53 protein-coding genes, 1 tRNA gene and 1 pseudogene (2 of these 55 running past the window's edge) are annotated in these 57,147 nt (G+C 68.8%); 27 read left to right on the top strand and 28 right to left on the bottom strand.

Annotated elements, in window-relative coordinates:
- Both JKJ07_RS23505 and JKJ07_RS23500 read right to left on the bottom strand, forming a co-directional pair.
- Window positions 1-214 carry the 5' end (the start) of a LamG domain-containing protein gene (locus JKJ07_RS23505; RefSeq protein WP_307834367.1) on the bottom strand. The gene continues 488 nt to the left of window position 1, outside the view, so only the first 214 of its 702 coding nucleotides appear in the window; it begins with the start codon at window positions 212-214; its stop codon lies beyond the left edge, outside the window.
- Between the two features lie 4 nt (window positions 215-218).
- Window positions 219-1,364 carry a hypothetical protein gene (locus JKJ07_RS23500; RefSeq protein ID WP_202993844.1) on the bottom strand — a complete coding sequence of 382 codons (1,146 nt, stop codon included), beginning with the start codon at window positions 1,362-1,364 and terminating at the stop codon, window positions 219-221.
- A 114-nt stretch (window positions 1,365-1,478) separates the two neighbouring features.
- Here JKJ07_RS23500 and nhaA point away from each other — a divergent pair, with 114 nt between their 5' ends.
- From nhaA to JKJ07_RS23480, 4 genes are read left to right on the top strand one after another with little or no spacing between them, the layout of a single operon-like run.
- Window positions 1,479-2,624: a Na+/H+ antiporter NhaA gene (gene nhaA / locus JKJ07_RS23495; protein ID WP_202994036.1), complete on the top strand. Its 1,146-nt coding sequence runs from the start codon at window positions 1,479-1,481 to the stop codon at window positions 2,622-2,624.
- A gap of 36 nt (window positions 2,625-2,660) precedes the next feature.
- Window positions 2,661-4,583: a putative bifunctional diguanylate cyclase/phosphodiesterase gene (locus JKJ07_RS23490; RefSeq protein WP_307834366.1), complete on the top strand. Its 1,923-nt coding sequence runs from the start codon at window positions 2,661-2,663 to the stop codon at window positions 4,581-4,583.
- Window positions 4,580-5,458, top strand: coding sequence for an ABC transporter substrate-binding protein (locus JKJ07_RS23485; RefSeq protein WP_202993843.1), 879 nt, complete (start codon window positions 4,580-4,582; stop codon window positions 5,456-5,458). Before JKJ07_RS23490 ends, JKJ07_RS23485 begins: the two co-directional genes overlap by 4 nt.
- Before the next feature lie 46 nt (window positions 5,459-5,504).
- Window positions 5,505-8,558, top strand: coding sequence for a M4 family metallopeptidase (locus JKJ07_RS23480; RefSeq protein WP_202993842.1), 3,054 nt, complete (start codon window positions 5,505-5,507; stop codon window positions 8,556-8,558).
- Window positions 8,559-8,726: 168 nt separating this feature from the next.
- On the opposite strand, the pseudogene JKJ07_RS50040 reads toward JKJ07_RS23480, so the two are convergent.
- The 7 genes and pseudogenes from JKJ07_RS50040 to ahcY all read right to left on the bottom strand — a co-directional run.
- Window positions 8,727-8,891 (bottom strand): annotated as a pseudogene (locus JKJ07_RS50040) (NUDIX hydrolase); the annotation flags it as partial.
- Window positions 8,892-8,919: 28 nt separating this feature from the next.
- Entirely contained in the window at window positions 8,920-10,497 is a 1,578-nt protein-coding gene (locus tag JKJ07_RS23470; RefSeq protein WP_202993841.1) for an ABC transporter permease, read from the bottom strand.
- Window positions 10,494-11,390 (bottom strand): ABC transporter ATP-binding protein, encoded by an 897-nt coding sequence (locus JKJ07_RS23465; RefSeq protein ID WP_202993840.1) that lies wholly within the window; start codon window positions 11,388-11,390, stop codon window positions 10,494-10,496. Before JKJ07_RS23465 ends, JKJ07_RS23470 begins: the two co-directional genes overlap by 4 nt.
- Window positions 11,387-11,992 carry a TetR/AcrR family transcriptional regulator gene (locus JKJ07_RS51810; RefSeq protein WP_202993839.1) on the bottom strand — a complete coding sequence of 202 codons (606 nt, stop codon included), beginning with the start codon at window positions 11,990-11,992 and terminating at the stop codon, window positions 11,387-11,389. Before JKJ07_RS51810 ends, JKJ07_RS23465 begins: the two co-directional genes overlap by 4 nt.
- 189 nt (window positions 11,993-12,181) lie before the next feature.
- Window positions 12,182-12,784 carry a hypothetical protein gene (locus tag JKJ07_RS23455; protein WP_202993838.1) on the bottom strand — a complete coding sequence of 201 codons (603 nt, stop codon included), beginning with the start codon at window positions 12,782-12,784 and terminating at the stop codon, window positions 12,182-12,184.
- Window positions 12,785-12,841: 57 nt separating this feature from the next.
- The gene (locus JKJ07_RS23450) at window positions 12,842-14,509 is read right to left on the bottom strand and encodes a Na+/H+ antiporter (RefSeq protein WP_202993837.1); all 1,668 of its coding nucleotides are present in this window, start codon (window positions 14,507-14,509) and stop codon (window positions 12,842-12,844) included.
- A 48-nt stretch (window positions 14,510-14,557) separates the two neighbouring features.
- Window positions 14,558-16,033: an adenosylhomocysteinase gene (gene ahcY / locus JKJ07_RS23445; RefSeq protein ID WP_202993836.1), complete on the bottom strand. Its 1,476-nt coding sequence runs from the start codon at window positions 16,031-16,033 to the stop codon at window positions 14,558-14,560.
- Window positions 16,034-16,274: 241 nt separating this feature from the next.
- Here ahcY and JKJ07_RS23440 point away from each other — a divergent pair, with 241 nt between their 5' ends.
- The 5 genes from JKJ07_RS23440 to JKJ07_RS23425 all read left to right on the top strand — a co-directional run bounded on the left by JKJ07_RS23440 (window position 16,275) and on the right by JKJ07_RS23425 (window position 20,534).
- Window positions 16,275-17,633: a HAMP domain-containing protein gene (locus JKJ07_RS23440; protein ID WP_202993835.1), complete on the top strand. Its 1,359-nt coding sequence runs from the start codon at window positions 16,275-16,277 to the stop codon at window positions 17,631-17,633.
- 280 nt (window positions 17,634-17,913) lie between these two features.
- Window positions 17,914-18,876, top strand: a complete 963-nt coding sequence (locus JKJ07_RS23435) for a LacI family DNA-binding transcriptional regulator (RefSeq protein ID WP_307834365.1) — start codon at window positions 17,914-17,916, stop codon at window positions 18,874-18,876.
- Window positions 18,846-18,986: a hypothetical protein gene (locus tag JKJ07_RS50030; protein WP_236029687.1), complete on the top strand. Its 141-nt coding sequence runs from the start codon at window positions 18,846-18,848 to the stop codon at window positions 18,984-18,986. The genes JKJ07_RS23435 and JKJ07_RS50030 overlap by 31 nt, the downstream gene beginning before the upstream one ends.
- An 84-nt stretch (window positions 18,987-19,070) precedes the next feature.
- A complete protein-coding gene (locus JKJ07_RS23430) occupies window positions 19,071-19,400 on the top strand; it encodes a YciI family protein (RefSeq protein ID WP_202993834.1) in 330 nt (109 codons plus the stop codon).
- Between the two features lie 3 nt (window positions 19,401-19,403).
- Window positions 19,404-20,534, top strand: a complete 1,131-nt coding sequence (locus JKJ07_RS23425; protein WP_202993833.1) for an RNA polymerase sigma factor — start codon at window positions 19,404-19,406, stop codon at window positions 20,532-20,534.
- Here JKJ07_RS23425 and JKJ07_RS23420 read toward each other — a convergent pair.
- From JKJ07_RS23420 to JKJ07_RS23400, 5 genes are all read right to left on the bottom strand, one after another.
- On the bottom strand, window positions 20,514-21,206 hold the full coding sequence (locus JKJ07_RS23420; RefSeq protein WP_202993832.1) for an SDR family NAD(P)-dependent oxidoreductase: 693 nt from the start codon (window positions 21,204-21,206) through the stop codon (window positions 20,514-20,516). The genes JKJ07_RS23425 and JKJ07_RS23420 overlap by 21 nt on opposite strands.
- A 9-nt stretch (window positions 21,207-21,215) precedes the next feature.
- Window positions 21,216-22,436, bottom strand: coding sequence for an EAL and HDOD domain-containing protein (locus tag JKJ07_RS23415; RefSeq protein WP_307834364.1), 1,221 nt, complete (start codon window positions 22,434-22,436; stop codon window positions 21,216-21,218).
- Window positions 22,437-22,443: 7 nt separating this feature from the next.
- Window positions 22,444-23,661: a CehA/McbA family metallohydrolase gene (locus JKJ07_RS23410; RefSeq protein WP_307834363.1), complete on the bottom strand. Its 1,218-nt coding sequence runs from the start codon at window positions 23,659-23,661 to the stop codon at window positions 22,444-22,446.
- 84 nt (window positions 23,662-23,745) lie between these two features.
- Entirely contained in the window at window positions 23,746-24,951 is a 1,206-nt protein-coding gene (locus JKJ07_RS23405; RefSeq protein ID WP_202993831.1) for a CehA/McbA family metallohydrolase, read from the bottom strand.
- Between the two features lie 39 nt (window positions 24,952-24,990).
- Window positions 24,991-25,884: a hypothetical protein gene (locus tag JKJ07_RS23400; RefSeq protein ID WP_202993830.1), complete on the bottom strand. Its 894-nt coding sequence runs from the start codon at window positions 25,882-25,884 to the stop codon at window positions 24,991-24,993.
- 136 nt (window positions 25,885-26,020) lie between these two features.
- On the opposite strand from JKJ07_RS23400, the gene JKJ07_RS23395 reads away from it, so the two are divergent.
- The 6 genes from JKJ07_RS23395 (at window position 26,021) to JKJ07_RS23370 (ending at window position 31,000) form a co-directional block, all read left to right on the top strand.
- Window positions 26,021-28,003 (top strand): glycosyl hydrolase family 28-related protein, encoded by a 1,983-nt coding sequence (locus tag JKJ07_RS23395; RefSeq protein ID WP_202993829.1) that lies wholly within the window; start codon window positions 26,021-26,023, stop codon window positions 28,001-28,003.
- Between the two features lie 88 nt (window positions 28,004-28,091).
- Window positions 28,092-28,979 (top strand): NAD-dependent epimerase/dehydratase family protein, encoded by an 888-nt coding sequence (locus JKJ07_RS23390; RefSeq protein ID WP_307834362.1) that lies wholly within the window; start codon window positions 28,092-28,094, stop codon window positions 28,977-28,979.
- A gap of 31 nt (window positions 28,980-29,010) precedes the next feature.
- Window positions 29,011-29,241: a hypothetical protein gene (locus JKJ07_RS23385; RefSeq protein ID WP_202993828.1), complete on the top strand. Its 231-nt coding sequence runs from the start codon at window positions 29,011-29,013 to the stop codon at window positions 29,239-29,241.
- A 266-nt stretch (window positions 29,242-29,507) separates the two neighbouring features.
- Window positions 29,508-29,978 (top strand): hypothetical protein, encoded by a 471-nt coding sequence (locus tag JKJ07_RS23380; protein ID WP_202993827.1) that lies wholly within the window; start codon window positions 29,508-29,510, stop codon window positions 29,976-29,978.
- A complete protein-coding gene (locus tag JKJ07_RS23375; protein ID WP_202993826.1) occupies window positions 29,968-30,672 on the top strand; it encodes a beta/alpha barrel domain-containing protein in 705 nt (234 codons plus the stop codon). The genes JKJ07_RS23380 and JKJ07_RS23375 overlap by 11 nt, the downstream gene beginning before the upstream one ends.
- 7 nt (window positions 30,673-30,679) lie before the next feature.
- Entirely contained in the window at window positions 30,680-31,000 is a 321-nt protein-coding gene (locus JKJ07_RS23370; protein ID WP_202993825.1) for a type VII secretion target, read from the top strand.
- Here JKJ07_RS23370 and JKJ07_RS23365 read toward each other — a convergent pair.
- From JKJ07_RS23365 to JKJ07_RS23350, 4 genes are read right to left on the bottom strand one after another with little or no spacing between them, the layout of a single operon-like run.
- Window positions 30,978-31,334: a DUF6933 domain-containing protein gene (locus JKJ07_RS23365; protein ID WP_202993824.1), complete on the bottom strand. Its 357-nt coding sequence runs from the start codon at window positions 31,332-31,334 to the stop codon at window positions 30,978-30,980. The genes JKJ07_RS23370 and JKJ07_RS23365 overlap by 23 nt on opposite strands.
- Window positions 31,335-31,354: 20 nt before the next feature.
- The gene (locus tag JKJ07_RS23360; protein ID WP_202993823.1) at window positions 31,355-31,705 is read right to left on the bottom strand and encodes a hypothetical protein; all 351 of its coding nucleotides are present in this window, start codon (window positions 31,703-31,705) and stop codon (window positions 31,355-31,357) included.
- Entirely contained in the window at window positions 31,702-32,025 is a 324-nt protein-coding gene (locus JKJ07_RS23355) for a hypothetical protein (protein ID WP_202993822.1), read from the bottom strand. Before JKJ07_RS23355 ends, JKJ07_RS23360 begins: the two co-directional genes overlap by 4 nt.
- Window positions 32,026-32,040: 15 nt before the next feature.
- Complete coding sequence (locus tag JKJ07_RS23350; protein ID WP_236029686.1) at window positions 32,041-32,691, bottom strand: Panacea domain-containing protein; 651 nt, start codon at window positions 32,689-32,691, stop codon at window positions 32,041-32,043.
- 1,368 nt (window positions 32,692-34,059) lie between these two features.
- Between JKJ07_RS23350 and JKJ07_RS23345 the strand changes: the two genes are divergently transcribed.
- Entirely contained in the window at window positions 34,060-35,226 is a 1,167-nt protein-coding gene (locus JKJ07_RS23345) for a DUF262 domain-containing protein (protein ID WP_202993821.1), read from the top strand.
- Window positions 35,223-36,542 (top strand): ATP-dependent nuclease, encoded by a 1,320-nt coding sequence (locus tag JKJ07_RS23340; RefSeq protein WP_202993820.1) that lies wholly within the window; start codon window positions 35,223-35,225, stop codon window positions 36,540-36,542. The genes JKJ07_RS23345 and JKJ07_RS23340 overlap by 4 nt, the downstream gene beginning before the upstream one ends.
- Window positions 36,543-37,358: 816 nt before the next feature.
- Here JKJ07_RS23340 and JKJ07_RS23335 read toward each other — a convergent pair.
- Both JKJ07_RS23335 and JKJ07_RS23330 read right to left on the bottom strand, forming a co-directional pair.
- A complete protein-coding gene (locus JKJ07_RS23335) occupies window positions 37,359-38,282 on the bottom strand; it encodes a hypothetical protein (RefSeq protein ID WP_202993819.1) in 924 nt (307 codons plus the stop codon).
- Between the two features lie 1,200 nt (window positions 38,283-39,482).
- Window positions 39,483-41,168, bottom strand: a complete 1,686-nt coding sequence (locus tag JKJ07_RS23330) for an N-6 DNA methylase (protein ID WP_202993818.1) — start codon at window positions 41,166-41,168, stop codon at window positions 39,483-39,485.
- A gap of 293 nt (window positions 41,169-41,461) precedes the next feature.
- Here JKJ07_RS23330 and JKJ07_RS51200 point away from each other — a divergent pair, with 293 nt between their 5' ends.
- Window positions 41,462-41,590, top strand: a complete 129-nt coding sequence (locus JKJ07_RS51200; protein ID WP_268919223.1) for a hypothetical protein — start codon at window positions 41,462-41,464, stop codon at window positions 41,588-41,590.
- A 300-nt stretch (window positions 41,591-41,890) separates the two neighbouring features.
- Here the strand turns inward: JKJ07_RS51200 and JKJ07_RS23325 are convergent, their stop codons facing one another.
- Complete coding sequence (locus JKJ07_RS23325; protein WP_202993817.1) at window positions 41,891-42,253, bottom strand: helix-turn-helix domain-containing protein; 363 nt, start codon at window positions 42,251-42,253, stop codon at window positions 41,891-41,893.
- On the opposite strand from JKJ07_RS23325, the gene JKJ07_RS23320 reads away from it, so the two are divergent.
- Window positions 42,252-42,695: a hypothetical protein gene (locus JKJ07_RS23320; protein ID WP_202993816.1), complete on the top strand. Its 444-nt coding sequence runs from the start codon at window positions 42,252-42,254 to the stop codon at window positions 42,693-42,695. The two genes, JKJ07_RS23325 and JKJ07_RS23320, sit on opposite strands and share 2 nt — an antisense overlap.
- Entirely contained in the window at window positions 42,688-42,975 is a 288-nt protein-coding gene (locus tag JKJ07_RS23315; RefSeq protein WP_202993815.1) for a BTAD domain-containing putative transcriptional regulator, read from the top strand. Before JKJ07_RS23320 ends, JKJ07_RS23315 begins: the two co-directional genes overlap by 8 nt.
- 90 nt (window positions 42,976-43,065) lie before the next feature.
- Here the strand turns inward: JKJ07_RS23315 and JKJ07_RS23310 are convergent, their stop codons facing one another.
- On the bottom strand, window positions 43,066-43,851 hold the full coding sequence (locus JKJ07_RS23310; RefSeq protein WP_268919238.1) for a DUF2637 domain-containing protein: 786 nt from the start codon (window positions 43,849-43,851) through the stop codon (window positions 43,066-43,068).
- Window positions 43,852-44,234: 383 nt separating this feature from the next.
- Window positions 44,235-45,119: a replication-relaxation family protein gene (locus JKJ07_RS23305; protein ID WP_202993813.1), complete on the bottom strand. Its 885-nt coding sequence runs from the start codon at window positions 45,117-45,119 to the stop codon at window positions 44,235-44,237.
- A gap of 843 nt (window positions 45,120-45,962) precedes the next feature.
- Here JKJ07_RS23305 and JKJ07_RS23300 point away from each other — a divergent pair.
- The 6 genes from JKJ07_RS23300 to JKJ07_RS23275 all read left to right on the top strand — a co-directional run bounded on the left by JKJ07_RS23300 (window position 45,963) and on the right by JKJ07_RS23275 (window position 49,632).
- A complete protein-coding gene (locus JKJ07_RS23300; RefSeq protein ID WP_202993812.1) occupies window positions 45,963-46,316 on the top strand; it encodes a hypothetical protein in 354 nt (117 codons plus the stop codon).
- A gap of 2 nt (window positions 46,317-46,318) precedes the next feature.
- Window positions 46,319-46,972 (top strand): nucleotidyl transferase AbiEii/AbiGii toxin family protein, encoded by a 654-nt coding sequence (locus JKJ07_RS23295; RefSeq protein ID WP_202993811.1) that lies wholly within the window; start codon window positions 46,319-46,321, stop codon window positions 46,970-46,972.
- Between the two features lie 380 nt (window positions 46,973-47,352).
- Window positions 47,353-47,428, top strand: a tRNA-Arg gene (locus tag JKJ07_RS23290).
- 74 nt (window positions 47,429-47,502) lie between these two features.
- Window positions 47,503-48,051: a SigE family RNA polymerase sigma factor gene (locus JKJ07_RS23285; RefSeq protein ID WP_202993810.1), complete on the top strand. Its 549-nt coding sequence runs from the start codon at window positions 47,503-47,505 to the stop codon at window positions 48,049-48,051.
- Complete coding sequence (locus JKJ07_RS23280) at window positions 48,048-48,743, top strand: hypothetical protein (RefSeq protein WP_202993809.1); 696 nt, start codon at window positions 48,048-48,050, stop codon at window positions 48,741-48,743. The genes JKJ07_RS23285 and JKJ07_RS23280 overlap by 4 nt, the downstream gene beginning before the upstream one ends.
- Window positions 48,744-48,810: 67 nt before the next feature.
- On the top strand, window positions 48,811-49,632 hold the full coding sequence (locus JKJ07_RS23275) for a hypothetical protein (protein WP_202993808.1): 822 nt from the start codon (window positions 48,811-48,813) through the stop codon (window positions 49,630-49,632).
- On the opposite strand, the gene JKJ07_RS23270 is transcribed toward JKJ07_RS23275, so the two are convergent.
- Window positions 49,627-50,340 carry a hypothetical protein gene (locus JKJ07_RS23270; protein WP_202993807.1) on the bottom strand — a complete coding sequence of 238 codons (714 nt, stop codon included), beginning with the start codon at window positions 50,338-50,340 and terminating at the stop codon, window positions 49,627-49,629. The genes JKJ07_RS23275 and JKJ07_RS23270 overlap by 6 nt on opposite strands.
- A 159-nt stretch (window positions 50,341-50,499) precedes the next feature.
- On the opposite strand from JKJ07_RS23270, the gene JKJ07_RS23265 reads away from it, so the two are divergent.
- Window positions 50,500-51,060 (top strand): response regulator transcription factor, encoded by a 561-nt coding sequence (locus JKJ07_RS23265; RefSeq protein ID WP_202993806.1) that lies wholly within the window; start codon window positions 50,500-50,502, stop codon window positions 51,058-51,060.
- On the opposite strand, the gene JKJ07_RS23260 is transcribed toward JKJ07_RS23265, so the two are convergent.
- The 4 genes in view from JKJ07_RS23260 to JKJ07_RS23245 are tightly spaced (at most 33 nt apart) and all read right to left on the bottom strand, a layout consistent with a single transcriptional unit that may run on beyond the window.
- Window positions 51,020-52,357, bottom strand: a complete 1,338-nt coding sequence (locus JKJ07_RS23260) for a helix-turn-helix domain-containing protein (RefSeq protein ID WP_202993805.1) — start codon at window positions 52,355-52,357, stop codon at window positions 51,020-51,022. The genes JKJ07_RS23265 and JKJ07_RS23260 overlap by 41 nt on opposite strands.
- Before the next feature lie 4 nt (window positions 52,358-52,361).
- The gene (locus tag JKJ07_RS23255; protein ID WP_202993804.1) at window positions 52,362-54,005 is read right to left on the bottom strand and encodes an ABC-F family ATP-binding cassette domain-containing protein; all 1,644 of its coding nucleotides are present in this window, start codon (window positions 54,003-54,005) and stop codon (window positions 52,362-52,364) included.
- Between the two features lie 7 nt (window positions 54,006-54,012).
- Window positions 54,013-55,263, bottom strand: coding sequence for an MFS transporter (locus JKJ07_RS23250; protein ID WP_202993803.1), 1,251 nt, complete (start codon window positions 55,261-55,263; stop codon window positions 54,013-54,015).
- Between the two features lie 33 nt (window positions 55,264-55,296).
- Window positions 55,297-57,147: the 3' portion of a YcaO-like family protein gene (locus JKJ07_RS23245; RefSeq protein WP_202993802.1), read on the bottom strand. The gene runs 3 nt beyond the window's last position; 1,851 of the gene's 1,854 nt are visible here — the last part of the coding sequence; its start codon lies beyond the right edge, outside the window; its stop codon occupies window positions 55,297-55,299.

Raw genomic sequence — 57,147 nt, 5'->3', positions numbered from 1 at the left:
AGGCCAGCGCCGTCCCGCCGTTGTGGGGGACCGTGCGGAAGGTGCCGCCGTTTCGGCTGACGGGGCTCAGGTCGTGGCCGTGCCCGGTGACGTCGGCCAGCGGCGCCGGCCCGTCGAAGTCGTAGCGGGCCGTGCCGGTGGGCCGGGCCGCGGCGGCGGTCGCCGTGCCCGCGACGACCAGCGACAGGGCGCAGAGGAGGACGCGTCGGAACACCGGATCACCCGAACGACGCGTAGCGCCTCTGCGCCTGCCCGCCGATCGTGGTGAAGTCGCCGCCCGCGGCCACCGTGCCCCGGTTCGGGTCCACGGCCAGGGCGCGCACGCCGACCACGCCGTTGGCCTGCGGCGCCCACCGGCTGAGCGAGCCGTCGCGCTCGACCGCGGCCAGCTTGACCCGGGCCACCGAGCCCGCGTCGCATTCGCCGTTGTCCGCGTCGTCGCCGTTGGCGCAGGCCCGGTCGAAGTGGCCGCCGACGTAGGCGACTCCGCCGAGCACCGCGATCGCCTGCGCGTCGCCGTCGAAGACCCGCGTCCAGCGGTTCCGCCCGCTCGTCGAGTAGGCCGCCGCGCGCCCGCCCGCGCCGCCCATCGCCGCGTAGACCCCGGAGTCGTCGACGGCCAGGGCGTGCACGAGCGCGGGGGCCGACGCGCGGAAGGCCCGGTCGACCTCGCCGCTGCCGGCCCGCACCGCGGCGAGCCGGCGGGCCGTGGTCACGCCGTCGATCTCCCGGAAACTGCCACCCAGATAAACCCGGTTTCCCCGTACGGCGAGGGCGTTGACCATCCCGTCGGTCGCCGGCGTCCAGTCGTCGTCGACCTCGCCGTCGGCCAGCGAGAACGCGGCCACGTGGCCCCGGTCGTCGCCGTCGACCGCGCTGATCGTCCCGGCCGCGTACAGCCGCCCGTGACCGACCGCGAGCGCCCGCACACCGCCGGAGATGCTGTGCTCGAACGAGCCGGTGGCGCCGGTGCCCCCGTCGATCCGGGCGATCGATTCGCGCTCCTCGCCGTTGACCTCGTCGAAGTCGCCGCCCACGTAGACGTGGCCGGGGACGACCGCGATGGCCCGTACGGTGTCGTCGGCCGACGGGGCCCAGTCGAGCAGCTTGCCGGTGCGTCCCGAGAAGGCGGCCAGCCGGTTGCGGGTGACCGTGCGCCCCTCGATCGTCATGCGGGTGAAGGAGCCGCCGACGTAAACGGTGTCGCCGCGGTATGCGATCGCGTAGACCGACCCGTTGAACGAGGGCGCCGTCCGGGCCGCGCTCGTGCCGACAACCGCCCGGGCGGGCTGGGCGGTGGCGCACACGGCGAGGATCGCGACACCGGCCGCGAGGGCGCGGCGTACATGCTCTGAGATACGCACGCCGTGTCAACGCGCCTCGCGCCGAAGGGCAACGCGATTTATCGGTAGGGTGGGTGACGGTGTGCCGGGAAGTCTGGTCGGCGATCGCTTCGCCGACCCCTGGAGACGCCCGTGATCACCCGCATCGCCGCTGCCCTGCGCAGCGACACCACCGCCGGCTTCCTGCTGCTGGGGGCCGCCTTCACCGCCCTGGTCTGGGCGAATTCGCCCTGGTCGGGCGGTTATCACGCGCTGGCGAACGCGGAGCTGGGGCTGACCGTCGCCAAGTGGGCCTCCGACGGGCTGCTGGCGATCTTCTTCTTCGTGGCCGGGCTCGAGCTCAAGCGCGAACTGGTCGTCGGCGACCTGCGCGACCCGCGGCGGGCCACGCTGCCGGTGGCGGCGGCGGTCGGCGGCATGATCGTGCCGGCCCTGCTCTACACGGTGATCAATCTGGCGGCCGGGGGCGACGGCGTGCGCGGCTGGGCGATCCCGACCGCCACCGACATCGCCTTCGCCCTGGCCGTGCTGGCCGTGGTCGGCCGCAGCCTGCCACCGGGGCTGCGGCTCTTCCTGCTGACGCTGGCCGTGGTCGACGACCTGCTGGCGATCGCCGTGATCGCGGTCTTCTACACGTCGACCCTGCACCTGGTCGCGCTGCTGCTCGCCGTGCTGCCGATCGCCGCGTTCGGCTTGCTGACCCAGCGCGGCGTACGGGCGTGGTGGGCCCTGCTGCCCCTGGCGATCGCCGCGTGGGCGCTGATGCACGAGTCGGGCGTGCATGCCACGGTGGCCGGGGTGTTGCTCGCCTTCACCGTGCCGGTGCGCGGGGCCGCCCTGGCCGAGCCGTTCGAGCACTGGTGGCGGCCGCTCTCCTCGGGCGTCGCGGTGCCGGTCTTCGCGTTCTTCGCGGCCGGCGTCACGGTCGGCGGCGACTTCGGGGCCGCGCTGCTCGACCCGGTCACGATCGGCATCGTGGCCGGGCTGGTGCTCGGCAAGACGATCGGCATCACCGGCGCGACCTGGCTGGTGCAGCGTTTCACCGGGGCCGAGCTGCCGCGCGGGGTCTCCTGGCTCGACCTGCTGGGCCTGGCCATGCTGGGCGGGATCGGGTTCACGGTGTCGCTGCTGATCGGCGAGCTCGCCTTCGGCGCGGCCCCCGAACCGAAGGTCGGCGTGCTGCTCGGCTCGCTGATCGCGGCCGTCGGCGCAACCGCACTGCTCCGCTCCCGCGACCGGCACTACCGGAAATCTCAAGACGCCCGGGGCATCGTCGATTAGCTCGCCGTGTGGCGACGCGGAACAACCAGGGCGGGTGTGCGGACGAGCGCGCGCCTGTTCGCCGCGTACGCCGTGGCCAGCCTCGTCCCGATCGGGGCGCTGGGCGCGGTGATGCTGCACGGCACGGCCGTGGACGCCCGCCGCTGGGGCCAGGACCAGGGCCGGGCCCAGGCCGCCGTGATCGCCGAGATGGCCGTCGCGCCCGCGCTGGCCGAGGCCGACCTGGCCGACGGCCTCACCACGGGGCAGCGGGACCGGCTGCAGCGCGCCACCGACCTGGCCATCTACAACGACTCGGTGCTGCGGCTGCGGGTCCGCGGTTTCAACGGCCAGGTGGTCTTCTCGGACGACGGCACGACCGCGGGCGGGATCTCGATCAACGATCCGGCGTTCCGGTCCGCCGCCGCCGGGCACACCGAGGTCGGCCTGCTGAGCGTGCCCGAGGCGCCCGGCGGGCAGGTCATCCGGGTGCTGCAGCCGATCGTGGCCAGCGCCTCCGGGCAGTCGGTGGGCGTGCTCGAGCTCTATCTGCCGTACGAGCACATCGCGGCCCGCCTGCGCGAGCAGACCGCCGTCACGTACTGGCGTCTCGGCGCCGGCCTGGGCCTGCTCTATCTGGTGCTCGGCCTGATCTCGTGGTCGACCACCCGCTCGCTGCGGCGCTACGCCCAGCGGCAGGCGCACGAGGCGCTGCATGACGCCCTGACCGGGCTGCCCAACCGGGCCGCGTTCCACGAGCGGGCCCGCGCGGCCCTGGCCCAGGACGGCGAGCCGGGCGCGATCGTGCTCGTCGACCTCGACCGGTTCAAGGAGGTCAACGACACCCTGGGCCACCACGCCGGCGACGAGCTGCTCGCGGTCGTGGCCGACCGGCTGCGGGCCGGGCTGCGGCCGGCCGACACCCTGGCCCGGCTCGGCGGCGACGAGTTCGCGCTGATCCTGCCGCGCAGCGACGCCGCGACCGTCCGCCGGCTGCTCGACGGGCTCAGCGCCGCGCTCGCCACCGAGGTCGTGCTGGACGGGGTGCCGCTGAGCATCGAGGCCAGCTTCGGCGTCGCGCACTACCCCGAGCACGGCCGCGCGGTCGACGAGCTGCTGCGCCGGGCCGACGCCGCGATGTATCACGGCAAGCGCGGGTCGGCCGACATCGTCGTCTACGCCGGCGAGGACATGTCGCACCCCACCCAGTGGCTGGTCGTGCAGGCCGAGCTGCGGCACGCGCTGGCCCGCGACGAGCTCGTCCTGCACTACCAGCCCAAGGTCGACCTGCGTACGGGCGAAGTGGTCGGGGTCGAGGCGCTGGTGCGCTGGCAGCACCCGCAGCGTGGCCTGCTCCCGCCGTCGGAGTTCCTGCCCGCCGCCGAGCAGTCGGGGCTGATCGAGCCGCTGACCGCCTGGGTGCTGGCGCGGGCGCTGGCCGACCAGGCCGCCTGGACGGCCACCGGCCGCTCGTGGGGCGTGTCGGTCAACGTCTCGGCCCGCAACCTGGAGAAGCCCGGGTTCGCCGACTTCGTCTCGGGCCTGCTGGCCGAGCACGGCACCCCGGCGCACCGGCTGCTGCTCGAGATCACCGAGACCGCGCTGGCCGCCGACACCCGCCGCGCCGAGCAGGCCGTGCTCGACCTGACCACCCGCGGCATCGGCATCTCGGTCGACGACTTCGGCACCGGCTACACCAGCATGTCGCAGCTGCGCGGCCTGCCCATCGCCGAGATCAAGATCGACCGTACGTTCGTCCGGGACGTGCTCGAGGCGCCGCCCAGCCAGGCCATCGTCCGCGCGATCATCGCCCTCGCCCACGGCCTGGGCAGCCGCGTCACCGCCGAGGGGATCGAGTCGCCCGAGGTGGCCGACTGGCTCCGCCGGGCCGGCTGCGACGAGGCCCAGGGCTATTTGTACTCGCGCCCGGTTCCCTGGGCCGAGGTCGGAACGTACGAGATCACCGGAGCCGCATCGTGAAGCGTGCCCTGCTCGCCGCCGTCCTGCTCGCCGCCCTGACCGGGTGCGCCGCGCCGGCCCGGTCGGAGCCCGCGCCGTCCGGCGACGCGGGCATCGCCGTCAACCAGGGGCTGCACGAGAGCCTGCCGGAGAGCATCCGGGCCCGCGGGACGATCCGCTTCATGACCGACGCCAGCTACGCGCCGATGGAGCAGTTCGCGGCCGACGGCCGGACGATCATCGGCTTCTCGCCCGACCTGGCCAGCGCGCTCGGCTCGGTGCTGGGCGTCGACGCCGAGATGGTGCAGGGCGACTTCCACACCGCGCTCGACGACCTGGCCGCCGGCCAGTACGACGGCGTGCTGTCCTCGATGAACAACACCGCCGAGCGCCGCAAGAAGGCCGACTTCGTCGACTACTTCGCGGCCGGCACCGCGATCATCGTGCAGCGGGGCAACCCCAAGGGCGTCACCGGCTTCCGCTCGCTGTGCGGCCTGGTGGTGTCGACCGAGCGCGGCACCGTGCAGGCCGACCTGCTCCAACGGTCCCAGCGGGCCTGCGAGGGCAACCCGATGACGATCAAGCTCTACAAGACGAACGCGGACGCCCTGGTCGAGCTGCGCACCGGCCGCGCCGCCGCCGTCCTCAACGACTTCCCGCCCGCCGCCTACCTGGCCTCGGACCCCCGCACCAAGGCGTTCTACCAGCTCGCGTCGACCACCCAGTACGAGCCGGGGCTGTTCGGCATCGCGTTCGCCAAGGACGCCCCGGAGCTGCGGGACGCCGTCCAGGCCGCCTTCGACGAGCTGGTCCGCACCGGCGTCTACACCGAGCTGCTGCAGCGCTGGGGCATCGGCAACGGTGCGATCGCCTCGGGCACCATGGGCCGCGTCTGATCGTCTATCGTCTTTGCCGTCATCAATATTGACGGGGGACAAATTAATGACGGTCAGGCGCAGCCACGCCCGGATCATCGTCGCCACAGTCACTGCCGCGGCCCTGATCGGGGCGGGCACCTATGCCGCGGTGTCGTCGCCGTCGCCGTCCGGCCAGACCCCGGCGCCGGACACGGTCGCGGCCGGTCGGGCGACGCCTGCGCCGTCACGCGCACCGGTCGAGGCCGGGCGGTCCACGCCGCCGGCCGCCGAGCCCGCGCAGGTCGACGCCGCGGCCAAGGTCGTCCGCAACAACAAGAAGGCCGTACGGGCCGTCGCGGGCGAGAAATACCAGGCTCGTGACGTCGTGGTCGACCAGGACGGCGACCGGCACGTGCGCTTCGACCGCACCTGGCACGGCCTCGACGTGCTCGGCGGCGACTTCGTCGTGCACACCAGCGGCACGGGCGAGCTCACCGGCGCCACCGTGGCCCAGGACGCGGCCATCGACGTCTCCCGCAAGCCCAAGGTGGCGAAGGCGACCGCGGTCAAGGTGGCGAAGAAGCAGCCGGCCGAGGCGCGGCTCGTGGTCGACGCCCACGCGGGCAAGCCGGCGCTGGCCTGGGAAGTGACAGTCGCGGACCGGCGCGTGGTGATCGTCGACGCCACCACGGGCAAGACCCGGCGCACGTACGACCTCGTGCACACGGCCGACACCTCGACCGGGCACGGCATGCACAACGGCGACGTCAAGCTGTCCACCACCCGTACGGGGGAAGGCGCTTTTGACCTGACCGACCCGGACCGGGGCGGCGGCTCGACGCGGGACGCGCTGAACAGCACCGACCCTCCCACCGAGGCCAACTCGCGGGCGTTCACCGACGCCGACGACGTGTGGGGCGACGGGACGATGGCCGACCGGGCCACCGCGGGCGCCGACGTGCACTACGGCATGGCCCGCACGTGGGACTACTTCGCGGACACGTTCGGCCGCGCGGGCGTCAACGGCGACGGCAAGGGCACCACCGCGTACGTGCACCACGACGTGAACGAGGCGAACGCGTCCTGGAACGACCGCTGCGCCTGCGTGATGTTCGGGGACGGCGACGGCAGCCGCAAGCCGTTCACGTCGCTCGACATCGTCGGCCACGAGCTCGCGCACGGGGTCACCTTCCGCACCGCCGGCCTGGTCTACGCGGGCGAGTCGGGCGGCCTGAACGAGGCGACCAGCGACATCTTCGGCACGCTGGTCGAGTTCGCCGCCGACAACCCGGCCGACGAGCCCGACTATCTGGTCGCCGAGATGACCGGCCCGGAGCCGCTGCGCCGGATGGACGAGCCCACCCGGGTCGGCCGGTCGGTCTCGTGCTGGACCCCCACGATCAAGGACCTGGACGTGCACCGCTCGTCCGGCATCGCCAACAAGTTCTTCTACAACCTGGCCGTGGGCAGCGGCACGACGCAGTGGGGCAGCAGCACCCCGTGCGGCGGCGCGGCCCCCGTCACCGGCATCGGCAACGCCGCGGCCGGCGCCGTCTGGTATCGCGCGCTGACCACCTACATGGTCTCCAGCACCGACTTCGCCGGTGCGCGCACGGCCACGCTGCAGGCGGCCACCGACCTGTACGGCGCGGACAGTGCCGAACTGTCCAGTGTGCAGGCCGCGTGGCTGGCGGTCGGGGTGGACGGCTCGGGCACGGTGCCGCCGTCGACGACCGCCCCCGTGATCGACCCGGTCGAGTTCCCGCTGGGCCACATCGGCACGGCGGTGCAGCATCAGCTGACCGGGCGCGACCCGCAGGGGCAATCCATCGTCTGGTCGGCGACGGACCTGCCGCCCGGCCTCACGATCACTCCGGAGGGCCTGATCAGCGGTGTGCCGACGGAGAAGATCCGGTCGGTCGTGCGGATCGAGGCCACCGACCCGGACGGCAACCGGACCGGCCTCACCGCGCCGCCCTGGCACATCAAGGGGCCGCCGGCGCCGGTGTCGCCGCTGCCCGCCTCGCGCGCCTTCAACGTCGGCACCGAGGTCTCGTTCTTCTCCCGCTTCGACGACTACCCCGACTACTACTTGAACGACGATAAGCCGGTCACCGTCGAGACGAGTGGGCTGCCCGACGGGCTGACTGCCACCGCCGCGCCCGACCCCGACCTGACCTTCATGACCAAGGTGACCGTGACGGGCACGCCGACCAAGGAGGGCACCGGCACGATCCGGTACACCGTGACCGACGACGACGGCGAGACGGCGGTCTTCACCCAGCCGTACACGGTCTCGTCGGCGCTGCCGCCGCTGACGCCGACGGGCTACGTGCTGCCCAGCGACACCAACGGCACCGCCGTCGTCGCCTGGGACTCGCCCCCCGGCGGCCCGCCTGTGACCGGCTACGTCGTGCGGGTCACGCCCGGCTCGGAGCGGGTGCTGCCGGCCACGACCCGCACGCTCACCCTGCCCGGGCTCGACACCAAGCAGACGTATGAGATCAGCATCCGGGCGCGCGGCACCGCGGTCGACAGCGCCGAGAAGGTCCTGAAGCTCGAGCCCTCCGGGGCCACCGTGACGCTGTCGCCGCCGTCGCTGATCGTCGCTCACGGCAGCGCCGTCACGCTGAGCGGCACGGTCACCCCGGCGCCGGCCAACGCCAAGGTCGTCGTGGAGCAGAAGCCGGCCACGGCGACCACGTGGACGCAGGTGGGCACGGTCACGGCGGGCGCGACGGGGGCGTGGAGCCGCACGGTGAACCCGACCGTGACCACGGCCTACCGGGCGTCGTACGTGCCGGCCCGCAGCGGCCTGTGGACCGCGACGTCACCCACGTCGACGATCACGGTGCGCTACGCGGTCACGGTCACCCCGAGCACCCTGTCGACGACGGCCAACAAGACGGTCACGTTCACCGGCACGGTCCGCCCGGCCACGGCCGGCGTCCAGGCCAGCCTGCAGCGCTACACCGACGGCGCGTGGGTGACGATCCAGAGCACCCAGATCACCGCCGCCGGCAACTACTCGATCGCCCGTGCCTTCGCCCGCGGCACGTGGAACCTCCGCGTCGTGGCCACCGGCGGCGGCACCAACGCGTACGGCTACACCTCGGCCCTCAAACTCACCGTGAGCTAGCGCGCGAACCAGGGCTCGCTGTCCCGGCTCACCGCCAGACAGCGAGCCTGGTGCGCCGGCAGGTCCGGCACATCCTCCGGCTCGAACCAGCCGACCTGCACCGACTGTGACCTTGACGCCGGTCTCCTCGAACACCTCCCGCGCGGCGCCCGCGGCCGGCTGCTCGCCCGGCTCCAGACACCCGGTGACCAGGGCCCACTCGGCGGTGTCGGAGCGGCGCACCAGCAGCACCCGCCCCCGCTCGTCGAGCACGACGGCGATCACCCCGGGCAGCGGCAACGGATCGTGCCCGACCTTCTCCCGCAACGCGACGACAAACTCCGGAATCGGCATGCCGTCACGCTACGAGGACCCGGCAACGTCAGTCGGGAATGTTGCGTCTCCGGACTCCGAGGATGCCCACGGCGGTCAAGGCGGCCGCGACCACGGTCAGGGTGATCAGGGGAGTGGGGGAGAGGTCGCCGCCGGGGAGTTTGGGGGTGTGGGTGAACGGGGAGATGTCGAGGAGCCACTGGTCGAGTTGCAGGGTCTGGCCGACCAGCAGGATCAGCAGGCAGAGGGCGGGCGGCGCCCAGGCCACGGCCGAGAGCCGGGGCAGCAGGCCGAACGCGACCACCGCGAGCGCGGCCAGCACCCACACCGCCGGCAGTTGCACCAGCGTGCCGCCGAGGATCTCGCCGAAGTCGCCCTGGGGATAGGCCAGCGCGACCGCTACCCCCTCGACCGCCAGCACCACGGCCGGGCCCAGCAGCGAGAAGAACAGGTGCGCGCCGGCCCATGCGTACCGGGAGACGGCAGTGCTCAGCGTCGCCTCGGCGTGACCGGTCTGCTCCTCGTCGCGCAGCCGCAGCGTGGCCTGCACGGCATAGCAGGCCGCGATCAGCCCGACGATGCCCGCGATCCCGGCGAAGTAGCTGTCGACCAGTGCCTCCGAGCCGCCGAGCCGGGCGAAGATCTCACCGAGCCCCGAATTCTCCGACGCGATGTCGAGCACGCTGCCGCCGACCCCGCCGAAGACCAGGCCGAGCAGCGCGAACCCGACGACCCAGCCGAGCAGCAGGCCCCGGTGCAGACGCCAGGCCAGCCCGAGCGGCGTCCCCAGCCCGGCCGGGGCCGAAGCCGGGCCCAGGCGCGCGGGCAGCAGGCCGCCCCCGAAGTCGCGCCGGGTCAGCAGCAGCCCGGCGACCCCGGTCGTGACGACCGTGACCGCGAGCGCCAGCAACGCCGGCCACCAGTCGTTCACCCCGTACGGGAAGAGGTGTTGCACCCAGCCGATGGGCGAGAGCCGGCTCAGCCACGCGAGCGACCCGTCGCCGAGGGCCGAGACGTCGCCGCCGACGCGCAGCACGTAGGCGGCCGCGAGCACGATCAGCGCGATCGTCCGGGCCCCGCGCGCGCTGCTGGTGAGCTGGGCGGTGACCGCGCCGACGCCCGCGAACACGCACCCGGCCAGGGCCATCTCGGCGCCGAAGGCCAGCGAGCCCGCCGCCGGCAGGCCCTGCCCGAGCATCGCCGCCGTCACCACCGCGCCCAGCAGCACGCTCGCGGCGCAGGTCGTGATCAGCGCGGCCGCCAGCTGAGCGTGCCGGCCGACCGCCGCGGCGCCGATCAGCTCGGTGCGGCCCGCCTCCTCGTCGGTGCGGGTGTGCCGCACGACCATGAGCAGCGCGCACAGCGCCACCAGCACCGGCTGGAACCCGGCCCGCCAGGCCACGAGCTCACCCAGCGACGAGCCGTGCAGCGGGCCGTAGAGCGTGACGAAGCCGGCGTTGCCCGCGCTGGCCTGGGCGTAGTCGATGCGCTCGGCCTCGGTCGGGAACAACCCCTCGAACGAGGCCACGTAACCCGCCGGGACGAGCCCGAGCAGCACCACCCACAGGGGCAGTACGACGCGGTCACGGCGCAGGATCAGCCGGATGAGCCGGCCGGTGCCGGTCATCGCCGCTCGTCTTTCTGATATTGCCGCAGGAACAGCTCTTCGAGCGACGGCGGCTGGCTGACCAGGCTCTTGACCCCGACGGCGACCAGCTTGCGCAACGCCGGCTCGAGGGCGTCGGTGTCGACGTCGAACCGCACCCGGTCGTGGTCGAGCTGGAAGTCGTGCACCCCGGCCAGCGTGGCCAGCCCGTCCGGCGGCCCGGCCAGCTCGGCCTGGATCGTCGTGCGGGTCAGGTGCCGCATGTCGGCCAGGGTGCCGGTCTCGACCGTACGGCCCTCGCGGATGATCGTCAGCCGGTCGCAGAGCACCTCGACCTCGGCCAGGATGTGGCTGGACAGCAGGACCGTACGGTCGCCGCGCTTCTTCTCCTCGAGGACGACCTCGCGGAACACCTCCTCCATGAGCGGGTCGAGGCCGGAGGTGGGCTCGTCGAGGATTAGTAGCTCCACATCGGACGCCAGCGCCGCGATCAGGGCGACCTTCTGCCGGTTGCCTTTGGAGTAGGTGCGGCCCTTCTTGCGCGGATCGAGCTGGAACCGCTCGAGCAGCTCGGCCTTGCGGGTGGTGTCGAGCCCGCCGCGCAGCCGGCCGAGCAGGTCGATCACCTCGCCGCCGGTCAGCGCGGGCCAGAGGGTGACGTCACCCGGCACGTACGCCAGGCGTTTGTGCAACTCGGTCGCCTCGCTCCACGGATCGCCGCCGAGCAGCGAGACCGTCCCGCCGTTGTGCCTCGACAGGCCGAGCAGGATGCGGATGGTGGTGGTCTTGCCGGCCCCGTTGGGACCGAGGAACCCGTGCACCTCGCCCGTGCGGACGTGCAGGTCGAGCCCGTCGAGGGCGGTGACCTTGCCGAACCGCTTGACGAGCCCCGTGGCGTCGATGGCCTCGGTCATGATGCTTCCTCTCCGGCGATCACCCGGTCGATGGCCGACTCCGCCTGCAGAGCCTGCTCTTTCGTGATGAGGGGTTGGGAGAACAGGTCGAGCGAGGCCCGCAGCATCCGGCCCCACGCCTGCGGCTGGGTGACATCGTCACCGAGCGCGCGCGACATCAAGTCACTCATGGTGAACAGCGACATCTTCATCACGGAGAGCACCGCGACGAAGGCCCGCGGGTCGGCCACCTTGAGATCGGTGGTGGCCAGCCACTGCTCGCCGTACTCCAGCATGCGGTCGAACATCGCGGTGCCGGCCGGCGAGCCGTCCAGGATGGAGCGGATGAGATAGCTCTGCAGCAGCCGGACCCGGAGAGTGAAGCCGTCGAGCGTGGAGAACTCGATGAACTGGCCGCTGACCTTGGTCAGCTCGTGCAGCGCCCACTCGTCGCAGGCGTCGCGCAAGCCCTCCTTGGAGCCGAAATGGTGCCGCAGCAGGCCGGAGGACACGTCGGCCTGCTGCGCGATGTCACGGATCGTCGCACCCTCGACGCCACGCTCCGCAAACAGCTGAATGGCGGCGTCACGGATGCGGGCACGGGCGGTCAGATCGCTACTCACGTGTGTAGCTTACTACACGACTGTGTAGCCGACGTGCCAATTTTCTCCCTATCAAGATCAAGAGCCGGATGTCCCAGGTGAGTGGGTGGTGCGGACCGTCGCTCCCGCGGGGACCGCAGCGGCCTGAGCAGGGCGCCGGGGCGCCCAGAACGCTCAGACCGCCACGGCGACGTGCGTGAGTGGTCGCGCTTACTTCGACTTCAGGGCCGCGCGCGCGTCCTTGGCCGCCTGCCGGATCGGCTCCACCTGCTTCTTGATCGCCGCCGCGTCCGGGCCGGGCTGGATCTTCAACAGGGCGTCGACCTGGCCGCTCAGGGCCTTCTCGACGTCGGCCTTACCCAGCTTCTCGGCGGCGGCCAGCTCGGCGTCGATGGCCGTGGCCAGCCGCACCTTGGGGCCGGTCAGGATGAAGACGCGAAAGTCCGTGACCACGCTGCGGGCCGCGTCCTTGCCGGTCTTGTCGCGCAGCGCGGTCAGGCCGGCGGTCTGGTCGTCGATGAGCTTGGCCAGCGCCGCCTTGTGCGCGGGCTGCAGGTGCTTCGACTTCTCGATCGTGGCGTCGAAGCGCTTCAAGGCGGCCAGCCGGCGGTCGACGCGCTCGGCGACCGACCGCTTCGAGCCGGCCGCGCGCAGGTCATCGGCCAGGTCGGCGGGCTCGTCGAGGGCGCCCATCTGCTGGTCGGCCGAGACCAGCAGGGTGTCGATGGTCTGCGCGGCGACGGGCTGGGCGGCGCACGCCCCGCCGGCGAGCAGGACCCCGGTGAGCAGCAGAGGAGCGAGGATTCGTCTCATGCCGCCGAGCGTCCCGGCCGCCGGTCAGGGGAGTGCGAGCCGTTTGTAAGAGTTGCGTCAGGCTTTGCCGCTGCGATCGGGGAGCAGGCGCTCCTCGTGGTCGAGCTCGCGCTCCAGGATCCGCAGGCCCTCGTCGTTCAGGTTGCCCGCGTCCCGCCAGCGCAGCAGCTCCTCCCGCTGCGCCTCGATCACCTTGCGCCGCACCATCAGCGCCGCCTCGTACTGCGGCGACACCGGCACCTCGTCGGAGTCGGACTTCTCGAGCATGTCGAGCCGCCGGCGGTAACGCTCGAGCCGCACGTCGAGCTGCTTGCGCATGTGCTCGATCGCCACATCCTCGACGTGGTCGTGCTGCTCCTCCTGGATCTCGTCGAGCCTGTCCAGGGCGGCCTGCACCGACGCCGACCGGGCCTCGTTGCGCTCGCGGGCCTCGTCGCTCTTGTTGGCCCGCAACCCCAGCCACTGCACCAGCGGCGCGAACGTCAGACCCTGGCCCAGCAGCGTCACCAGCACCACCACGAACGCGCAGAAATGCAGCAGGTCGCGCTGCGGCACCGTCTCGGGCAGCGTGAAGATGGCGGCCAGGCTGATCACGCCGCGGGTGCCGGCCCAGCTCAGCGCGGTCACTTCCTTGCCGGTCAGCGCCTTCTCGCGCACTCTCTCGACGCGCGCCGGGTCGGCCGACTCGTCCTCGGCCATCGGCTCGCCGCCCAGCCGCATGTGCAACGAGCGCGGCAGCAGCTGGGTCAGGATCAGCCACAACGGCCGCAGCAGCAGCGTCACGCCGACCGTCACCGCCACCGCGATCACGACGGTCGAGGTCTCGTATTCGCTCAGCCCCTCGACCACGGTCGGCAGCTGCTGCCCGATCAGCAGGAAGACCAGGCCCTCGAGCAGGAAGTCGACGAGCCGCCAGACCGCGGTGGTCTGCAGCCGGCTGGCCGCCACGCTGTGCCGCGACGAGTCGTGCCCGATGATCAGACCGGCGATGACGACGGCGAGCACACCCGAGACGTGCACCGACTCGGCCAGCACGTACGCCGCGAGGGGGGTGGCCAGCGAGATCGCGTTCGCGGTCAGCGGGTCGCCGCGCAGGTGCCGTAGGTAGCGGACGACGTACGCCACCACGACACCGGCCACCACGCCACCGGCCGCCATCACGAAGAACTCGAGGGTCGCCGCCGGGAACGAGAACCCGCCGCCGTCGGTAGCCGCGATCGCCACGGTCAGGATGGTCAGCGCGGTCGCGTCGTTGAGCAGGCCCTCACCCTGGATCAGGGTGATTATCTTGGGCGGCAACCCGGCCCGGCGGCCCACGGCCAGCGCGGCGACCGGGTCGGGCGGGGCTACGGCGGCGCCCAGGGCGATGCCGGCCGCGAGGGTCGCGCCGGTCACCCACAGGTTCATCCCGACGCCGATGAGCAGCGCGGTGGCCAGCACCAGCAAGACCGAGAGGCTGACCACCGTACGCATGTGCCGGCGGATGTCGAGCAATGACGCGTCCAGCGCTGCGCTGTAGAGCAACGGCGGGATCACGTACGTCATGATCAGCTCAGGTTCGAGCTCGACGTTCGGGCCGGGCAGCACGGCGTACGTAATGCCCGCGATCGTGAGCAGCGCGGCCGCCGGCAGGCCGGTCTTCTCGGAGATCACCCGGATCGCCACGATCACGCCGACGGCGGCCAGGATGAAGAGCAGGGTTCCCTCGACGTGCACGTTGAACATCTTTCCCTGCCCGGCCCCGCCGATGAGGCCGGGCGGGGAAAGCAGTTGTCAGTAGCGGTAGTGCTCGGGCTTGTAGGGGCCCTCGATGTCGACCCCCAGGTATTCCGCCTGCTTCTTGGTGAGCGTGGTCAGGCGAACGCCCAGGGCGTCCAGGTGCAGCCGAGCCACCTTCTCATCCAGATGTTTCGGGAGGACGAACACCTGCTTCTCGTACTCGCCCGGCTTGGTCCACAGCTCGATCTGCGCCATCACCTGGTTGGTGAAGGAGTTCGACATCACGAAGCTGGGGTGACCGGTCGCATTGCCCAGGTTCATCAGGCGGCCCTCGGAGAGAACGATCACGGAGTGACCGTCCGGGAAGCGCCACTCGTGCACCTGCGGCTTGATTTCAACCTTATCGATTCCGGGAACCTTGGCCAGGCCCGCCATGTCGATTTCGTCGTCGAAGTGGCCGACGTTACCGACGATCGCGTTGTGCTTCATCGCCGACAGGTGCTCGGCGGTGATGATGTCGGTGCCACCGGTGGTGGTGATGAAGATGTCAGCCTCAGCGACGACATCCTCGAGCGTCACGACCTGCATGCCGTCCATCGCGGCCTGCAGCGCGCAGATCGGGTCGACCTCGGTGACGACCACGCGGGCGCCCTGACCCCGCAGGGTCTCGGCCGAGCCCTTGCCGACGTCGCCGTAACCGCAGACCACGGCCAGCTTGCCGCCCAGCATCACGTCGGTCGCGCGGTTGAGACCGTCGACCAGCGAGTGCCGGATGCCGTACTTGTTGTCGAACTTGCTCTTGGTGACCGCGTCGTTGACGTTGATCGCCGGGAAGAGCAGCGTGCCCTCCTTGGCCAGCTTGTAGAGCCGGGCCACACCGGTCGTCGTCTCCTCGGTCACGCCGCGGATCTCGGCCGCGATGCGGGTGAACCGCTGCGGGTCCTCGGCCAGGCTCGCGCGCAGCGTCTCAAGGATGATCCGGTATTCGTGGTTGTCGTCCTCGGTGGCCTGCGGCACCGCGCCGGCCGCCTCGAACTCGACACCCTTGTGCACGAGCAGGGTCGCGTCGCCACCGTCGTCGAGGATCATGTTCGGGCCGAGGCCGTCACCGAAGTCGAACAGCTTCATGGTGGCCCACCAGTATTCGTCCAGCGTCTCGCCCTTCCAGGCGAAGACCGGGACGCCGACCGGCTTGTCGACCGAACCGTCGCGACCGACGACGACCGCGGCGGCCGCCTCGTCCTGCGTCGAGAAGATGTTGCAGGACACCCAGCGGACCTGCGCGCCCAGCGCGACCAGCGTCTCGATCAGCACGGCGGTCTGCACGGTCATGTGCAGCGAACCGGCGATCCGGGCGCCGGCCAGCGGCTTGCTGTCGCCGAACTCCTCGCGCAGCGACATCAGGCCCGGCATCTCGTGCTCGGCCAGACGCAGCTGGTGGCGCCCCGCCTCGGCCAGCGAGATGTCGGCGACCGCGAACGCGACCCCGTTGACAGAGGTCAGGCGGCTTTTGGCAAGATCGGTGCTCATACGAGGGTCTCCTCCCTCATCAGGAGGCGCCCTTGACTTCAGAAACCCGGGCCGAGCGTGGCGGAGACCAGGCATCGCCGGTTCCGTCGCAGCGCCTCTCGACGCGGGCAGCTCTTAGCTTAGCCGGAGACGGAGATTCGTTCGACCGGCAGCCGTATCTTCCCGGTCGGCGTTCGCTCCACTAGCCTCGCGTCTGCCCTCCCCGCTTCCCCCGTTCTTTTTTGAGGAACTCGCCCCGGTTATGAGGCTTCGCACCCAGCTGACGCTGACCGTCACCGCCCTCGTCGCGCTCGTGGTGGCGCTCGCCGGTCTGCTCATCGTCGTGCGAATCGACCACCGAGACCGCGCCGACCTGGACCGCGTCCTCGCCGCCCGCGCCGAACAGGTGCGCGCCGCCGCCGAGAAGAACGGTTCGCTCCCCACCGACGGCAGCTTCGCGATCCGCCTCATCCAGGGCGGCGAGATGCTCAAACAGGTCGGCTCGTCGGCCGGCTTCCCGATGCCCGCCCAAGACGGGTTTTCGACAGTCAACTCGGGCGACGACGAGTGGCGCTCCCTGGCCCAGACCCTGCCGACCGGGGCCCAGATGCAAATTCTGATGAGCCTGGACGACCTTTCCGAGCAGCACACCGATAACGTGCTGGTCGTGGATCTGCTGGTGCTGCTCGCCGCCGTCTTGAGCGCGGCCGGGGTGTGGTTTGCGACGGGGTTGGTGTTGCGGCCGTTCCAGCGGTTGCTGGGGGCGGCCCGGGAGCTGGACCCGGCCGATCCTGGGCAGCGGCTTCCCGAGGTGAGGAGCCCGCGGGAGGTCGCCGAGCTCACCGACACCTTGAACGATCTTCTTGCCAGGGCGCGTTCCTCATCTCCCGCCGCCCCCGCCACCACCTCCTTTTCCGCGGTCGACACCTCGTCGACCTCGTCGACCTCCTCGGCCGACGCTGCCTCGACCGACTCCCGGACGTCGTCCGGCACCCCCTCGGCCGTTGCCGCCCCCACCGTGGAGATGCGCGCAGTCGAGCCCAAACGCGCCCACCGACCGGACGCCTCCGACCCGTCGACCAGCACGGCCCTCCCCGCCGACCACCCGCAGGGCAACGCCCCGAGCCGACCCACGAGCGACGCCGAGCCGTCATCAGGCGCGAGCCGGCCCGCCGCCGGTTTCGAGCCGTCACCGACCCGGTCAAGCCAGCCCGCCGCCGGGTCCGGGCCGTCACCGGACGCGTCGGGTCAGCCCGCTGGGTCCGAGTCGTCGTCAGGTGCGTCGAAGCCGTCCACCGGGGCAGCCGAGTTGTCGCCGGCCGCGTCCGGGCAGTCCGCCGACGTGTCTGAGGACGCGTCCGGGGCGTCGGGAGGCGAGCTGTCCCAGCCGGCCGCCGAACCCGTCCCCGTTACCGAGCCGGCGCTTGCCCCCGAAGCGGCTCAGGCCCCGGTCGTCTCGCCGGCCGTCGCCGAGCTGCGGCCGAGCCTCGCCGACATGGGCTACCAGCTCGATCAGCTGCTGGACAACCCGGAGATGCCGGCCACCCAGCGCCACCTCATCCTGGCGGTCATGGCGGACGAGCACCGCCGCATGACCGCCCTGCTCGACGGTGACGCGTGACCAGTCGCGCGATGGGCTGACCAGACATCAAAGTCCTTCCATAAAACCTCAGAAACCCCTCATCCTGTACGAACGTGGGGTCGGATCCCTGCGTGTGCGAAGACGCTACCGCTCGAAAAGAGCACCGCACGGGCCTGTGGATAACTAGCTGCCGCCTGTGGATAACTGCGCCCCACGACTTGCCGTAAGGCGTAGGGTCGCCGCATCCCTGCCCTGGGTGGCTGGGGGTGGCGGTGGGTATACCAGGAAGAAAAGGTACAAAAAGGGGGGGCGGGCCCGCGTGAAGCATCCCTATCGGATTCGCGAGATCGCCGCTCAGGCCGGGCTCAGTCAGGCCACCGTCGATCGGGTGCTGCACGGGCGGGGCGGGGTGCGGGAGAGCAGCGTTCGCGCGGTGCATCAGGCGATCGCGGCGCTTGATCGGCGGCAGGAGCAGAGCCCGCTGCCGGCCCGGGTGTTTCCGATCGATCTGGTGGTGCGCGATCGGGTGCGGGTTGAGGCGGCGCTGCGGGCCGAGCTGGGTGGGTTGCGTCCGGCGGTGGTCCGGCCCCGCTTCCACGCGGCGGGTGATCCGGTGGCGGCGTTGGCCAGGATCGCGCGGTCCCAGTCGCAGGGGGTGATCCTGCAGGCGGCCGAGACGCCGGAGCTGGTCGAGGCGATCGGGCGGCTGGAGATCCCGGTGGTCACGCTCGGTGCCGACCTGCCGGCGAGCAAACGGGTCGCGCACGTCGGTCTCGACGAGCGCGAGGCGGGGGCGACCGCCGCCTATCTGATCGAGCAATGGCTGGCCGACCGGGCGGGAGTGATCCTGGTGACGGCGGCCGGCGACAAAGCCACAACAACGGCCGGCGAGCAAGCCACCAAAACGGCGGGCGAGCAAGCCACCACAACGGCCGGCGACGAAGCCACCAAAACGGCGGGCGAGCAAGCCACCACAACGGCCGGCGAAGAGGCCAGGGAGCGCGTGGTGGGTTTCCGGGCCGAGCTGGGGTCGCGGGCGCCCAACAGGCGAGTGCTGATCTCCGGGCCGGCCGAAGTGAGGGACGAGCTGGCGGCCAATCCCTCGGTGCGCGCGGTCTACGACCCGGGCAGCGGCGACACGGACGGGGTGGTGGCGGCCTTCGCCGAGATGCGGCGCAACTACGACGTCTTCGTGGCGCACGACCTGGACGAAGCGAGTGCGGAGCTCCTGCGTACGGAAAGCTTTCCGCCGTGTTGCATCACGACCTGCGAGCCGATCTGAGGCTGGCCTGCCTCGCCCTCCTGCAGGCGCTCGGCGCGCTGCCCGGCCCGGTGCGATCGGCCGCGTCCAGCGTCCAGGTGGTCACCCCGCTGAACATCCCGGCCGCATAAAAAGAACAGCAAAGCTGTCCGGATCGGGGGTCGGCCGTTCGTCACCCAGGTGACACGCTGACCGAGCCGACCGAGGAGACAGCGATGAAGTACATGATGTTCGTCTGCAGCGACCCCGAGCCCGAGACCGACGAGAGCAGGGTGCCGGACATCGAGGTCTGGGTGGCCGAGAACGACGCCGCCGGCCGCCGCGTGACGGGGAACGTGCTGGCCCCGCCGAGCGCGGCCACGACCGTACGGGTGCGGGGTGGCGAGACCATGTTGACCGATGGTCCGTTCACCGAGACCAAGGAGGTCATTGTGGGTTTCGACATCCTCGAGTGTGCCGACCTGGACGAGGCGATCGCGGTCGCCGCCGCACATCCGATGGCCCACGGCGGGCGGATCGAGCTCCGGCCGTACGCCGACCTTTAAGAGATGGATGCCGTCGCGCAGGCCCATCGGGAGCATTGGGGCCGCATCGTCGCCACCCTGATCCGGGTGACGGGGGATTGGACGCTGGCCGAGGACTGTGCGCAGGACGCGCTGGCTATCGCGCTCGAGAAGTGGCCGCGCGACGGCGTTCCCGACAATCCGGGCGGCTGGTTGACGACTGTCGCCCGGAACCGGGCCCTTGATCATGTGCGGCGCGCCGCTGTTGAGCAGCGCAAACTGCGGGAGGCGACGTTGATCCAGCCGCAGCGAGCCAACGACGACCTGCTGAGCCTGATCTTCACGTGCTGCCATCCCGCGCTCGCCTTGGAGGCCCGGGTGGCGCTCACCCTGCGTACGGTGGCGGGCCTGTCGACGGCCGACATCGCGCGCGCCTTCCTCGTTACCGAACCCACGATGACCAGGCGCATCACCCGGGCCAAGTCCAAGATCGCGCAGGCTCGGATCCCGTACCGGGTGCCCGAGGGTGACGCCCTGCACGAGCGGCTGCCGGGGGTGCTCGCGGTGCTCTACCTGCTGTTCAACCAGGGCTACGACGGGGAGCCGCTGATCGCCGACGAGGCCATCCGGCTGGCCCGGCTGCTGGCGGGGCTGATGCCCGGCGAGTCGGAGGTGGCGTCGCTGCTCGCGCTGTTCCTGCTGCAGCACTCCCGGCGGGCCGCCCGGCGCGACGAGCGGGGCGACCTGGTCACGCTCGACCGCCAGGACCGTACGAGGTGGGACCGCGCGGCCATCGCCGAGGCGCTCGAGATCCTGCTGCGCACCCCCATCGAGGGCCCGTACGCCCTGCACGCGCGGATCGCCGCCGGTCACGCGGGTGACGAATCGGACTGGCGGTCGATCGCGCTCTGGTACGACGAGTTGGTCCGGGTTCAGCCGACCGCGGTCGTCGAGCTGAACCGGGCCGTGGCGCACGGATATGCGTACGGTCCGGAGGCCGGTCTGAAAATGCTCCCGGAACTGGAGAATTATCCCCTGTCGATCGCTGTCGAAGCGGATCTCACGGCGCGCGCGGGCCGGACGGAGGACGCCAAAAAGCTCTTCCGGGAGGCGGCCGCGAAAATCCCGGACGGCCCGGAGAGAAGAGCCCTGTTGTCACGCGCCGACGAGCTCTAGCACCGTTCCGCCCGCCCCGGCCCGCAGCAGCCCGAGCGCGGCCGCCACGACCTTGGTGGGCGGAATGAGCGGGGCCGCCCGGGCGCGTTCGTCGGGCGTCATCGCGGCCAGTTCGGCGTGGGCGCGGTCGAGGCCGATCCAGTTGGGTACCAGGCACGTCACGCGGGTGCCGCCGATCCGGCCCGGGTCGCCCAGCGCCGTGGTGAAACGGATCAGGCCGGCCTTCGCCGCGCCGTATTCGGGGGAGCCGTACGGGGTCTCCTCCGACCCGGCCGAGGAGGCGATGTTGACGATCGCGCCCCCGCCCAGCCGGGCCATCGGGGCCAGGGCGAGCTGGGTCAGGTGCATGGGGGCGCGCAGGTTGAGGTCGAGGGTGCGGCCCCACGCCTCGGGGTCGGCGTCGGGGAACTGCGCGCCCGGCGTCCAGCCGCCCGCGTTGTTGATCAGCACGTGCGGCCCGCCCGCCTCGACCGCCCGCGCGATCAGCGCCTCGGCGTCCGAGCGGGAGGTGACATCGCAGGTCACGGCAGTGCCGCCGGTGAGCCGGGCGGTCTCCTCGGCCGCGGCGCGATCGACGTCGGCGGCTATGACGTGCGCGCCGTCCTCAGCAAGGCCGACCGCGAGAAAGCGGCCGAGCCCGGAACCGGCCCCGGTGACAACAGCGATATCCACCGGGAGAACCTACGCGGCCGCCAACCGGTTCGAGGCGTCGAGGGCCCGCGTCGACCACCGGACGGCGTCCATGTATTGCGGGGCCAGGTCGAACGTGCCCAGCTCACCCCGCTCGTACGAGTCGACGGCCCGCAGCACCTGCCCGAGCCGCCCGCTGCCGGTCGTGAGCGCGGCCGCCACCGCCGGGGCCAGCGGGAACTGCTCGGTCATGGCGGCCGGCGGGATGCCCAGAATCGACGCCACCCCGGTGATCACCCCGGCCATGAACGCCGCGTCGGGCGTCGCCCCGAACCACTGCGCCACGTTCTCGCACAGCCGGGCCCGGGTCAGCACGCCCAGCATGTGCTCCTCGGTGGCCCCGCCCACGTCGTCCAGCACCATGAGCATCGCCCACTGCCGGATGTGCTTGAGCCCGACCATCACCACGGCCTGCCGCACTGAGGAGACCCGGTTGGCGTGCCCCGCGGCGACCGAGTTGCTCGCCCGCAGCACGCGCAGGGACAACGCCGGGTCGCTGGCGATGATCGAGACGATCCGCGGCATGTCGGCGTCGGGGGCGCTGAGCGCGTTGACCAGCTCGAGCCGGCGCAGCCGGGAGGGGGAGAGGCTGGCCACGGTCAGCACCTGGGGCCGGCTCAGGGCGTAACCCTGGCGCAGCTCCATGCCGTAGCGGTCGGCCAGCGCGACCTGCTCGTCAGTCTCCAGCCGCTCCGCCACGAGCTGGATGTTGGGGAACCGGCGCACCGCCGCGACCACCTCGTCCAGGTGCTCGAGATCGCCGTCGAGAAGATCGAGTTTCACGTACGAGGCCAGGCCGAACAGCCGCTCCTGCCCGGCGCCCCAGACGAAGTCGTCGAGGGCGATCCGATAGCCGGCCTCGGCCAGGCGGGTGATCCCGGCGACCACGTCGTCGTCCATCTCGACCGTCTCGAGCACCTCGAGCACCACCTGGTCCGGCCCGAACGGCAGCGGCAGCTCCCCGGAGAGGAACTCGCGGGTCAGGTTGATGAAGCAAAAACGGTCGCCCGCGACCTCACCGATGCCGAACTCGGTGAAGGCGTTGATCATGACCGTGCTGGTCGCATACGTGTCCTGGCGGCCCGCCGCGACCGCCTCCATGCTGCCCCGGAAGAGCAGCTCGTACGCGACGACGTCACCGTGCACATCGAAGATCGGCTGACGACCCACGTGCACCAGCTGGGTGCCGTCCGCGGACTCCGATGATCTCACGGGCTGCCTATCGGCCGGACGGATGACGAGTTGATGCTTTGGCCGGGACGGATCCGCCGGTCAGCCACCACGGGCTTGAATAGGCCAGGCCCAGGTCGTTGCACGCGTGCCCGGCCGGACCGGGCGACTTGTTGTCGCGGCTCGGGTCCGACACCCGCAGCACGACCCAGTCGCCGTCGGCCACGTTGAGCGGCACGGTGAACTTGAGAACGTTCCCGGACTCCAGATGCCGCATCTCGACGACCTCGGGCGCCGTCGCGCCGGGCCGCAGCACCTGCAGGTTCAGCTTGCGGCCGGCGAGCTCGGGACCCGGGTCGAGGTCGACGCGGAAGGTCACCTCCCGCCGGGCGATCGGCAGGCGGCCACCCATCCGTACGCCGTCGGCCGTGGCGTCCAGGCGCAGCCCGCGCACCCGGCTCGCGAAGAACCGGCGCGCCCGCAGCGCGGCCAGCACCCCGGCCCGGGAGTTCGCGGTGACCCAGAGGCCCGTACGCCCCTTGTTCTCGTCGTGCCCCCAGTCGAAGCCGTGCTCGTCAGCCACCCCGCTCAGGCCCGTACGCCACCCCGCGTTGAGACAGGCCACCAGCGGGGAGCTGAACTTGGGCCAGCCCTCGAACAGGTAGTCGTCCTCGTTGTTGAAGATCTCCAGCGCGACCAGCTGCTCGGCCACCCGCGCGTCGTACGCGAACTCGCCGAACCGTTCGCGCTGCCGCCCCGGGTGGTTGAAGCTGGCCAGACCCTCGGTGCGGGCCAGCCAGTCGTACAGGGGCGTCATGGTCTTGACCCCGCCCGAGCCGAGAAACGAGTCGGTGCCCCAGACGTTGACGTGCCCGAGGTGCGAATGCGACCACTCGAAGCCGCGCAGCGACGTGTAGGTGCCGGCCGCGTCGGCCTGCTCGGTCAGCTCGCCGATCTGCTTCCACTTGGCCGTCGTGATCCCGGTGAAGCCCGAGTCGGTGGCGTGGTCGGTCAGCGCGGCGACGTCCATCCCGGCCTTGCGCATCGACGCGTAAGCCAGTTCGGGCTCGCCCATGCCGTCCGACAGCAGCGTGTGATTGTGCAGGTCGGCGTGCACGAGCGTGGTGCCGCGGGTCACCCGCGACCGGCGGCCGGCCCCGGTCGGCGCCGCCTGCGCGGTCCCGGGCGCGGTGCCCAGCATGAGGAGACTGCCGGCACCGGCCAGCAAGGAACGACGGGAGACATGGTGATGGTGGCCTGAGGTCACCCAGGGAGCATGTCAAGGCCTCCGGCGATGATCAGGCGAATCGCGCAACGACCGCCGGAGGATTGACCGTATGAGGTCGCCCGTTCAGTTGGTCAGCCACCACGGGCTGGAATATGCGACGCCCCAGTCGTTACACGGGTGACCGGAAGGTCCCGGCGACGCGTTGGCCTGCGTGGGGTCGGAGACGCGGATGACGACCCACTTGCCGTCCTCGACGTCGAGCGGCACGGTGAACTCGGTGATCCGCCCGGCCGTCGTGTCGATCACCTCGACCACTTCGGGCGCCCGCGTGCCGGGCCGCAGCACCTGCAGCTTGAGCGGCTTGCCGGCCCACTCCGGGCCCCGGTCGAGATCGACGGAGAAGCGCACGTCACCCCGGGCGAACGGCAAAGAGCTTCCCATCCGTACGCCGGAAGCAGTCGCGTCGAGCCGAAGACCGCTCACCCGGGTGGCGAAGAAGCGCCGCGCCCGCATGGCCTCCAGCACCCCGTTGCGCGTGTTCTCGGCGACCCACAATCCCGTACGGCCCTTGCCCTCGGGGAAGCCCCAGTTGGTGCCGTGCTCGTCGGTGACGCCGGTCAGGCCCGTACGCCAGCCCGCGTTGAGGCACGCGTTGAGCGGGGAGCTCTGGCCGTTCGACCAGCCGTCGAACAGGTAGTCGTCGCCCCGGTTGAACATCTCGAGCCCGACCATCTGATCGCGCAGGCTCGCGTCGTACGAGAAGTCGTTGAACCGCAGCACCTCGCGGCCCGGGTGGTTGAAGCCGCTGATCCCGCCCGACCCCTCGATGAAGTCGTAGAGCTTGCCCATGCTCGACGAGCTGCCCAGGTCGGTGAAGTTGCCGGAATACCAGACGTTGACGTGCCCGAGCAGCGGGTGCGACCACTCGAAACCGCGGATCGCCGTGTAGACGCCCGGGTCGTTGGCGGCGTCGGCGAGCTGCCCGGCCCGCCGCCACTCCGACGACGACAGGCCCTCGATCGCGAACAGCGTGGTGTGGTCGGTCAGCGCGGCCACGTCGAGGCCGGCCTCGCGCATCGAGGCGAACGCGTTGGCCGGGTCGCCGTCGCCGTCCGACATCAGGGTGTGATTGTGCAGGTCGGCGTGCACCAGCGCGGTGCCCTGGCTGATGGCCGAGGCGCGCGAGGCGCCCCGGGCGGCGGGTGCGTTGAGCGTCCGGGCCTGCGCGCTGCCCGGGGTGGCGGCCAGCACCAGCAGCCCGCCGGACGCGGCGATCAGCGAACGACGGGTCAGGTGGTCGTGCGTGTGGTGGTGCTCGTGGGCGGTCATGCGCCCGAGCATCGCAAGGTAGCGACAGCTATGGATGTCTCAGCGATGAACGGTGGCCTGCCACAGGCTGTCGTCCCCGGCCAGCAGAATCGTGTCGGCGTGTGTGGCCACGGCGACCGGCCGGACGGGGGCGTCGGCCGGCTCCCCGGCGATCCGCAGTTCCCCGTCCGTGACAACTGCCGTTTCCCGTACGTCCGAGGGCCGCGCCCCCGGTGCCCAGTGCCCGTCCTCGACAACCCAGGTGGCCGGCTGCTGATCGGCGGTTGTTCCCGTGATCAGCCAGCGGCCGTCCGGGAGCGCCCGTACGTCGTCGGCCGCCGTACCCGCGGCGTCGAGCTCGCTCAACGTGAACGTCCGCCCGTCCGGTGAGAACCACGCCGCCGCCCCGCTGCTCCGGATGCCCGCGATCGCGAAACCCCGCGGACCGGCCGCGATGGGCCCCACCCCGACGGCCTCGTCGCCGCCGTACGTCTCGAAAGGCGCAGGGTTCTCGGCCATGCGCCCGTCCGTCGTCAGCCGCCAGGTGCTGACCCGGGGGTTGCCGTGCGCGCCGCCGGGGACCGCCCCGACCATCGCTACCCGGCCGTCCGCGCAAGCCACACTCTTGATCACCTGGCGTGGGCCGTAGTAGCTGGCGGGCAGGGGTGCGAACGGGACTTCCGTCCAGGCGCTGCCCGGACTGCCGATCCATGCGGCCGGGCGGGTCGCGGGCGCCGCTTGCCCGTCGCTCATGGGCCCTGCCGACGCGCCACTCGCCGTCCCGGTCAGCACGCCGCCCACCGCCCACCACTTGTCGCCGCAGTCGGCCACGTCGCGCAGCACCATCCGGCCGTCCGTGGGTAGGTCGATCTTGGACCAGGCCGGCTCTTGCTCCGGTTTGCTGCAAGCGGCGACCACCAGCAGGGCGGCGATGAAAGAAATCGAGCGCTTCACGAAAGCATCGAGCAATCTGCCGGAAACTATGGACCGAACCTTGTGGACTGCGTCACAGCAATCTTATGGTCACTCCACCTCGATCGGCGCCCGTCCCGCCGCCGGGGAACGCTCCCTTCGAGAAAGAGCCTCGTAGATGCCTTCGTCCCGGATACTGCCGGCCCTGGTGGCCGTCGCCGCCGTTTCGCTGCTCCCGGCCCCCGCTGTCGCCGCGCCCGCCGCGGCTGCCCCCACAGTTACCCGAGCTGCCCTCGACCCGTCGCTCGTGGCCGGCCGGGGCGCCTCGGTCGCGTTCCTCGAGCAGGAGGCCGAGCGCGCCAAGACCAACGGCACCGTGATCGGCCCCGACCGTACGGCCTATTCGCTGCCCGCCGAGGCCTCCGGCCGCTCCGCCGTCCGGCTCACCCCGGGCCAATACGTCGAGTTCACGCTGCCCAAGGCGGCCAACGCCATCACCGTGCGCTACAGCATCCCGGACGCGCCCACCGGCGGAGGCCTGACCGCCCCGCTCGCCGTCAAGGCCGGCAACACGTCCCGCTCAATGACGCTGACCTCGCAGTATTCGTGGCTCTACAACCAATATCCGTTCAGCAACGACCCCGCCGCCGACCTGCTGCACCCCGACTGGTGGATCACCGAGTGCGCCTGCGTGCCGGCCCAGACCACGCCCACGCCGGTGATCAGCAAGCCGTTCCGGCCCAGCCACTTCTATGACGAGCAGCGTCTGCTGCTGGGCCGCGCGGTCGCGGCGGGGGAGAAGGTGCGGCTGACCGCGTCGGCGGCCGTGCCGTGGACGGTCCTCGACCTGCTCGACTCCGAGCTGGTCGGACTCCCGTACGTCAATCTGCTCGCGGCGAATGTGCTCGCCTTCGGCGCCGACCCGACCGGCAAGCGGGACTCCGCCCCGGCTTTCGAAAAGGCGATCGCGTTCGCCAAGAAGACCAGGCTCAAGGTGTACGTTCCCCCGGGCGTCTTCCAGGTCAACCGGCACATCCTGGTCGACGACGTGACGATCGAGGGCGCCGGCAACTGGTACACGATCATCAAGGGCCGCGAGGTCGCGTTGGGCTCGCCCGCTCCCGACGGCTCGGTGCACACCGGCGTCGGTTTCTACGGCAAGGACGCAGCCGACGGCGGCAGCAGAAACGTGCACCTGTCCGGATTCGCGATCCAGGGTGACGTACGGGAAAGAATCGACACCGACCAGGTGAACGGCGTCGGCGGGGCAATGAGCGACTCGACGATCAAGGGCCTGCACATTCAGCACACCAAGGTCGGCCTGTGGTTCGACGGCCCGATGACCAACACCCGGGTCGAGAACAATGTCATCGTCGACCAGATCGCCGACGGCCTCAATTTCCACACCGGCGTCACGAAATCGGTGGCCCGCAACAATTTCCTGCGCAACACCGGCGACGACGCGCTCGCCATGTGGGCCGAGAAGACCACCAACGCGGGCAATACGTTCGACCGCAACACCGTGCAAACGCCCGTGCTGGCCAACGGCATCGCGATCTATGGCGGCAAGGACATCACCGTCTCGAACAATCTGATCGCCGACCCGATTCGGGAGGGCAGTGCCCTGCATGCCGGGTCGCGTTTCGGCGCCGAGCCGTTCGCAGGGACGCTTCGTTTCACCGGCAATACCGCGGTCCGTGCGGGCACCCTCGAACTGAACTGGAACATCGGGCTCGGTGCACTCTGGATCTACGCGCTCGACCGCAGCATCGAGGCCGACATCCAGGTCACCGGCGACCATTACCTCGACAGCACCTACAACGCGATCATGATGGTCTCCGAGTGGGCGGTGAAGGACCTCTACTCGGTTCCCGACGCCCATTTCAAGGACATCAGAATCGACGGTACGGGTACGAGCGTGCTCAGCGCCCGCGTCGCCGGCGCCGCATCGTTCGAGAACGTCGACGCCCGCAACGTCGGCGCCGTGGGGGTCAACAACTGCGGCAGCTTCGGCTTCACCCCCGCCGGCTCCGAGTTCACCGTCACCGACCGTGGCGGCAACGACGGCGGCTGGCTCGCGCCGTGGCTGCTCCCCAACACGATCACCTGTGACGACCGGCCCCCGGTTGTGACCCCTCCGGCCCCGTCCCTCTGGCTCTGAAGGGCACCGCCCGGCCCGAACGATTCGGGCCGGGCGGTCCACTCTTGGTAGCCTTTTCCGCCGGGAGTCGTCAGTCGGGAGAAGCGTCGTGAGTCAAACACTGCTGGTCACCGGCGGTGCCGGATTTGTCGGTTCCGCCCTGATCAAGGCGCTACTGACGGATTACCCCGCGGCCGTGATCGTCTCGCTCGACAACTACTTCACCGGCGTCCCGGAAAACCACGTGAACAACCCCCGGGTGACCTACATCGACGGCTCGACCGTCGACCTGGCCAAGATCTGGGCCGACCGCGGCCTGCCCAGCCCCGAGATCGTCTTCCACCTGGGCGAATACTCGCGGATCGTCACCTCGTTCGAGGACCACGACCTGACCTGGGACTTCAACCTCCTCGGAACCAAAGAGGTGGTCAAGTTCGCGTCGGCCAACGGCTCCAAGCTGATCTACGCAGGCTCGAGCTCGAAGTTCGGCAACGACGGCCAGGACGAAAATCTCAACCCGTACGCGTGGACCAAGGCCAAGAACATCGAGTACATCAAGAACTACTCGACGTGGTACGGCCTCGACTACGCAATTACGTACTTCTACAACGTCTACGGCCCCGGCCAGATCGCCAGCGGCAAATACGCCACGGTCATCGGCATCTTCGAGGACAAATACCTCAAGGGCGAGCCCCTCCCGGTCGTCTCACCCGGCACCCAGACCCGCGACTTCACCCACATCGACGACATCGTCCGCGGCATAGTCCTGGTAGCCCAGAAAGCCAACGGCGACGGCTTCCTGCTCGGCGCCGGCCACGAATGGCCCATCCTCGAGGTAGCCAAGATGTTCGGTGTGCCCTACGAACTCACCCCCACCCTCCGCGGCGAACGAACCCGCGGCCAGGCCGACAACAACAAGGCAGCCGAGCTCGGCTGGACGGTCGAACACCGCCTCGACGACTACATCGCCTCATTCGTGGCGGCCCATCCGCGCTGACGTTCGGCCCTGCTCAGCGGGAGCGGCCGCCGTGGACGAGCGCCGCACTCCCACCCCGGAAGGGATCTCCTTCGTGCTGCCGGGCCGCCGGCTCGGCCAGGGATTCGACGACCGCCGCGTCGTCTGCTCCCCGACCTACTCCGGCACCGACGTCGCGATGGACCGCCTGGCCGCCGCCCTCGAACGGCTCGCCGCTTCCCCACCTGCCCCGATGATCAGCCCCTGCCCACCCGGCGCGGTGGTGAGCAGCGAGGCAAACTGATGTGATCACTTGGATCCAGCTCGTGTTCGCCGGCGTCGAGCGCGCCACTACGGCCAGATCGTTCAGCGTGACATGGAGTTGGCATTCGTGCCCCTGACTTTCGGTCATGGGTCAATGGCATCGGGTTACTACGATGGCGCATCGACACTGATCATCATTTGTTCGGGGGTTCGATGGCGCCGCCGAAGTCGCGTGGGCCGCAGGGGGAGGGCGGTGGATCCCCGTCGGCGCCCAGGCCCCGCCCGGCCGGCGGTCCCAATGGCGGCATGGTGTCCCAGGAGAACGTCCTGGCCGCGACACTCAACGCGGGAGAGGTCGGCCGCGACCGCGCATCCAGGACCGCCGGACAGAGCACGGACGGCGATCCCACGCTCAGTTCGGCGCGGGCGGACTCAGGCGACCCGCACGCATTCGTCGGCAATATCGTCAGCAACCCGAAGTCTCTCGTCGGGCGGTCGGCGCAGGACATCGCCGACCAGTTCACCGCGGCCGGCTATCAGGTGCGGGTCGACCAGAGCACCAAGAAGGGCACCTCGCAGCTCTCGCAACAGGTGCGTATCCAGGGGCACCCCGAGATTGCGAACATCCAGGTGCATCCGGGCGGCGGGCGGCACACGCCGGAAGGGTCGCCGTACTGGAAGGTCTCCACCTCGACAGAGGGCAGGATTTGGGTCATCCCGAAAAACTTCCGGGGTGCGGACGAGTTGAGTGGGAACGTGGTGCGCTATGACGAATGACCTGATCAAGGTGGACCGGATTCGTTCGGCGGACGAGGCCGTCGCCCTGGAGAAGGCCGGCGTCGCCCTGCTCGGAGTCGATCTGACACCCGACCCGCGCTTCGCGGACAACCGGGAGATCACCGTCGAACAGGCCGACGAGATCGGCCGTAGGCTGTCGACGGCGGCTCTGGTGCCGGTGCTCGACCTCAACGACGACCCGGCTCGGGTCCTGCGGATTGCGCAGGCAGTGCGCGCGCCCCTGGTGCGATCCGCCCGCCGGGCCGTTCCCCCGGCCGACGTACGAGCCCGGCTGAGCGACGCCGGCATCGGAATCGTCTTCGGCGGCATAGAGATCGCCCACGACGACGACCCGGGCTGGATCCTCAGCGACTTCACCGATGAAGAGAATTTAGAAGTCGCCTACTTCCAGGCCGACGTGCTGCCGGAATACAGCGGATCCTGGTCGTTTCTGCGCGATCGGTCGCCTGAATACGAGGACGAGTTCCAGATCGCCGACCTGAACGATCTCGCCGCCGCGCATCCTCTGCTGATCGGTCTGGACTTCACGCCCGACAACGTGCACGAAATCGTGGGCGCGCTTCCGCAAGTGAGCGGCCTGTTGTTCACGCTTGCCGAGAGCGCCCGCCATGGCGGTGTGCGCTTCCACTCGTACGCCGAAACGCTCAACACGCTGCAGGCCCTGAGGGGGTGACTGAACAATGGCCGAAGGGTTCTCGGTCGAGGCCGAACAACTTCGCGCGCACGCGGCCAAGTTGGAGGCGCTGCGGCAGAGGGTGGACAACATCAAAGCCGCGAGTGCGAGCATCGCCGCCGACGATGCCGCGTTCGGACTGCTCTGCGGCTGGATGGCGGACGTGCTGGAACGCCGGCACCAACGGCAGAACCAACTGTTCGCGCATGTCGAGAAGAACCTCGGGCTCGCCGCGGACGCCCTGATCCGAACCGGCCAGGGGTACGCGGACGTCGACGACGCGGCAGCGGAGCGGATTCTTACCGCTACCCGCACGAACGCCGCGTAGCTGGTGGATCCCTTTCACGAACGGCTCGCTCACAGAGGGCTTGCGGCCGCTCAGCGATGTCACACATGTGGCTCAACTCGCCGTCGATGAAAGTCGACGGCGCCTGGTGGGTAGCCAGGGCAGCGGCGATCTCCGAACCGATACGGGCCGGCGCGGAGGCACCGGATGCCAGTGCCATCAACACCGGCAGCAGCGTCTTCTCGTTGATCAGCAGGACGAGTTGTTGGGGCCGCCACGGCAGCAGGTTCGCGTGCCAATCGCCGAGCAGGGTGGTCGACGGTTCACCGTCATGCGGCGTCGCCGATCCGAGCCGCTGGCGTAGCTTGTTGGTCACGCGGACGGTGCGCCAATGTTTCAGGCAACAGGTCCTGCGGGCGGCGATACGGCCTCGCACGTCTCGAACTTCTCGCAGACAATCCGCCGCGGATCATCGTTCTCGAAGACTCGCAGGTAGCAGACGACCCGGAAACGGCGTTTGTGCTCGTCTGTCCAGTCGCCGTTCGGAACCCATGTCCACCACAGGTTGCCGACGGGGTCCCTGTCCGGGCTGACCCGGTTAGCGCTCGGGCGACCAGAGGAGAACTCAAGGCCACGCCACCAGATGTCGACGCGCTTCACCACGTCGGCGGGAGGCCGCGGCTCGCTGAGGTCGCGCCAGCGAGGAAACAGGACCTTGAACTCTTTCAACTCCCAGTGGCTGTTCACCTGCCCGCCTCCGCGCCGATCGAGGCCGGCAGGACCGCGAACAACTCGCACACGATCCGATGCTCGGCCTCGAGGATGCGGTAGGGGCACACCACCCGCTGCAGACCACTGTCTAGATCAGGTAGGTAGGTCACCGGGGCTTGCCATACGTTTTCCTCGCCGTCGACCAAGACGGCGTTGCCCCGTGGGCGGTCAGCGCGGGTGGTGATCCACCTTTTGATGTCGGCGTAGACCTCGCCGGGGAGCGGAACGGTCGGACCCCACTCGTGAAGCTTCGACTCGAAGCCGTCGAGCCGCCACGGGCCAGATGGTTCGGCCATACCGCTCCTCGCAGGTCAGGAGGCTTGCTGCGCCTTATGGGTCTTCCAGATTTCGTCGGCCTGCGCGCGTTCGGCCCGGTTAGGCCGTTCGTCGTCGGGGTCGTTGGTCTCGTCGTCGCGCCGGAACCAGTCACGCAGGATGTCCGGGTCGATGCGCCCGCCGCCTCCCGGCTTGGTCGCGGCCTGCCACGGCTGTGACGACTGGATGAGGGAGCGAAGGTCGGCCGGCGACAAGGCGCCGTAGCGCTCGATGACGTAGCCGATGGTGTTGAGCGGGCCCTCAGTGTCCGGCTGCTCGGCCGGGCTGCCGTCGGCGTCTGGAACTGAGACACCGCGGTCGGTGGCGGTGATGGGTTCGTCGAACAGTGGGCTGCCGAAGTGGGCGATGTGATGGCCCTGGACGAAGAACAGCAGCGAGTGCTTTTTGGCAAGTTTCAAGCCCGGCCGGCGGGCATCGATGGCGGCGATGACGGAGTTGGCGCTCGTAGTCATCGGCGCACCGTATTTCGCGCCGTCCTTGATCGCATTCCTTTGGATGGACGGACCTTGGAGACTCGCCGCGATTGGCACGCCGCCCCCTCTCGCTCCGTTGATGCGCTGCATACTCACGGTAATGGTGTCGCCCGTCCGACTCTGTCCTCGATCTGACTTGCCGTTGATGTTCATCGATTTGATTTTCGACTCAGAGGCGCAGCGGGCGGAGTGCGGAGTCGCTGCCGAGACGATGGCTCGCTCGGGCCGTATTCGCTGCTTGTCATACCCTGCAGCCTGGAGCGGAAGTTCCGCGGCGCGCAGTCTAAGTATGGCGGGGTGTTCGGTGTTCGGTATTGACCGAACACCGGCGCTCCTTTGGATCGGTGCCGTCGGTGGCGGCGATGTCACCCCGGACGATGTCGAACTGGTCTCCGAACTCCTTCTGGCGTCCGCACGACGCTGAGGCGCTGACCCGCCGCCGTTCGGCCGCAGACCGCGTCTGCCCGCGAAAGCTACGCGCCGGGCACCCCGTGCGCGAGGTGCCTAGGCGACGCTGCCGCAGGAGGCGCGCCCCGCGGTACCGGTGCACGAACCATCGCGCGACCTCGCACGAACATCAAGTCGACGGCCGAAGGTGTTTGCCCAGCTCGGAAGACGTACGAGTGCTCCGGGTGTGCTCGGCGAGCGGATGGCACCTCAGGTCAGCGTTGGGCACCCACGGTCACCGCCGGGCACACCGAAGCGCGCGTGCGCGGAATGCGCTCGGCGTGTGCTCCGACCAGCGACGGAACCGCGGTCGGTGCACCAGATGGGCCCGTTCGGCACTCGATGGGACGCCCGGGCACTTCCAGGAACGCCCTGGTAGGTACGATATGGGCCGTAGGCCCTCGTAGCTCAGGGGATAGAGCATCGGTTTCCTAATACGGACGGGTCCTCGGTCCCACGCTGACTAACTGCGGAAACACCCATCACGAACGCCGCTATTGTCGTGCATTCGCTCAATGCGTGCTCGCAGGGTCAAGCCGTCGACGCCCACCGAGGAACTACCTCAGACCTTCTGATCCGTAGTCGGCTCCGCAGCTTACGTCCTTTCGGGAGCGCGTCGTGCTTCGTCTAGGTCAGCCGTCCGGCTGAGGGGCATTGCGTCCTCCCTGGCCCGCGCAGTACGCAGACGTGTTCCGCCAGATCAACGAGGCCCTCGCCGTCTACGGATTCGCCGACACTGGCGAGCTGAGCGACGCATACGACGTCGAGTCACTGCGCTCGACACCGGCCCCCGGAACGCCTTAGCTGGGAGTCCTCCGGATACGCGGCGCCGCGTAAGCCCTCACGTTTCGTGGTCTCACCGTGATGCGAGATGTAGTCCAACATAGATTCGAAGATGGGCGGGCTTCAACTCAGCGTCCGAACGAGCTTCATGAGGCGGCTGCCGGATGATCCGCATATGTCGCTGTGGAGAGCGCCCGGCGGTACACCTCCGCATGATCGCGCGATCGGCTACTACCTGCGATCATCGGGTCCATGGGATGATTCCGGCTGCGCCGACGAGAAGGACCTGACGTGAAGCTCGAGAAGTCCGATCTCCAGTTGGAGACTATCGTGAGCCGGATCAACGCCGGCGAGCTCGACCTTCAGCCCAACTTCCAACGCGGCGAGATCTGGGATACCAAGCGTCGTCAGCGGCTGGTAGACACGATCCTGCGGGACTGGTATATCCCGGCTATCCACATCGTCATCGAGGCCGACGGTAATGAAGTAGTGCTCGATGGCCAGCAGCGACTGGCTGCGATCCGGGACTTCTTCGCGAGCGGCGTCGTAATTGACGGCAAGACCGAACCCGAGAACGCCGAAATCAAGGCGCTGGGCGGGATGCGTTATCGCAACCTTCCTGACCGCGTGCGTCGTGCTGTGAATCGGTTTGTGTTGCCGATCATCACACTTACAGAGTATCAGCCCCAGGAACCGAACGAACTGTTCTTCCGACTCAATCAGTCCTATAATCTTACCCCGCCTGAAAAACGAAATGCGCTACATGGCGAGGCCCGAAATCAGGTAAAGAAGCTCGTCAAAGAACTCATTGAAATCGACTTGCTTAAACCGGAGAAAGTCGGGTTCACAAACGGGCGACTTGCCTACGACGACATCGTGGCCCGCACCTGCGTTGCCGTCGAGATGGGTACTCTCCGGCGGCATATCAACAATACGGTAGTCGAGCAATACTATCGCGATCAAGCCTTTTCTGAATCGACAATTACGGGTGTGCGAGCGGCTGGTGAGGCGCTACGAAACCAAATTGACAGCCTGGAGACCCGCGTTAAGTTCAATAAAGGCACTCTTCAGACGTGGCTAATTTACTGCTACTGGGCTCCACTAAATACCGGGCCGCTGCCACCCGATCTGCTCGGTCGCTTCGAGTTCGAGCGGGCGAGGCTCAAGCGCGGCGAAGTTGACGACGACGGACCCGACAAACGACGCCTCTTGGATCTGGTGAGCCTTTACGACGATCGAGCCTCGTATCGGGTGACGGACGTGTCGTCGGTGCTCGCCCGTGACGTCGTCGTGCACCTATTCTCACAGGCTTTCTTCGGCACTCCAGGCCGTCGGGGTTCGGACGACCTGCTGGGTCTGCTGCGATCTGACTCACGTCCTGTCCAAGCGCTGGTATTCGACTATGTTGACTCGGTGCAGTGGGGCGATCCACTCGTCGAGATTATGGACGTCCCGTGAGGCGGGCTGCGGAGAACCGCATCTGGAGCGGTCTCAAAAGGACTTACGCCAATCAACCGACGCGCCCGTTCCAGGTTGGCACCGGATCCGCTATAGATCTTTCCCATCCTTGCATCGTCATTGGGGGTAGGAACGGGGCCGGCAAGTCGAGGCTGTTGCGACAAATTTCCGACGAGCTCGGTGATGACGCGCTACTGCTTGACCTGCATCACTTGTGTGAACAGGCGCTCATAATCTTGCGGTCTCGCCACGATCTGGACGCGATGGTCGAAGAGTATGACGATCTTGGACCCAACGCCGAGCGCTTCGATGATCTCAAGCGAGTTGTGGGGCGCGAATACACGGCTATTGAGTGGTATGCTCTCGAAATTGAGCCCAGCGACCAAGAGATCGCCCAACGCTTCCATTGGTCAGGTGACCAGCCGCTGGTTCCATATTTCCGCGTAGAGTACCGGGGCCTGAGGTATTCCTCGCGCGACATGGGACTCGGAGAGTTCTCTGTTCACTTTCTATTTTGGATCCTAGAGCAGTATAGAGATGTTCCAAATCTCACCTTACTGCTTGATGAACCGGACGCATTCTTGCCGCCCGTCGGGGTGTCCGCATTGTTGGCGCGTGTACTTCAGATTTGCGTCAACCATGGGTGGAAGGTTGTACTCACCACACATTCCGAAGAGATGATCTCGGAAGCAGTCGAGCAGCGAGCGTTTACTCTCCTTCGAGTTGACGAGAGTGGGGCAACCGTTGCAGAACATGCTGTAAATGATCCCAATGTCGCGGACGCCCTTCTCACTCGGCCGCCGGTGGAGCACGTCATCTTTTGCGAGGACGAGTCAGCTTGGTACCTCACTAACGCCTTGATCGATTACTCGGATCGACAACTCCTCCGAGGGACTGCCGTGGTATGGGGTACCGGTAGCGGCTACCTCAACAGGCTCTACGAACACCTTCCGCGTCCACCGCGAGCGGACATTCGGTTCGCTATCGCCTTCGACGGTGATCAACGAGGTAGCTTCAACGGGCGCGACGGGCGGTGGCCCGCGGCATTCCTCCCGACCGACGATGATCCTGACACGTTATTCAAGACGCTAGCGGCAGATTCGGCAACCCTGGCATCCAAGCTCGGCCGCTCAAAAGAAGATGTGGCCCGCCGGCTCGACGCTATCGAGGGCCTTGATCCCCATGATTGGGTTAATGACCTCGGAGCGGAGTTCGGCAGGGTGCAGGTCTTGGGGGCGCTCGCAGCGATGTGGGTTGAAATGAATCCTTATGAGGCATCTCGATTCGTAGATGGCCTTAAGGCCGGTTGGAGCTAGGGGCGGCGGCCATGGCGCCCGAGTCCGAGAGAAGACGGTAAGTTCCGCGGCTTGCGCGTCGAGCAGCCAGTAGCTGGTGATCGCCCATGTCTCGATCGGCGCGCGTTCGCAGAGTTGTTCGAGGCAGGCGGTGGCTGAACCGCCCGGGCCGACGGGCCGGTCCTCGATCCAGCGCTGACCGCAAGGGCGGCGAATACGACGGTTAGATGCTCGTCGATGGAGTCGCACTGGTGTTGGTAGATCGCCAGGCCTGCAGGTCGTGCTCAAACCCGAGCATCCGGATAGCCGTGAGCGAGGGCGTCGCACAGATGACCGATCCGCGACGAGGCGATCGGCAACGGCCCACCCGCCGGTGTGGGCGGGCCGGCGCGGTCCAGGCCAAGGTCACCCTGCCGCCGGCCATCCGCTGCTGCGCGGCCGCCTTCAACACCTCCAACTCGGCGTCGTCGTGCGCCGACCCGATGTGCTCGATGCCGCGCGCCCCACGTCGTGACGACGTAGACGATCTGCACCGCGGTCGTGCCCGACGCCGTCTTCACCGTCCGCACGTAAGGGCCACCAGCACATCCTATGACCCCGGATTAATGCGCAAGTTTCCCACTGACACCACGCAAATCTCCGGGCCAGCGTCTTGCCTCGTCCATCAGCGGGAAAGTGTGACCCAGGTCAGGTACACCAGCGTCCTACCTGACCTGGCCTACAATGCCGCTGAAAGAGCTGCAGCGAGCGTGCCTGCCCGCCGCGACACCTGAAGGCGGTCAGCCAGGCTTCGGATGCAAGGAGGCTCGGCACGGCGGGGTCCGGGCTCAATCCCTCCTATTCCGCGCCGGACGCCTCAGCCATAGCGTCGGCCGAATCCTGCTCGGCCACTGGAATTCCACGTCGTTCCATTTTCGACCTCACTGCGACGTGGTGGACCACCGGCGTCACCTTCGTGACATGGTGAATCATTGCTGACAAGAATTGCGCGGGACCGACATCGTCGGGAATCTCGTCTGAGTGCAAGTTGACCTGCGGTAGTTCGTCAGCCGATCCCGACCAATCGACCAGCGCCAAGCCCGTCGCGGTATATCCGTTCGCGCCTTCTAGATCGCGCAGCTTGCGGATCATGTCGACGGTGCGTTCAAAAGCGTCCGGCTCAGACTCTAGGATCGTCGCACGCTGGACGAAGAAGAACCCAACAGCCGCCAGAGGATATCGCCCTCGAAGATTGGCGGCATCGCCGTACGCCTCTTCGAAACGGTTGGGAAGATTCTTCCCGAAGGATGACAGCTGCGCTTTGGTACTGATCAGCAGCTCCGGCCCTCGATCCCACCGAGCGATACAGACATCAACTTGCTTGTAGTAAGCCCGTCCTAGGACTTTGGCGTCGGCGGGGCCAACGGATGGCAGCTGAGGCAGCCGGCGGCGCACTTCGTCTGCGACCTTGTTTGGCAGCTTGTCCAGTAAGACTGCAAGGTCTCGAGGAAGCACGCGCGGCCTTGTAGCGCGAGGCCACACCTCATCTTCGCCGAATCCCGACCGCCGGAGCTCATGTGACAGCCAGGCGTCGATTCCTTTGGCGAATCGACCACTCTCCGACACTTCGCCGCTTTGGACGGGGACGGACAAGAGCTTGCCGAGCAAATCGAAGTCCGGACCATAACGGCGTGCTTCGCCGGGGCCGTGCAACCAAGGGTCGCTGGAGGGCGTCTGCGCCAAGATGGGGTCGTAGGCGCTGAACGCGTCAGGCTTGGACAAGGCTGCCTCTTGCGGAGCCGCCGACCCGCCGCAGCAAGCAAGACCGGAAACCGTGCGAGCCTTTCCTTGGTCCTGACGCTCCAGCCGACATCGGTTGCATCAGCGACGCGGACACTCCAACTAAGATACGCACACGTTCATTGTGGCAGAGGCCTTGTACGCAAGTGCTCCGGCTCCGCAATACGCTGAGTGGTGGCGAGTCTCCGCGCGAGCGAGCTGCGGCTGAGGTGTGCCCCGCGTTCGCTTCATCCTCGTCGCCCGACCCGTCGGCGAGCAGACGGGAAGTGTCAACTGTTACCTCTCATACGCTTGATGCAGCTGACGGCGTCCTGCCGTGTCCAGTGAGCGCGCTCATGGCGAGGCCGACCGGTCAAGCACCTCGTCGACCGTCATCAAGCCTGATGGTTCCGGCGCATGCGCGACTTTGTACCCGCCACCGGTAGGGCGGATTTAGTACGCACACACCCCGGTGCCGTCGATATATGTCGCGCTAAGGGCTTGCACCCCACGCGAAATCGTGGTCGGAAGGTCGCGTGAATCGAGACGTGCTCCCCAAAGGAAGAAGACTTTTGGCGGGTGTGACCGCCGCCATTTCTCCCAAGTGCCCATAGCGCCGATCTCGGTTGTTGCGCCAACTTGAGGTCAGTTGCTGCGAATTTGAGTTATTTACGTCGGTTCGGCCAGTCGGTCATAGCCTCTCGCGCCGGCGTTGTCTTTGGTTCTGGTGCTCCACTCATCCGGGTCACCAGGCAGATGCGTGGATCTTCGGTAGTTCCACCGCGGGCTGGCCATGCCACATCGATACGATGGTCTTGCGAGAACCCTTGGACGCGTGCCCGCGAAGCAAGGATCGACGAACTCCGGTTTTCGAGAAGGAGGGCTACTAGGTCTGCCCACCACTGCCCTTTAGACCGGTATACCGCTTCGAGGCGTCGACCCGCGTTCGCGCCACTACGACCCATACTTCGCGGCGTGACGCCCTCCACCCGGTAGCGATCGAGACACCAGAGTATGGACAGGAATTCGTCTTGCACCGCAGTAAACCGCGTTGTGGCCTCGTTCTGGACTCTCTGCTTCAGCGCGTTCCGCAGGTCGCCGGGGTGGCCTACTTCATCTTCCAGCGCAGTCACGCGGTGATCGCCCTCCGTGCCGGATAGGAGGCCGTCGGCCGCGTCCACTCACAAGCGACCATAGCTTTACTCAGTCGCCAACAACACCTTCGGAACCCATCCTGCGCGCTCGAAGCGTCTTCGCGGCGTCCTGAATCTCGGCTACTTCCTTGGCGGACAGCCCTAGGACGTGCACAAGAAGCGCCTCATCCACACGCTTCACCACGTTGGTCCATCGGCCGTCACGTAGCTGAGTGTCGAGCCTACTTTTGCTGTCTACAAGCAAAGCCCACGCTTGCTCCAACGCCTTTGGCTTTGGAACCGGCAACACTGCCGCCTCACGGGGCTCCATCTTGAGGATCCCGCCGCCATACGAGCGTCCGAAGATTTCGGCTCCGAGCATGGTTGCGCTGTTGAAAGCTAACAAGGGAAGCGCGAACCTGGTAGGAGACGGCACGTCTCCTCGCAGTCGGATACCGTGCATGGAGTTGAGAAAGGTTGACCCGATAGAGTTTGTAAACATCCTCGGATATCTGTGGCTCATGTAGGTAAAGAAGAGGTCGGGCGGGGCCACTACGGGAGGCCGCCACCAAGGTGTCCTAATTTTACATTTATAAGCCTCGTTGACCTTAAGTTCCTCGCCGTAGCGGACGTAAGCCATGAGCTCCGGGGAGCGGTCATCTGGATCCGGATGAAGGAGCCACACCGGCTCGCCGGCCTCCCGAAGCTTCTTCCACTGAGCAAGCGAGAACGTAAGGCCCTTGAGATGCTTGGTTCCTGGCGGGCAGACCTTTCGCAGATGACCTGCGTCCTCTGACAGGCCGAATTGATCGGCCACGTCTTGATTCAAGGTGAAGAAAGAGTTGCCACCAGTAACGGTTCCGAGCTCAGGACTGCCGTAGCTTGACAGCGGAACCAGATGTTCATCGCTGATTTGCTTGAACAGTTGCCTTTGTCGGTTTGGCAACAGAAGGTCTGTCCACTTGCCGCTGCCAGCAGGGGTAACGCTGAGGTTCGTCATCGGGCGCACCCGACTCAGATCTTCCGCATCGTCAAGGTAATACAGCGAGAAAGCATCACATCCGCCATGCCCCGAAGCGAGGACCAACACGACCTTCTCTGTCGCGTCATCGAATTGAAGGCGTTCGAATAGGACTAGGTGGACCTGCTCGAACCGTTGCCTGAGCCATACACGAATGGGCTCCGCATAGCCCACCGTGAGCAGCTCTGCCGGAAGCACCATAGCGAGCCGCCCTTGCGGCTTTAGGAAAGCGCAGGCGTGGATCAGCAGAGGTGCCCATGAGGATGTGAGCCCTGAAAGGCGCACTCCCTGTTGAAGCGCAGCCCTCCTGGCTTTCGCTTGAGCTTCAGACCCATGTTTTTGGTATCGCACAAACGGGGGATTCCCAATGACCGCATCCATCAGCGGAACTGGCGCGCCCAACTGGGTGGGAGTGGGCACGTCAAAGAAGTTCGCTTCTTTGAGCTGCGCGTCTAGATCTTCCTCCTCGAGGAGGGATTTCGACCAATCCAGCGACGTTTGATGCAAATCGAAGCCATACAAGAGTTCGCCGAATTCTGTGCTCTCGGCTCCCGCTTTTCTCAACTTGCGGCCGGCTGCCAGGAGGAATACCGCTTCTCCGCACGTGGGATCAAGAATGCGAGCGTCTTTATCGCCTGCAACCGCCCACTCGGCGAGATAGTCTGCTATAGCGGCAGGCGTAAAGAAAGCACCGCGGTCTTTCCTTGACGCTGGACTATCTCCCGGCCGGATCACCCGGCCATCATAGTCAGCCGGCGGGGCATGCCGCGCGCTGCCTCGCCCAGCGGCGTTGTCACGATCTGGCTACGACTCGTACGCCAACGGATGGGCCGTCGGACGGCCACAGGCCGTCGGACGGCCACAGCGCCCACGCTGCCTACGGCGCGATTCACATGGCGCGTCGAGGTCGCCTAATGCACCCCAGATGCGGTTCGGTGATAGACGTGCGAGCCCTTGCCCGCCTTCACTCACCGGCGTCGACCACGAGATAACAGTGACAGACCAGCATCACCTTCGACGGTGAACAGGTGACGGGCCCTATCGACTGGGACTTCGTCGCCCCGACCTCCCGGACCTGGGATCTGGCGTACGTCGCGCATCAGTTCGTGCCGTTTCACCCGAGCGAGGCGCTGGCCGGGTGTGGGCTGGGACGCTGAGCCCGACCGCGTAGGACGGCTGCGGCTGCTGGCCGACGCGTACGGTGCGCCAATCACTCCAGTCGAGTTGGTCGACCTGGCCGCGATGCGGTTATTGACCATCGGTACGAACATCGAGAACCGCATCCGCGCAGGTGACCCGCGTTCGCGGTGCATGCAACGGCAGACTTTGAACGGGGTATCGGTGGCCACGAGGTGGACGCTCCCAGCGTGTAAGGGTTGGTGTGCAACGGTTTTTCGGTGTTCGCTGGTCATTCACGCTCTGCTCCTAACATTGATCAAGTCGTCTTGGCGGGGCGGCTACGAGGCTTCGGTTCCTGGCGCTCCTGGTCGCGCACCGAGGGCGGCGATCAGGGCTGCGGTGGGTACGCGGTACTGGGCGCCAACGCGGATGAGCGGTAGCGGGAACTCTCCGCGGCGGGCCAGCCGGTAGGCGGTGTTGCGGGAGATACCGAGGAACCTTCCGGCGGTGACCACGTCGGTGGTGACGCCGAGTGCCTCCAGGTCCTCGATGTCCGACGGTGAATCGGTGAGCGGTTCAGAGCCGGCGGGTGTGCGGGTGCGGCGACGATCGGTCAGGATTACTCCCAGTTGTGACGGCGGGTTGGCGCTTACGTATTGACGTCCCTGCTTTGGTAGTTGATGCGTTACCTTCCAGCTCATGCGTGATCGGGACGGCGATCGGAATGCCGGTGATGTGGATTCCTGGCCGGACGCCCGTACGCTTCCAGTGCTCGGCCGTCCGGAACGCCTGCTCGATGGGATCGGCGCCGGTGGTGGTTCCCGCGCGGTGATCAGGGTGCGGGCGCTTGGGAGGCCGGAGATTCTGGATGTTCCCGGGGATGTGCATGTCCGCAAGAACGTCCTGGAGTTCTTGACGTATCTGATCGCGCGCGGCGGCAGCGCGCACCAGGAAGTCATCCTCGAGGACCTGATGCCCGAGCCGTCCCGGCGCAAGGCCGTGGAGCGGATGCACACCTACACGTACAACCTGCGTCAGGTCTTCACCCGGCCTCGGCGGCGACGGCAGCTACCTGAAAGTGCGACAGCACGAGTACGTGCTGGACCGGGCCGGGTTCGACGTCGACCTGTGGACGATGCTTGACGCCGTCGTGGACGCCGCGGCCGCACCCGACCAGCACGCGCAGACCGCGGCGTTGCGCCAGGCGGTGGACGCCTATACCGGACCATTCGCCGACGGTGCTGGGTACCTGTGGCTGTCCGGGTATCGGTACCTCATACGCCAGGAGTACGTCGACGCGGTGGTCACCCTCGCCGACATCCTGGCCGGCCCCGCGCGGGCGGTGCTGGAAGAGGGCCGCCAGCACCATCCGCACGACGAGCGGCTCACCGTCATACTGAAGGGTTTCACGGCGAAGCGGTGAGCAGCGGTTTGTCCGCGATCGGGACGGGGCTGTCCTGCTTGTGACAGCAGGGCAGTAGCCCCGTTCAGCGTTGAAGTGTTGGAGGCGTTGTCAGGATGTATCACCTCCTTCCTGTCGGAGATTCACGTCAGCGTCGTGATGACTGCGCTGGCGTGGGCTTCTTGGCGGCCGGCTCTGGCCGCTGCCAGGATGCTGGCGGGTCGGTGGCGGCTCCCGTTCGGACCTGAGCGTCTTGAGCAGCGCGGAGGCCTTGGAGTTGGAGACGCTGTTACCGCCAGCTCGCAGGTGGCGAGCGAGCGCGCCACGGGTCAGCGGTTCCTCCGCGACGGCAAGCTGATCTCTGACCGCCCGGGCGGCAGGCAGCACGGTCCGCAGGTCCTCAACATCTGCGGACGGTCCGCGGGACCGGCGCCGGACCGGTGCGGACCGCTGATCTGGGTCTGCTGCATCGCGGGCCGAGGGCGCGTTGGCGGGGCGGACCGCGAGTTCAGCGCGGACCGCGGGATCGTCGACCGTCGGGGCGGACGGTCCGCCGGCATGGCCGAGCGCGACCTTGACCATGACCAGGAAACCCAGTGCCGGGATGGCGGCGGCCGTCCACCCGATCGGCGACGGTTCGGCTTCGACGACCTGTGCCGCGAGTGACAGCACGACCGCGCAGCCCAGCACCGTGGCGGGGAAACGGATGGAGGTGTGCTCGCGTCGCCGGCGGCGTAGTTCCAGGCCGGAGGCGATCGACATCAACTCGAGGACGATGGCGTCGGCCCAGGCGAGCCAGCCCGGCTGCCTGTGGCTGGCGGCGACGTTGTGGACGTGGGTGAAGCTCGCGGCTCCGGCGGCTGTGCCGATCGCGAGCATGATCAGAATCTGGGCCAGGCCCTCGGCGCGGTTGCCGCGGACGGTTCGGTCCGGCGAACGACTCGTTACTACGGGAACACCTCCCGCGGACCGGCCCGTGCCGTACGCGCCGGAGGACGTTCACGACGGTTCTCGTGGGGGACATGCCGGGACGCGAAGGCGGGCGTTTGCAAATGCTGGCAGGACTTCATGGCTGTGGGTCCTTTGGTCGATATGGATGAAAGCGGAGCCCGGACGGGCGCGACCAGTCGGCGTACTGGCAACGGTGTGACGGGGGCGCGACGATAGCGTCCGCATCTGTCACCACCGCGGCCGTACGCGTGGTGACAGAGGGCGCCGTCTGTCACCCGGCACGGAAAGGTCTTGTCGGTGGCTGTCACTGCGGGAAGCCGGTGAGGGGTTTACCGTGCGACGGCTATCAGGTTGTGGCCGTGCAGTTCGGCCAGACGCAGGCGTTGCCCCGATCGGCGGTGCAGCCACCACACCGCATCGGCGGGGTTGCCCGCGTCGTGGGTCGCGGTGACCACGGGGTAGCACACGCCGGCATCGGTCAGTTCCTCGTGCAGGTGGCGCTCCCGGACCGGGCTGGGCAGCCAGAACAGCACCGGCCACACCCGCCCGGTGACATCGGCGAACTCCTCGTATCCGCCGATCTTGTCGACCAGGCGGGAGAGCGGCCGTTCGGTGCCGGTGTCGTACTCAAGCAAGAAGGGAGTCTCTGAGCCGTCCTCGATCCAGATTCCGTGTCCGTCGGGCCGCGAACTCGGGATGTAGGTACGTTCGGTGACGTCGGCGCCCTCGCCGGCGAAGGCGCCCATCTGCTGGCACTGCCGGGCCGACCACCACCGCGCCAGGTCGCAGCCGGGCCGGGTGCGGGCGTGACCGGCCAGGGCGGTGAAGAAGCCGTTGACGCCCACCAGGTGCGCCAGGTTCGCGCGGTTGGTCAACTGCCAGCGGCGCCGCCGGGCCCGGTCGCGGTAGCCGCGCTCAAGGCGCTCGCCGCGTTGCGCAGCGGCGACCTCCAAACCCAGCTGGGCGATGACATAGTGATACGGGAACGAGCCGCCGCCGGCCCGATTCGGCCGGAACCGTTCCAGCACCCGAAGACCGACCAGGGTGCGCAGCCGTTCCTGCGCGTAGTCCAGCGACGGGAACAACGCCTGCGCGATCTGCACCGTGGTCAGCACATCATGCTCGGCAAGCCAGTCGAGCAGGACGCAGTCCCGGTCAGTGATCTGCGACTGCACGCGTAGGACGGGATCGACGTACCGCGATGGCCTAACCATGGCGTCGTCCCCGGGGGAGAGACCCAGACTGGAGGGTCTGTCGCGGGACGGCTGCGTTACGGGAAAGACGCACTGCGCTGCGCTGTAAGACATGCTCATGGGTCCGTTTCCCAACGGAGGTCAACAGGGAGGACAAGCAGCGGTTCCGAGTGGACGGCAAGCCGAGATGGCCCGTCAGGGAGAAAGAGGGTGCAAGGCTCGATGTCGTTACAGGTGCGGACACAAAGGCTCCAGAGTTCGATGGCTGGGTGGAAGGCGGGTCGCTAAGCGGAACGACGTCGCGCAGCGTGCGCTCACGAGCGACGTGAGCACGAAAAGGCCGCGGCAATGGCGTGGACCGCGTCGGCTACGGGTGGGCCGCGCCGGGCGGATCCCGAAGCAGCCGCTATCCGCCGACACCCCCAAACCGCTTCTTGTCAGCTGCTGCGAACACCTCGACGCGAGAATCAGCCGAACGGCGGATGCCTGAGCATTACTAAGCACGCATTTCGGGCGTTAAGCGGTGAGACGGCCGAGACTCTTTGTCAGAATCTTGAAGACTCAAGTGGCCTTCACCTGGGCACGTGCACGAAGTGCGGAGGTCAGTGTGGGCCACCCCGGTCTAACGAGTTGGCCTCACGCTCGTCCGCTGCGGCCAGCAGCCCAGTAGACCTCGACATGGACCGTTCGTACCAATAGTGCGACGAACGCTCCAGTCGTCGCCGAGGTCGGCACGCCGGCGTGGCGGAAAGCCACGCGCCGGGCACCTCGTGCGCGAGGTGCCCGGCGACGCTGCCGCGGCGCCGGCCAGACGAGACCCGCTAGGAACTCCTGGCCGTATCATCGGCTCAGGAGGTGGAACAGATGGCAACGATCGACCGGCCGCCGCGCGGTTCGCGGTATGTGGACCAACGGCATTACGTCGTGCCGTCGCACCTTGCCGATCTGCACGGGCCGACCGGCGGCCAAGTCACTCTCGATCGATCACTGGATTGGTCCGGCGACAGCACCTACGACCTTGATGATCCCGGCGACCTCCAGGTGATGTACCAGACCGTCCTGAACCAAGCGGCCAGCGCCGAGGACCTCAATCGCTGGCTCGATGCCGATGTTCTGCGCCGGGTATGGCCTTCTCTGTGGCTTCCTGCCCGATTGCGGGCGCTGTGGCAGGCCCGCTTCTCGGAACTGGCCACGCCGCCACAGGCACTCGCCGGCTGACCATGGATCCAAGCCACCTCCGGCTCGCGGAGATCGGGCTCCGAGTGGCCGGCCGTTACGGCTTCGCACTGGCCGGCGGGTACGCAGTCCAAGCGCACGGCATCCTTGACCGTCCGAGCGAAGACATTGACCTTTTCACAGCCTGGGACCGCCGGGGTGAGTTCACGGCAGCGGTGGACGCCGTCATCGACGGATACCGCGCGGCCGGTTACGCCGTCGACATCGTTCGGCAATTCGAGACCTTCGCCCAGCTCGCCGTCACCGACCCGGCCGAACCCGAGCGGCCTTACAAGGTCGAGTTGGCCGCGAACTGGCGCTCCTTGCCGCCGGTGGTGATGGACGTCGGTCCGGTTCTTCACATGGACGACGTCGTCGCCGGGAAGGTGTCTGCGCTGTTCACTCGGGCCGAGCCGCGTGATTTCCTCGACGTCGACGCCGCCATTATGACCGGTTATTTCACCCGCGAACGGCTGCTCGAGCTGGCTGAGGAAGCCGATGCCGGGTTCGACCGGCGGATCTTCGCCGACCTGCTCGCCATGCTGCACCGCTACCCAGATCGACGCTTCGCGGCCTACGAGGCAACCCCTGATCACATCGCCGCCATGCGGAAACGATTCGAGGAGTGGCGGGGTCAGCTGGCGACCGATTCGTCGTAGCGAACGGGGCCACGCGCCGGGCACCTCGTGCGCGAGGTGCCCGGCGACGCTGCCGCAGGAGGCGCACCGCGCGGTACCGGTGGCACGAACCATCGCCTGACCTCGCGCGACCATCAAGTCGACCGCCGAAGATGTTTCCGCAGCTCAGAAGTCGCCGCGAGTACTCCGGACGTGCTCGGGGAGCGAATAGCACCCACCGTCAGCGCTGGGCATCCGTGGTCACCGCCGGGCACGCCGGGTCGCGTGCGCCCGGGGTTTGCTCCGTACGCGCTCCGACCAGCGACGGGACCCAAGTGATCGATCAGGTGGCACCACTGGGCACTCGATGGGACGCCCGGGCACTCCCGGGAACGCCCTGGTAGGTACGATATGGGCCGCAGGCCCTCGTAGCTCAGGGGATAGAGCATCGGTTTCCTAAACCGTGTGTCGTAGGTTCGATTCCTACCGGGGGCACCACCGCAGTCCGGGTTGTCGGCGGAACCCATCATGGGGCGATGCAACCTGAGCCCGCCGCTGATCGTCATCGGGGTGTGAGACGAGACAGCGGCTCGGGTGGGTCCGAGCGAGACGAGCAGTTCCACGCGTTCGTGGTCAGCCGGCGACCTCGCCTTCTCCACACGGCGACCCTGCTGACGGCCGGTGACACCCACCTGGCCGAGGATCTCGTTCAGGCGGCCCTGACGAAGCTGTATGTCGCCTGGCCGGCATTCCAACGCGCGGACAACCCGGACGGGTATGTGCGTCGTGTGCTGGTCAACGCGTTGATCGACGAGAAGCGGCGGATCTGGCGGCGCCGGGAGCAGACCATGGCTGTGCTCCCCGACGTCCCCAGCGATACGTCTTCCGGCGCTGGCCCCGCCGGTGAGGCCGTGAAGCAGGCGCTTCGCGAGCTGCCGCCCAAGATGCGGGCGGCGGTTGTCTTCCGCTACTTCTACGACCTCGATGTGGCAGCCACGGCGGACGCGCTGAGCTGCTCGGAGGGCAACGTCAAGAGTCAGACCGCCCGGGGTCTGGATCGTCTCCGTGCCGCGCTGCACCAGGCGCAACCCACCTTCTCCAGCCAGGGAGCCACCCCATGAACGACCTGCGTGACCACTTCGAGGAGATCGCCGGGCCGATGCACGCCGTTGACAGCAAGCAGGCCGAGGCCGACCTGGCCCGGGGGCGCCGGGCCCTGCGCCGCCGCCGGGCCGTGCAGGCGTGTGCCGGGTCGGCGTTCGGCGTTGCCGCGCTGACCGCCGCGATCGCGGTTGCCACGAGCACGGGCGCGCCGACCGTGCCTGCCGACAAGGGCACCGCGACCGTCGCGAGCGTGCAACTCGTCGCGTACAAGGGTGAGCAGCCGAAGGGCTTCACCGTCGACAAGGTGCCGGACGGCTGGTTCGTCCAGGCCAGCGAGCAGGGCTACCTGACGATCGCGCCCGAGAAGGCGAAGAACCCGGGGCCGGATGTCAACCCGTCGGCGGACCCGGTCTACAACGAGGACTCGTTCGTCGACAAGATCGCGATCATGCTCGAGTCGAAGGACCAGAGCGGCCCGGGTCGTGAGGGCAAGGCGGTCAAGGTCGGCGACAAGAACGGTGTCCTGCTCAAGGGCATGGAACCGGCCGACAAATCCGGTGACAGCGGCTGGACGCTCTGGGTCGAGCAGCCGAACGGCATATACCTGCTCGTTCAGGTCTGGCAGGGTCTGGGCCTGACGGAGTCCCAGATCGTCGAGCTGGGCGCCGGAGTTCACGTGCACAAGGACGCCGTTCAGGGCGTCGGCTGACCCCCTCGAAAAAGGCGGGCCCGCGGCGGAGACGTCGCGGGCCTGTTCACGTTACGGTCCCTGCATCATGACCGAGGCGAGTGAGCGGGCGGCCGAGCTTGTCGCCGCGGCGCGTGACGATCCCGCGCAACGGCTGCGACTGGCGTCCGCGTTCTACGAGCAGCGCGGCCTCCGGGCGTACAGAAGGGCCGAAGTTGCCTTTATGCGCTGGCAGATCCGCTGCGGCGTGCTGCGGGCTGAGGGCGGCAGCCCCTGGTGGCGGGCCGTGAACGAATCACTGCTGCGGGACGCGGCCGAGGCTCAGCTGCTGAACGATGGCGAACCGAGCAGTCGAAGTGTCGCTTTCTGGTGCGCTTTTTTGCGCGATCCGTCGCCCGAGCGCTGGTATCGCGCGCACAACTCGAGCATTGTCGCGGGCTATCTGCGGCACCGCGATCTCGTGGCCGGGGAAGGGCAGCTCGAGCGGTTCTTCATGGATGTCGCGCTGCTCCGGGTGCTTTATGCGCATTGCCTTCTCGTACGCCCCAAGCTCGCGCTGGGCCGCCTGTCGGTGCTCGGCAGTCTGCTCGGTGACCCCCGTCGTCGCGGCGCCGACCTGTTCCTCTCGCTCAAAGACGTACTGCCGGACGTCTATCCGCTGGGCAAGGTGAGCATCGAGAAGGTGCTGGCGGACGAGAACTATCTGTCGCGGATTGTCGACTACGGCGTGATCGTGCCGCGACTCGCCCGCCTTTACGAGCACGCCGCCGTCGACCTCGACGAGCCGGAACTGGCCGCATTGTGCCGCGACGGTTGTCCCGTGTACGCCTGGCCGTACGAGGAACGGCAGGTATGGCGTACAGGGAGATCGCCTTTTGTCATTGCCCTGGCCCGCAGGGTGGTCTCATAGGGAATCGTGGGCGGCGCGCAGCACGGCGAGCCGATTTCGTTCGACCGCGGAACGCCACTCGGTGGCCTCTTTGATGAGCGTGTCGAGCTGCCGCTGCAATCCGCGTAGCGCCTGATCGGCGGCGGGTCCGGTCGAGCGCAGCCCGCTCGTGTCCAGCGCCGGGCTGTCCATTCCGGCGCGTTCGACCAACCGGCGTACGCGGGGCGCGTCCTGCTGGAGAGCCGCGACCATCTCGGCGAACCGCTGCCGCCCGAACTCGGCCTCATGCCAGTTCTGCTGCTGTTTCTGCGTGGGCTGAGCCAGGGTGGACACAATCCGGAAGCGCATGTCCTGGCAGGCTTTGAGTGCTTTGTCGGCCGCCCGTACGGCGTCCACCCGGGCCCGATAGCCGGCGTCCTCCAGCAGCATCGGCTCCAGAAGCGAATCGACCCGTTCGGCGTACTTCTCGTACTGGACTCGCGCTTCGTCGCGCACCTTGGCAGCGGCATTGCGCGTCTTCCGTGAGCGCCGATATTGCCGGGCGCGTCCTTCGTCGACACTCAACACGCCACCGAACAGCCGGTCCCGCCAATCGGTAAGCGTGGTCGAGTCGGCCTGATCGCGCTCGGCCTCGGCCAGTTCCGCCTCGGCGGCAGCCAGGTCGTGCCGGGCGCGCCGCAGCAGGGCGACGTGGGGAGCCAGCAGGGTGCGATCACGGTCGCTCAACACCGGACCAGGATGACCGGAGCGCTCAGATCCTGTCGAGGTCGGCGGCGGCCGGCACCCGAGCCCCGAGGGGTGGAGCCTGGCCCCTAGGCCATGACTCGTGCGTTGACTGTTAGTCATGGCGGCTAGTTATGCTTTTGGCACCTTCGGGAGGAGAATGCTGTGATTCGGGTCGGGATTGTCGACGATCATCCGCTTGCGTTGCTCGGGTTGCGTAGCGCTCTGGAGGTTGCTCTCGACATCAGCGTCGTGGTCACTGCCTCCGATGTGGACGGGGTGAAGGCGGACGAGCTCGATGTGTTGCTGCTCGATCTGCACCTCGCCGACGACGTGCCGTGTTTTCCGGCTGTCCGGAAGCTGGCCCCGCAGGTGCCGGTTCTGCTGATCTCGGCCGTGGATGACCCGCGGACCGTTGCGGCGGGGTTGGCGGCGGGGGCGTCTGCGTTCCTGCACAAGCGGGAGCATCCGCAGAGTTTCATCGATGCTGTGCGGCAGGTGGCGAAGCCGGCCGGCCCCCGTGCGGTGCCGGTGCTTTCGCCGCGGGAGCAGTCGATCGTGGAGCTGGTCGCGCAGGGATTGACGCATGAGCAGATCGGGCGGCGGCTGCTGATCAGCAAGCACACGGTGGACACGTACGTGAAGCGGGCCCGCTCGAAGCTCGGCGCGGGCAACAAGGCCGACCTCACCCGGGCGGCGTTGACGTATGCGCGGATGGCCGCCTGACGGGCGTGGGCCACGACACGACGCCGAGGCTGTCGGCCAGTGCGCGGTAGGCGGCCAGCGCCCGCGTCGGCTCGCCCACGGACTCCCAGGTTTCGGCGAGTTCACGCCACAGTTCCGCGACCCGGCGGCGGTCATGGGCGCCGGCGATCAGATTTTCCGCCGTACGGAGGTCGTCCTCGCCGGCCAGGCCTTGAGCGATCAGCGCGCGGCCGCGCAGCAGGTGGGCTCGCGCCCGGTCGACGGGTAGCGAGTCGAGCGAGGGGAAAGCCTGCGCGATCCGGCTGAGTGACTCGTCGTAGGCGCCGCGCATCAGCTGCAGGCGGGCCAGGTGCAGGTCGCAGCGGGCCAGGTCCACGTCCGCGCCCACCTCGGCCAGGGTTGTGCGCGCCTTCGTCAGCAGCGCCGAGGCTCGGTCGAGGTCCGGCGGGTCGGTGCGCAGCAGCAGCCAGCCCAGCACCATCCGCAGCCGGGCCAGGCCGTGTTCCTCCATCGTCTCGCCGAGCAGGCCCAGCGCGCGTTCGGCCAGCGTGATCGCGAGCTGCCGGCGACCCTCGGCCTCGGCCACCAGGCTGGCGTTCCAGTAGGCCGAACCTTTGGCCCGGTGCGTGCCGTGTTGTTCGGCGCGGTCGATCACTTCGGTGCTGAGCAGCCGGGCCCGGGTCAGGTCGCCGCGGTCCCAGTAGCAGCCGACCAGTGTGGTGGCCAGGCGCACCTCGTCCTCGGTGCCGCGCAGGCCCAGCCGGGCGGCCTCGGCCAGTGCTTCTTCCCCGTACGTGATGCTCAGATCGACGTCGCCGGCCTCGCGGTACATCCGGCAGCGGGCGTTGAGCAGCACGAGCAGGGTGGGTTCGCCGAACCGGTCGGCCCGCGACTCGGTGATCAGCGGCTCGATCGTGGCCAGCGCCTCCGGCAGTTCGCCGCGCAGTTCGAGCGCCCGGGTGACACCCCAGCCGGCCCGGAACCGCACCGACGGCACCGCCGCGCTCGACAGGTCGCGAAAGGCGCGCAACGCGTCGTCGGTCTGCCCGTTGGCCAGGCTGAGGTCGGCATACCGTACGGCCAGCTCCTGCTCCTGCAGTGCGGCGGTGTCGACGCCGGTCTCGAGGTAGTCCACGCTGGTGCCCAATCGGCGCGCGAGTTCGTGCAGCACCTCACGTTCGGGGATGCGTTTACCCGCCTCGATCAGGGAGATGTAGCTGGCCGACACGAGCGACCGGGCGAGTGTCGTCTGGCTCAGCCCGCGCTCGAGCCGCAGGGTGCGCAGTCGTTCGCCCATGCCGTCGTTCAAGGCCCCCACCCGCTCAAGAGTAGAGCCGGTGGGAGAGGGTGGCGACGTCCACCGTGCGGTCGACCCGGATGCCGCGGGCCAGGGACCGGTCGTGCGTGACCAGCAGGACGGTGCCGCCGAACTCGGCCAGTGCCGCCTCCACCTGTTCGACCGCTTCGATGTCGAGGTGGTTGGTCGGCTCGTCGAGCACCACGCAGTTGACCGCGCGGGCTTGCAGCACGGCCAGCCCGGCGCGGGTCCGTTCGCCCTCGGTGAGCCGGTCGGCCGGGCGCAGGGCGGTGTCGCCGCCGAGCCGGAACTTGGCCAGCAGCGTGCGGGCGTCGGTGGGGGTGAGCGCCGTGGCCGCGCAGACGATGTCGGTGGCGCTGCGACCGCCGGTGAACAGGCCACGGGTCTGGTCGATCTCGCCGACGATCAGTGCGGGCGCGGCGATCCGGGTGCCCTCGTCCAGGTCGAGCCGGCCGAGCAGCGCGTTGAGCAGGGTGGTCTTGCCGATCCCGTTGGGGCCGGTGAACCGGATCCGCTCGCCGCCGAGCACCGTCAGGGTGAGCGGACCCAGCCGTACGGCACCCCGGGTGATCACGGCGTCGCGCAGTTCCAGGGCGACCCGGCCCGCGGCGGGGGCCTCGGCGATGCTCAGCCGCAGCCGCCACGGTTCCCGTACGACCGGGGGCGCGGAGTCCTCGAGCCGGGACAGTTTGCGTTGCGCGGTGGTGGCCGCGGACCCGGTGTTCTGCGCGCTCGCGATGCCGGAAGCTTTGCGGAACTTGTCGCCGTCGGGCTGGCGGCGCGGGTTGAGCGCCTTCAACTCGCCCTGCCGGGCCCATTCCCGTTTGGTGCGCGCGGTCTCGGTGAGTTTGCGGTGCTCGTCGGCGTAGTCCTCCTGGGCCCGTACGGCCGCCGCCCGCCGCGCCGCCCGTTCCGCCACGTAGCTGTCCCACCCGCCGTGATACTCGTGCGCGGTGCGGGTGAACTCGTCCAGCTCGACGACCCGGTCGACGGTCGCGGCCAGGAACGCGCGGTCGTGGCTGACCAGCACGATCCCGGCCGGCGACTCGGTCACGTACGTCTCCAGCCGGTGCAGCCCGTCCGTGTCGAGGTCGTTGGTCGGCTCGTCCAGCAGCAGGATCTCGGGCTGCGCGAGCAGCACGGAGGCGAGCGCGAGCCGGCCTAGTTGCCCGCCGGAGAGCCGGTCGGCCGGTTGCTCGGGGTCGAGGATGCCGAGGTCGGTCATCAACGGCCCGATCCGGTCGTCGAAGTCGGCCGCGCCGAACGCGAGCCACCGGTCGAAGGCCTCCGCGTAAAGGTCGTCGGCGCCGCGTTTCCCGTCGGTGAGCGCCGCGGTCGCAAGGTCCAATTCCTCCCGTACGGCGGTGACCCCGGCGCGCCGTGCGATGTACTGCGCCGCGGTCTCGCCCGGCCGGACCTCGCGCCCCTGCGGCACGAACAGCACCCCGGCCGACGCCGGACGCCGCACGACCTGCCCGGTCTCGGGGGCGAGTTCGCCCGCCAGCACCCGCAGCAGCGTCGACTTGCCCACGCCGTTGGGCCCGATGACGCCCGTACGGGAACCCTGCTCGACGCCGATCGTGACGTGGTCGAGCACCGTCGTGCCGCCATAGAGGACAGTCGCGTCGACGCAGCTGATGCTTGTCACTGGGCTCCTAGCGGTCGGCGGGCACGGGGGTGGCGGCGTGGACGTCGGAACTGGCGAGCCGGGCCACGCCGGGCACGGCCAGGACCCCGTACGTGGAAAGCAGGAGCACGACAACCGCGATGCCCGCCACCGGAGCCAGCCCGGCCTGGCCGACCACCACGGGGACCAGCGCGAGGGCGATCGGCTGCAGGGCGAAGCTGGCCGTCGACTCCACCGAGAACACCCGGCCCTGGATCTCGTCGGGGAACTCGCGTTGCAGGGCGGCGTACCAGAGGATGAAGAACACGGCCACCCCGGCCGAGCCGGCCAGCCCGGCCAGGCACAACGCCCACAGCGGCACCTCGATGGCCAGGAACAGCGGGGTCAAGGTGCACAGCGCGAGAGCGTGCATGGCCCACCAGCCGGGGCGCGCCGGGCGGAGGCGGCCACCGGCGAGCGCCCCGAGCACCGAACCGACCAGGGTGGCCGCGCTGACATAGGCGTACGCGCCCGGGCCGTAACGCTCCTGGGAGACGAGCGGCACGAGGATCGCGTTCGGCGCGAACAGGAAGAACACCTGCACCGTGCCCTGCAGCATCAGGACGGCGACCCAGGGCCGCCGGGCCACCTCGCGGATGCCGGCCCGGGTCTCGCCGACCAGATCGCGCCAGGCCGATCCGGTGCCTGCCGCGAGCACCCGCACGGCGGGCAGGCGCAGCCAGAGCAGGGTGGCCAGCGACACGGCGAAGGTGGCCAGGTCGACCGCGAGCGCGCGCTGAGCCGGCACGGCGGCCAGCAGCACCCCCGCCAGCAGCGCCCCGATCAACGAACCGATCCGTTTGGTGGCGGATTCCAGGCTGAGCGCGGTCTGCCGGTTCGGCTCGTCGACCAGCTGGGCCAGCGCCGCCCGGTGGGCCGGCTCGTAGAGGGCGGCCCCGGCGCCGGTCAGCGCGGCGGCCAGCCACAGCACGGGGAGCGGGCCGTCCAGCCCGAACAGCAGGAAACCGGTGATGCCGATCAGCCGCAGCACGTCGGCCACCGCCATCACCAGGGTGCGCGAATACCGGTCGGCGATGGTGCCGCCGAGCAGCAGCAACCCGCCCATGGCGGCCGCCTCGATCGCGAGCACCACGGCGAAGACGTCGGTGCCGCGCGGCAGCAGCAGCGCGGGCAGGACCACCAGTGTCAGGGCGTTGCCGACCACGCTGGTGACCTGGCCCGCCCAGTACGCCACAAAGCGCCGGTCGCGCAGCAGTGTCCGCAGTTCACTCGTCACCATCGGCCCGTACTGCCCCATTCCTGTCTCGTGTGTTCAGCCAAGCGGATGCGGCCACCAGCCGTCCACTTCGATCTCCGGTCCTGCCAAGCGCGCGATCCGTTCCCGGAAGGCGTCCGAGGGTGTGCAGAAGTCGACGATCAGCAGGTCATCGGAGGTGGCCCGGTGGACGAACCACGTGTCCGGGTCGGGTCCGGAGGCCGAAAGATCTTCGACGGTGACCACCGATCGCAGCGCGCCGAGATCGGCCGCCGGGTCGTCGTCCACGGTGGCGGGCGGGCCCGCGGTGAGAAACGCCGTGAGCTCCGGCGGCACCTGCCGGTGGGCGAACCGCGCCTCGTGCGCGGCGGGCGAGGTGAGCTCGCCGGGCATCGGGTCCTCGTCCCGGAACGCACCCTCGGAGCGCAGCACGACCCGGTAGAACAGCGCCTTGGCCAGCTCGCGGAGCGCCGAGTCGACGGCCTGGGACCGGCGCCCGGCCGCGCCCGAGCCGATCAGCACGCCGCCGTGGCCGGCCCCGCGGGCCACCGCCATGACGGCGGGAACACCGAAGCGGGGATCGGTCATGTCGGTGAGCACAAGCTCGGCCCCGGCTTTGCGGCACAGCCCGGCGACGGCGCGGGCCAGCGCGGTGGCCGGCTGCGGCAGCACCTCCGGAGCCGTACGCCGGAACCACAGCCGCATGAAGCAGTGCCGTTCGTAGAGTTCGAGCACGGCCGCGTCGCTCGCCGCGCTCGGCCGGACGTGGGCCGCCATGCCGTTGCTGTTGCCGAGCCGGCGGGCGCTGCTGACCAGGGCGGTGCGCTCGGCCAGCTCGCCGGTGGCGCGGGCCAGGGCCGTGGGCAGGCTGACGTCCACGCCGTAGCCGCTCTCGCGCTCGCCGTCCGCGGTCCGCGCCCCGAACGTCTCGGCGTAGTACAGGGGAGTGCCGCCGACCAGCACGCAGCGCACCTGCTGGCCGTGCAGCCAGACCGGCGCCGGCTCGGCCGCGAGCACGCCGATCGCGTACAGGGGAACGGTGCCCGGGTCGAGCTGCAACCGCCGAGCCACGGCCAGGTCGTCGAAACCACCGAACGGGCGGCAGCGCAGGCCGGCCTCGGTCAGCATCTCGATCAGAGCCTGGGCGGCGTGGCCGGCCTCGAGCAGGGTGTAGCGATAGCCGCGCTGGCCGTACTTGGCGGTGACGTCGGCGAGCCGGCCAACCAGCCAGAACCGGGTGCGGACGGCGGCCAGCGTCGGGTCGAGGGCCAGCTCGCCGGGTGCGGGCGGCTCGGCCGCGCGCTCGGTCAGCCGCAACGGACTGCCGGTGGCCGTACGGAAAACACTGCCCGACTCGGTGACCTGCTCGCAGACGAGCTCGACCGGGTAGAGCGCGCCGGCCGAGGGGTAGAGCCTGCGCTCGGGGTCGTGGAAGGCGCGCATGACCGCGTCGAGAACGCCGGCGTCGACCGGGGGCGCCGAGTCGTCGAGGTGGTCGAACGGGGCGAAGCTGCGCGGGCGGCGGGCCGGGGACTCGAAGGCCTCCTCCGGCGAGCGCGGCAGGAACCGGCGGGCGGCCGCGCGGCGTTGGTATTCGAGCAGGTCGTCGGTGGTGTAGCGCAGGCCCTCGTTGAGCGGCAGGGACGAGCGGTCGTGCAGCTCGAGGGTGTCGCGGTGCGGCTCGTGCGAGGCGACCTGCACCATCTCGTACCGGCGCAGGAGTTCCACCGTACGGGTGGGCAGCGACGCTCGGGGCAGGGGGCCGGATTGCAGATCGAGCAGCGTCCGGCGGTGCTCGGCGCTCGGCACCCGCACCGCGAGGCGGCATCGCGGGCCGGTGAGCTGCACCCGGGACTGCTCGACGGTGACCGTGACCGCGGGCCGATAGCTGATCCACTCCTGGTTGTT

Origin of the sequence: Paractinoplanes lichenicola (assembly GCF_016785085.1) — a bacterium.
Classification (GTDB): domain Bacteria; phylum Actinomycetota; class Actinomycetes; order Mycobacteriales; family Micromonosporaceae; genus Actinoplanes; species Actinoplanes lichenicola.
This window is presented reverse-complemented; position numbering and strand designations above follow the sequence as displayed.

What these genes read in the sequence shown, in the direction of transcription:
- JKJ07_RS23370 (WP_202993825.1), top strand. Translation starts at nt 30,680, where the DNA reads ATGGCCGAAGGGTTCTCGGTCGAGGCCGAACAACTTCGCGCGCACGCG.
- JKJ07_RS23250 (WP_202993803.1), bottom strand. Translation starts at nt 55,263, where the DNA reads ATGGTGACGAGTGAACTGCGGACACTGCTGCGCGACCGGCGCTTTGTG.
- JKJ07_RS23455 (WP_202993838.1), bottom strand. Translation starts at nt 12,784, where the DNA reads ATGAGACGAATCCTCGCTCCTCTGCTGCTCACCGGGGTCCTGCTCGCC.
- JKJ07_RS23355 (WP_202993822.1), bottom strand. Translation starts at nt 32,025, where the DNA reads ATGGCCGAACCATCTGGCCCGTGGCGGCTCGACGGCTTCGAGTCGAAG.
- JKJ07_RS23470 (WP_202993841.1), bottom strand. Translation starts at nt 10,497, where the DNA reads ATGACCGGCACCGGCCGGCTCATCCGGCTGATCCTGCGCCGTGACCGC.
- JKJ07_RS23405 (WP_202993831.1), bottom strand. Translation starts at nt 24,951, where the DNA reads ATGACCGCCCACGAGCACCACCACACGCACGACCACCTGACCCGTCGT.
- JKJ07_RS23300 (WP_202993812.1), top strand. Translation starts at nt 45,963, where the DNA reads ATGGCAACGATCGACCGGCCGCCGCGCGGTTCGCGGTATGTGGACCAA.
- JKJ07_RS23380 (WP_202993827.1), top strand. Translation starts at nt 29,508, where the DNA reads ATGGTGTCCCAGGAGAACGTCCTGGCCGCGACACTCAACGCGGGAGAG.
- ahcY (WP_202993836.1), bottom strand. Translation starts at nt 16,033, where the DNA reads ATGAGCACCGATCTTGCCAAAAGCCGCCTGACCTCTGTCAACGGGGTC.
- JKJ07_RS23450 (WP_202993837.1), bottom strand. Translation starts at nt 14,509, where the DNA reads ATGTTCAACGTGCACGTCGAGGGAACCCTGCTCTTCATCCTGGCCGCC.
- JKJ07_RS23305 (WP_202993813.1), bottom strand. Translation starts at nt 45,119, where the DNA reads ATGGTTAGGCCATCGCGGTACGTCGATCCCGTCCTACGCGTGCAGTCG.
- JKJ07_RS23320 (WP_202993816.1), top strand. Translation starts at nt 42,252, where the DNA reads ATGCGTGATCGGGACGGCGATCGGAATGCCGGTGATGTGGATTCCTGG.
- JKJ07_RS23315 (WP_202993815.1), top strand. Translation starts at nt 42,688, where the DNA reads ATGCTTGACGCCGTCGTGGACGCCGCGGCCGCACCCGACCAGCACGCG.
- JKJ07_RS23295 (WP_202993811.1), top strand. Translation starts at nt 46,319, where the DNA reads ATGGATCCAAGCCACCTCCGGCTCGCGGAGATCGGGCTCCGAGTGGCC.
- JKJ07_RS23430 (WP_202993834.1), top strand. Translation starts at nt 19,071, where the DNA reads ATGAAGTACATGATGTTCGTCTGCAGCGACCCCGAGCCCGAGACCGAC.
- JKJ07_RS23280 (WP_202993809.1), top strand. Translation starts at nt 48,048, where the DNA reads ATGAACGACCTGCGTGACCACTTCGAGGAGATCGCCGGGCCGATGCAC.
- JKJ07_RS23275 (WP_202993808.1), top strand. Translation starts at nt 48,811, where the DNA reads ATGACCGAGGCGAGTGAGCGGGCGGCCGAGCTTGTCGCCGCGGCGCGT.
- JKJ07_RS23325 (WP_202993817.1), bottom strand. Translation starts at nt 42,253, where the DNA reads ATGAGCTGGAAGGTAACGCATCAACTACCAAAGCAGGGACGTCAATAC.
- JKJ07_RS23425 (WP_202993833.1), top strand. Translation starts at nt 19,404, where the DNA reads ATGGATGCCGTCGCGCAGGCCCATCGGGAGCATTGGGGCCGCATCGTC.
- JKJ07_RS23395 (WP_202993829.1), top strand. Translation starts at nt 26,021, where the DNA reads ATGCCTTCGTCCCGGATACTGCCGGCCCTGGTGGCCGTCGCCGCCGTT.
- JKJ07_RS23375 (WP_202993826.1), top strand. Translation starts at nt 29,968, where the DNA reads ATGACGAATGACCTGATCAAGGTGGACCGGATTCGTTCGGCGGACGAG.
- JKJ07_RS23480 (WP_202993842.1), top strand. Translation starts at nt 5,505, where the DNA reads ATGACGGTCAGGCGCAGCCACGCCCGGATCATCGTCGCCACAGTCACT.
- JKJ07_RS23465 (WP_202993840.1), bottom strand. Translation starts at nt 11,390, where the DNA reads ATGACCGAGGCCATCGACGCCACGGGGCTCGTCAAGCGGTTCGGCAAG.
- JKJ07_RS23350 (WP_236029686.1), bottom strand. Translation starts at nt 32,691, where the DNA reads ATGAACATCAACGGCAAGTCAGATCGAGGACAGAGTCGGACGGGCGAC.
- JKJ07_RS23440 (WP_202993835.1), top strand. Translation starts at nt 16,275, where the DNA reads ATGAGGCTTCGCACCCAGCTGACGCTGACCGTCACCGCCCTCGTCGCG.